Raw genomic sequence first — 40,909 nt, forward strand, 5'->3', positions numbered from 1 at the left:
CGTCGATCGTGTTCGACGAGGCGCATTTGCCGCGCCCGCGGCCGGCGCCCGACGGCATCAACGCCCTGTCAGCGCCGATGTCGATCTACGAGGTTCATCTCGGCTCATGGCGCCGCAAGGGCAACAACGAGTGGCTGACCTATCGCGAGCTCGCCGAGCAGTTGCCGGCCTATGCCCGCGACATGGGCTTTACGCACCTCGAATTCCTGCCCGTCAGCGAGCACCCGTTCGATGGCTCCTGGGGCTATCAGCCGACCGGACTTTATGCGCCGACCAGCCGCTTCGGCGGGCCTGAGGATTTCGCCGCGCTGGTCGACGCCTGCCACCGCGAAGGCATCGGCGTGCTGCTCGACTGGGTGCCCGGACACTTCCCTGATGACCCGCACGGGCTCGGCCATTTCGACGGCACCGCGCTCTATGAGCACGCCAATCCCCTGCAGGGCCGCCACCTCGACTGGGGCACGCTGATCTACAATTACGGCCGCACCGAAGTGACCAATTTTCTGGTGTCGAACGCGCTGTTCTGGCTCGAGCGCTACGCCATCGACGGCCTGCGCGTCGATGCCGTCGCCTCCATGCTCTATCTCGACTACAGCCGCCCGCCGGGCGGCTGGATTCCGAACCAGCATGGCGGCCGCGAGAACATCGAGGCGATCGCCTTCCTGCGCCGCTTCAATACCGAACTGTTTGCTCGCTTTCCGCAGGCGACGACGGCCGCGGAAGAGTCCACCGCTTGGCCGCAGGTCTCGCGCCCCGTCGAGTTCGGCGGGCTCGGCTTCGGCTACAAATGGAACATGGGCTGGATGCACGACACGCTGAACTATATCAGCAAGGATCCGATCCACCGCAAATACCACCACGGCGACATCCTGTTCGGCCTGCACTACGCCTTTTCGGAAAACTTCATCCTGCCGCTCTCCCATGACGAGGTCGTGCATGGCAAGCGTTCGATCCTCGGCCGCATGCCCGGCGACGAGTGGCAGCGCTTTGCGAATCTGCGCGCCTATTACAGCTTCATGTTCGGTCATCCCGGCAAGAAGCTGCTGTTCATGGGCGGCGAGATCGCGCAGGCGGCCGAATGGAATCACGACCAGTCGCTCGACTGGCACCTGCTGCAGCACAAGAACCATTCCGGCATCCAGTCGCTGATCCGCGACCTCAACCGGCTTTATCGCGCCGTGCCCGCGCTGCACCAGATGGACTGCGAGCAGGCTGGGTTCGAGTGGGTCATCACTGATGATGCCAACAACAACGTGTTCGCCTGGATCCGCAAGGGATTTGAGGATCGCGCGCGCTGCCTCGTGGTCGTGAACTTCTCCCCGAACGTCTATCGCAATTATCGGGTGCGCGTGCCGTTCGCCGGCAAATGGCACGAGGTGTTCAACTCCGATTCAGCGCATTACGGCGGCAGCAATGCCGGCAACATCGGCGAAGTGACGACGCAGGGCGGCAAGACGCCCGAGCTCAGCCTCACCCTTCCGCCGCTGGCCGCGATCTTCCTCGTTCCCGAAGGCTGACCCATGCGATTGACCGCCGGATCGCCCGCACGCCTCGGCGCAAGCTGGGACGGAAGAGGCACCAATTTTGCGCTGTTCTCGGCCAACGCCGAGAGGGTCGAGCTGTGCCTGTTCGACAGCCAGGGCCGGCGTGAGCTGGAACGCGTCGAGTTGCCGGAGCGGACCGAGGACGTTTGGCACGGTTATCTCAACGACGTCTCGCCGGGCCAGCTCTACGGCTATCGCGTGCACGGCCCCTACGAACCCGAGCACGGCCACCGCTTCAATGCCAACAAGCTGCTGCTCGACCCCTACGCAAAGCGGCTCGCGGGACGCCTGGTCTGGAGCGATGCGCATTTCGCCTATCGCACCGGCAGCCCGCGCGAGGATCTGTCGTTCGACCGCCGCGACAATGCGCGCGGCATGATCAAGGCCGTCGTCGTCGACGAGACCTTCAACTGGGGCCGGCGCGAGATTCGACCCAACATACCCTGGGAGGACACCATCATCTACGAGGCCCACATCAAGGGCCTGACCCAGAAGCGTGACGACGTGCCGCCGAATCTGCGCGGCACCTATGGCGGGCTCGCCTCGCCCGCGATGATCGAGCATCTCAAGCGGCTGGGCGTCACCACCGTCGAGCTGCTGCCGATCCACGGTTTTGTCGACGACCGCGTGCTGGTGGAGAAAAAGCTCGTCAATTATTGGGGCTACAACACGCTGTCCTTCTTCGCGCCGGAACCGCGCTACGCGCAGGACAATACGCTCGATTCCTTCCGCACCACCGTGGCGCGGCTGCACGATGCCGGCATCGAGGTGATGCTCGACGTCGTCTACAACCACACCGCCGAGGGCAACCATCTCGGCCCGACGCTGTGCTTCCGCGGCATCGACAACGCCTCCTATTACTGGCTCAACCGCGAGAACCCGCGCTTCTACGATGATTTCACCGGCTGCGGCTCATCGGTGAACCTCACCCATCCGCGCGTGCTGCAGATGGTGATGGATTCGCTGCGCTACTGGGTCGAGGTCTGCCATGTCGACGGTTTCCGCTTCGATCTCGCCACTACGCTTGCGCGCGGGCCGAGCGGCTATGACCGCGGCGCCTCGTTCCTGACAGCCGTGCGCCAGGACCCTGTACTGGCCAACGTCAAGCTCGTCGCCGAGCCTTGGGATCTCGGTATGGGCGGCTACCAGGTCGGCGCATTTCCCTCGCAATGGTCGGAGTGGAACGACCGCTACCGCAGCGCCATGCGCCGCTATTGGAGCGGCGAAGGCAGCCTGATCGGCGACATTTCTTCGCGCATGACGGCCTCATCCGACCTGTTCAACCATGACGGGCGGCGGCCGCGCGCCTCGATCAATCACATCACCGTTCATGACGGTTTTACGCTCGCCGACCTCTTCAGCTACAACCAGAAGCACAATGAGGCCAATGGCGAAGACAATCGCGACGGCTCCAACGACAACCACAGCAATAATTGCGGTGTCGAGGGCCCGACCGACGATCCGAACATCCTCGCGCTGCGCCGCCAGCTCCGCAAGAACGTGCTGGCCTGCCTGATGCTCGCGCAGGGCACGCCGTTGCTGCTCGCCGGCGACGAGGTGAGCAATACCCAGAACGGCAACAACAACGCCTATTGCCAGGACAACGAGACCGGCTGGGTATTGTGGGACAATCTCGGCAAAGAAGGCGAGGACATGATCGACTTCGTCGCTCATCTCGCCGACATCCGCCGGCGTTTTTCACAGCTCCGCAGCCATCGCTGGCTCGACGGCCGCCGCGCCGACGGCTCCTATGGGGTGCTCTGGCTGACGCCGGGGGGCGAGGAGATGACGGAGAGCGACTGGAATTTTCCGGAAGGAAGGTTCCTCTCCTATGTGATGGGTTCGCTGGAACCCGGCGGCTCCGCGATCTTTATCGTCCTGAACGCCGCCCCCGAAGAGATCGCATTCAAATTGCCCAAAATGACCGAATACAAGAGCTGGCAGCAGATCCTGAACACGACGGAAGCCAGGCTGAACAGCGTCGACTTCCCGCCCGGCGCCGACAGCAAGGCGCCGCCGCGCGCGGTGCTGGCCTTCGCGGGCGCGCTATGAGGCCATCCTTCGGGGCGAGGCCAACCAGGGAAGGCGTCTCCTTCAGGCTTTGGGCGCCGGCGGCCAGGCGCGTCGATCTCCTGCATGACGGCGTTCGCGCCATGCAGCGTCGCGACGACGGCTGGTACGTGGCCGATATCCCCGGACTGAAGGCAGGCGCCCGCTACAAATTTAGGATCGACGACGAGCTCGACGTGCCCGATCCCGCCTCGGCCTTCCAGCCCGACGACGTGTTCGGTCCCGGCGAGGTGATCGATCACGCAAGCTTCGAGTGGCGCGCGAAAGATTGGCGCGGCCGGCCCTGGCACGAGACTGTGCTGCTGGAGGCGCATGTCGGCACGTTCACAACGCAAGGCAGCTATCGTGCGATGATCGACAAACTCGATCATATCGTCGCGACCGGCATCACCGCGCTAGAGCTGATGCCGCTGGCGGATTTCGCGGGCCAACGCGGCTGGGGCTATGACGGCGTGCTATGGTATGCGCCCGACAGCGCGTATGGCCGGCCCGAGGACCTGAAGACGCTGATCGATGAGGCGCATCTGCGCGGGCTGATGGTGTTCCTCGACGTCGTCTACAATCACTTTGGCCCGGAGGGGAATTACCTCGGCCGCTACGCGCCGGCCTTCTTCACGGATGCGCATACGCCCTGGGGCAGCGCGATCGACTATCGCGTGCCGCAGGTGCGCGCCTTTGCGATCGAGAACGCGCTCTCCTGGCTCAGCGACTACCGTTTTGATGGCCTGCGGCTGGACGCGGCCAACCACATCATGGCGATCCCCGGCGAGCAGTCGCTGCTCCATGAGCTCAGCGTCGCGGCCGGCCAGTTGGCCGCGGCGACCGGAAGGCACATCCATCTCGTGCTGGAGAACGGCGACAATCGCGCCAGCCTGCTCGATCCCTTGCAGGAGCCGCCGAACGGCAAGTACCGGGGCCAGTGGAACGACGACTATCACCACGTCTGGCACGTGATGCTGACAGGCGAGTCCGCCGGCTACTATGGCGACTATCAGGGTACCTGGCGGATCGATCTCGCCCGCGCGCTCGCGTCAGGCTTCGTCTATCAGGGCGAGACCTCGGCGTTCTGGGGCAACAAGCCGCGCGGCGAGCCGAGCGGCGCACTGCCGCCTGTGACCTTCGTCAACTTCCTCCAGAACCACGACCAGATCGGCAACCGCGCGCTCGGCGACCGCCTCGAAAGCATCGCAAAGCCGAGGGCGATCGAAGCCGCGCTCGCCATCATGCTGCTGGCACCGCAAGTGCCGATGCTGTTCATGGGCGAGGAATGGGGCGCGAAGGCGCCCTTCCCGTTCTTCTGCGATTTCCACGGCGACCTCGCCACCGCCGTCCGCAAGGGGCGACGCCAGGAATATGCCTGGGCCTATGCAAAATATGGCGACGAGGTGCCCGACCCGCTCGATCCCGACACGCCGCGATCCGCCGTGCTCAATTGGGATCAGCGCAGTGCCGAGGAAGATGCGCGGCTGACGCTGGTGAGCGGGCTGCTCGCCGTCAGGCACAAGGAGATCATGCCGCGGCTCGGTAGCGTCGCAGCCGGCGAAGCCAATGTGGCTGACAACGGCCTGCTCACCGCGCATTGGCGCATGGCCGACGGCACGACGCTGCGCTTGATCGCCAATCTGTCGGATCAGGACATCGCGACACCCACCATCACCGGCACGCCGATCTGGGGCGGCGAGGCCGGCAACCGACTTCCGCCCTGGTCGGTGTTCTGGCGCATCGGAGGGTGACATGCCTCCTGCCCTGCCGCTCGCCACCTACCGCCTGCAGCTCACCGCCGATTTCAATTTCGACGCCGCAGCCGCGATCGTGCCTTACCTGAAGGCGCTCGGCATCACGCATCTCTATACCTCGCCCGTGATGAAGGCCCGCAAGGGCTCGACCCACGGCTACGACACCGTGGATCACAGCCAGCTCAGCCCCGAGCTTGGCGGCGAAGCCGGCTTTATCCGCCTGAGCGACACACTCAAGCAGCACGATCTCGGCCTGATCATCGATTTCGTGCCGAACCATGTTGGCGTGCATTTTGCCGATAATCCGTTCTGGCTCGACGTGCTTGAATGGGGCCCGGCCTCGCCGCACGCCGTCTCCTTCGATATCGACTGGGACGTGCTGCCCTATCGCGCCCGCGGCGGCGTTCTGCTGCCGATCCTCGGCGCGAGTTACGGCGACGCGCTGGAGCGCGGCGAGATCGAGCTGCGTTACGACGCCGACGAAGGCAGCTTTTCCGCCTGGTATTTCGAGCACCGCCTGCCGATCGCGCCCGAGCGCTACGGCGAGATGCTGCGGATCATCGTGAAGGAGGCCGGCGCGGAGGCGAGCGAAGCGGGCAAGCGCCTGCTCGCACTGGCGGAACGCTACAAGGGGTTGCGCCACCCGAACCGCAAGGAAGCACCTGCCTTCAAGACAGAACTAAAGGCGATCGGCGCCACAGACATGATCGCGCGCGGGCTCGCTGCCTATCGCGCGGCCAAGGATCGCCCGGCGCAAACGCTGACGCTGCACCATCTGCTGGAACGGCAGCACTACAAGCTCGGCCACTGGCGGCTCGCCTCCAGCGACATCAATTATCGCCGCTTCTTCGACGTCAATGGGCTCGCGGGCCTCAGGGTCGAAGACCCCGGCACGTTCGAGGTCACGCACAAGCTGGTCAAGCGATTGATCGCCGAGGGCCGCCTGCAGGGCATCCGCCTCGACCACATCGACGGCCTGCGCGATCCCGCGCAATATTGCCAGCGGTTGCGCCGCCTCGTCCGCGGCGCGCAAGGCGCGTCAAAGCCGTTCTACACCGTGATCGAGAAGATCCTGTGCGAGCACGAGCGCCTGCCGCATTTCGCCGGCGTGCAGGGCACCACCGGCTATGAGTGGATGAACGTCATCACCCATGTGCTGGTCGACGCCAAGGGCCTGGACGCGCTGGACGAGACCTGGCGTCAGATTAGCAACCGGCCGCCGCGGCTTGCGCCTTACGTGATGGAAGCCAAGCGGCGCGTGCTTGAGACCTTGCTGACGTCCGAATTCACCGTGTTGACGCGCCTGCTCGCCCGCATCGCCAACGGGCACTATTCGACGCGCGACTTTTCCGCCGACAGCCTGCGGCAAGCGCTCGAGCTCTACGTGCTGCACTTCCCGGTCTACCGCACCTACATCACGGTCGCGGGCCCCACCGCGCATGACCGCAAGCTGATCGACGACACCATCGCGCGGGCGCGCGCCGAATGGTTCTCCGCCGACGAAGGCATCTTTGATTTCCTGCGTGACGCCCTGACCATGGACCTGCTGAAGCCCGGCCGCCCGCCGCACAGCGCGCCGCGCGTGCGCCGCTTTGCGCTGAAGGTGCAGCAGTTCACTGGTCCGATGATGGCAAAATCGCTGGAGGACACGGCCTTCTATCGCTATCACCGCCTGCTGGCGCTGAACGAGGTCGGTGGCGATCCGTCTGCCAAGGGGCTGTCGGTCCCCGCCTTTCACCAGGCCATGCAATCGCGGGCGAAGGAATGGCCGCATGGCATGACGGCGACAGCGACCCACGACACTAAGCGCGGTGAAGACGCCCGCACGCGCCTTGCCGCGCTCAGCGAGATCCCGGGCGAGTGGACCAGCGCGGTTGCGCGCTGGAAGGTGCTGAACGCGCCGCATATCACCACCCACGGCACCATGCGCGCGCCATCGGCGACGTTCGAATACATGCTCTATCAGGTCCTGCTCGGGGCCTGGCCGCTGGCGGCACCCGATGCCAATTTCGTGGAGCGCATCCAGGCCTACGCGCTCAAGGCCGCGCGCGAGGGCAAGGAGGAGACGAGCTGGCTCAATCCGCACGCGGCTTACGAGACCGGCGTCAACGACTTCATCGCAAAGATCCTCGATCCCGCGGTCTCGGGCGAGTTTTTGGGCCTGCTGCAGACGCTGGCCGAGCGCCTCGCGCGCCTCGGTGCGCTGAACTCGCTGAGCCAGCTCACGCTGAAGGCGACGCTGCCGGGCGTCCCCGATTTCTATCAAGGCACCGAGTTCTGGGACCTGTCGCTGGTCGATCCCGACAACCGCCGCCCGGTGGATTTTGCTGCGCGGAGAAAACTGCTTGCCGCGCTCGAACCTCCGGACTGGGACGACCTCGCCCGCAGCGCGCCGGACGGACGGCTAAAGCTTGCCTGGACGCGGCAATTGCTCATGCTCCGCTCAAAGCTTACCGATGTCTTTGTGCACGGCGACTATCAGCCGCTCGAAGTGACCGGGCCGCACAGTGACCACGTCATCGCCTTCGCGCGCCGGCATGGAGGCGACGCGGCTGTCATCGTCGCCGGCAGGCTGTTCGCACCGCTTACGCAAGGCGGCCGGGAGTGGCCAAACGGCGCGACCTTCGATGCCGCGGTGAACGTCAAGGGCTATGCGATCGACGGCGTTGAACGCCAAGAGTTGCGCCTGTCGCAAGCTTTCCAAAACCTTCCCGTCGCCGTCCTGCGCGCGCGAACTGCAACGACCTCCAAGCCTGCACGCCGGGGCACCCGCGCCTGAACGGCTATTTCCCGTCGCCCTTGGTCAGCAGCAATTGCCCGCGCTTGCGGATCGTCGCCTGCGCCATCTCGGCAAAACGCTGCAGCAGCCACGGCAACACCACCTCGACCCGGACGTGATCCTCGGCGACGTCGACATTTCCTGTCGCGACCTGCCCGAGCGCGCGGATGCGAAAATTCATGCGGTCGCCCTCCCAGCGCTCTTCCTCGACCTGCATCACGGGAATGCTGGCCGCAGCCCGGCCGAGCCCGGTCTTGAGGCGCCGCGCGGCCTCCTCGCGGCCGAGGCGATGCGGAATTGAAACGACGAGCGGTGCTGACATGGCCCTGCCTCCGATGATCTGTCTTCACATAGTCAGGCTGCCAACCTCGGCAATAGTTCCAGCAAAGCTGGCCTACTTATGGCGTTTCATCTCTGGAACTTTCATTTCTGCGGCAAGTTGCCCCGGCGAAATCAGGCTTCGCAACGTCCCTCGTGAGAGGGCTGGAGGATAACAGCATGTCAATCGGTACCATCATTCTGATCATTCTCGTGATCGCACTGCTCGGCGGCTTCAGCGGCATCGGCGGTGGCCCGTTCTACGGCACCGGCTATTACGGCGGCGGCGGCCTCGGGCTCGTGATCGTGATCCTGTTGATATTGCTGCTGATGGGGCGGATCTAGCGGCAAGCGGCTGCGTAGGGTGGGTTAGCGAAGCGGCTGCGCGAAGCGCAGACCGCGCGGCGTAACCCACCACTTCTGTTTCCGCGGGGACTAAAGAGGTGGGTTACGCCCAGCGAATTGCGCTTCGCGCAATCGCACGGCTAACCCACCCTACGGCTCCGCCTCCGCGGCACTCCGCGTGCCTACCTCACTTCCCCGCCAGCTTCTTCGTCGCCGCCTTGATCGATGACGCCGCATCGTCATAACCGTCCCATGCTTTTGAGCGCGCCAGCAAGCCTGGCACCGTCCGCATCGTATAGCGCTTCGGGTCGAGGTCGCTCTTCAGCTGCGCCCAGGTCACCGGCATCGACACCGTCGCACCGTCGCGCGCGCGTGGCGAGAGCGGCGCGACGGCAGTCGCAAGACGGTCGTTGCGCAAATAGTCGAGGAAAATCTTTCCGTCGCGCAGCTTCTTGGACATGTTGAGCAGGTAACGCTCCGGCGCGTCATTGGCCATCCACTGGCAGACGCCCTGCGCAAAGGCTTTTGCTTCCTTCCAGCTCACCTTGTCCCGGGCGCCGTGGAGCAGCGGCACCACGACATGCAGGCCCTTGCCGCCGGTGGTCTTGCAAAAGCTTTCCATGCCGAGAGCGCTCAGGCGCTGGCGCATCTCCTTGGCCGCCTCGACCACGTCGGCAAACCTGACATCCGGCGCCGGATCGAGATCGAACACCAGCCGTCCCGGCGTGTCGTAGGCGTTTGGCGCGCAGTTCCAGGGATGCAGCTCGACGCCGCCGATCTGCGCGACCGCGGCAAGCCCCTCGACCCGGTCGATCTGCAAATAGGGCTTTCGATCGCCCGAGACTTTTGCCAGCTCCAGCAGGTTGGAGGTGCCCTGCATGGCGTGGCGCTGGAAGAATTTTTCGCCACCGATGCCGTCGGGCGCACGGATGATCGAGCATGGCCGCCCCTTCAGATGCACGATCATCCAGTCGCCGACCGCCTCGAAATAGCGCGCGAGGTCGAGTTTCGTGACGCCCTCGCCGTCCCCGCCATCCGGCCACAGCTCCTTGTCCGGTTTCGAGATGACGACGCCCATCACCTCGGCCGTGCCGGTTTCCTTCAGCCGCTTGCCAGACTTTGCCTCCCCCCTCGCGACCGGTTTTGCGAGCGTGGTTTTCCTGGGCGTTTCCGCTTCCACCTCCTCGGCGGGCTTGTCCTGTCGCAGGCCCTTGAACGCAGCCTGGCGGATATTGCCGTCCGCGGTGAAGCCGGCGAACTCGATCTCGGCGACCAGCTCCGGCTTCAGCCAGTGCACGTCGCGCGTTTTCTTCGGCGCGTTCTTGCCGCTGAACGGGCTTTCCTTCGCTTCCGCCGCTTTCAGCAGCGGCATGATGCGCTTGACCTTGTCGGCGCCAAAGCCGGTGCCGACGATGCCGACAAAGGCAAGGTCATCGCCGCGATGGACGCCCGCCATCAGCGAACGGAATTTTCCGTTGGTGGTCTTCCAGCCGCCGATCACGACCTCATGCCCGGCCCGGCACTTTGCCTTGGTCCAGCTCTCGGCGCGGCCCGAGCGATACGGCGCATCCAGCTTCTTCGACACGATGCCTTCAAGCTCGAGCTTGCAGGCGGATTGCAGCACGGCATCGCCCCCGCTCTCGAAATGCTCGACATAGCGGATCTGATGCGACTTGCCCTTGCGCGCTTCCAGCAACTCTTTCAGCCGCTGCTTGCGCTCGCCGAGCGGCAATCGCCGTAAGTCGAGTCCGTCGGCAAACAACAGGTCGAATGCGAAGAAGATGAGTGCATCGGTCTTGCCGTCCGACAGCGCGGCCTGCAGCGAAGAAAAATTCGGCGCGCCATTGTGGTCGAGCGCGACGATCTCGCCATCGATCATCACATCCGGCAGCCTGGTTGCTTCCCTGGCAATGGCAGCAAACTTGGCGGTCCAGTCGAGGCCCTTGCGAGTCTTCAGGCTCACCTTGCTGTCTTCGACGCGGAGCTGGACGCGATAGCCGTCGAACTTGATCTCGTGGCACCAGCCGTCGGCGGCCGGCGGCCGCTCGACTATCGTGCAGAGCTGCGGCGCGACGAAATCAGGCATCCCAGAGACCTCTTTGGCATTCGTGGCCGTCGTCGCCTTGTCTCTCTTCAGCGCCGCCCGCGGCGCCGGCCTGATGGTGCGCGTCTCCTTCTCCTCTGCACGATTGGATTGCCAGACCGCATCCGCCTTGGTCTTGCCTTTTGCCAGCATGAACGGCTTTGGCGCGCGCCCCTTGCCTTCGGCGATCTGCTCCATCGCCCGGCCGGAGGCGACCGACTTGTCCTCCTTCAAAATGTTCTCGCCCTCGCCGGCATATTCGTCGCGATGCTTTATCAACAGCCAGTTGGTGCGCTTACCGCCATTGCGGTCGTTGCGCATGCGAACCAGCACCCAGCTTCCGTGCAGCTTTTCGCCATGCAGGGTGAATTTGAGATCACCCTTCTTGAAGCCGGCTTCCGGATCGTCGGATTCCCAGGTACCGCGATCCCACAGCATGACCGTGCCGCCGCCATATTGGCTCTCGGGGATCGTGCCTTCGAAATCGCCATAGTCGAGCGGGTGGTCCTCGACCTCGACCGCGAGGCGCTTGTCGTGCGGATCGAGCGAGGGACCCTTCGTCACCGCCCAGGACTTGAAGACGCCGTCGAATTCGAGCCGGAGATCGTAGTGCAGCCGCGTAGCGTCGTGCTTCTGGATCACGAAACGCCGCGCCTTCGACGGCGCGACCTTGGTCTCGCCTGACGGCTCGGGCGTCTTCTCAAAATCCCGCTTTTTTCGATAGGTGGAGAGGTTTCTCAGCACGTCCCGTCCTGCATTTTCGCGCGCGCATTCGAGCCTAGCACGCCAAAACTCCCTCCCGGAACCAAAACCCCGAAGCCGGGTTGGGGTTCCAAATCGTATTGAAATCGCTGGAGAATGGAATGGCCCCGCGCGCCTATTGGAAAGGGACGTTGAAACTGTCGCTCGTCAGTTGTCCGGTCGTGCTGTACCCCGCGACGTCTGCGGCCGAGAAGACCCGATTTCACATGATCAACCGGGAGACCGGCAACCGGTTGAAGCAACAGATGATCGATTCCGAGACGGGCGACGTCGTCGAGAGCGATCAGAAGGGTCGCGGCTACGAGCTGCGCAAAGGAAAATTTGTCGAGATCGAACCCGAGGAGCTCGAAGCCGTCCAGATCGAGAGCAACCACACCATCGATATCGACAGCTTTGTGCCGCGCGACGAGATCGACCGGCGTTACCTCAACCACCCCTACTACATCGCCCCCGACGGCAAGGCCGCGATCGACGCCTTCGCCGTGATCCGCGACGCCATGAAGGACGAGGAGCGCGTGGCGCTCGCAAAGATCGTGCTCACCAATCGCGAACACATCATGGCGATCGAGCCGCTCGGCAAGGGCCTGCTCGGCACCACCCTGCGCTACCCCTATGAGCTGCGCGACGAGAGCCAGTTCTTCGACGATATCAAGAGCCCAAAGATCACCAAGGACATGGTCGAGCTCGCCGGCCATATCCTGCACACAAAGGCCTCGCATTTCGATCCGAGCAAGTTCAGGGATGATTACGAGAATGCGCTCAAGGCGCTGGTGAAGCGCAAGGCGAGCGGCAAGAAGATAGAGTTGCCGGAGCCCGAGGAGCGACCGAGTAACGTCGTCAGCCTGATGGATGCGCTGAAGCAGAGTTTGAAGGGGCGCGGCGGCAAGAAGACGGCGACCAGGTCACATGCGCGCCGGGCGACAGGGCGGCAGCGCAGTGCGAGGAAGACGCAGCGCTCGACGGCGCGGCACAGGAAGGCGGGTTAGCAATTCCCGTCATTCCGGGGCGATGCGACGGGAAGGGGTGAGCAGTGCCATGGGTTGGATGCCAACCAGGTTGCGAATTTCATCGCGTAGTGTTATGCTGCTAAGATATTGATATTGTTCGCATAACTTACATTATGGAATAGATTTTGGCGATGGTTCACTTGACGTACCCAAGGCAATATCCTGCTGTAGGTCGCTGACTGGCGCCGAATTTTTCTCGAACGATGAGTTGGGGCTGGGCCCGGAAAATGGTAGATTGCACGTAATGGGAAGTCGCCGGTTCGATCCCGGCTGGGTCCACCATCTACCTACGGGCCTATAGTTCTAACTGGGAAAACAGCCCTCTTTCCTCGCGCCGCTCAGCCTTCGGGTTGAGCGGCGCTTTCATGCGGCGGCCTCCCAGTCCGTCAACCAAGCAGACTTCTTGGTCCAAAAATGCTCGTCGCCGCACAGCGGGCAAACCATTCGCATTTTCATTTCGACGGCCTGCGCGAAAGCGGCTTCCGTCATTTGGACTCCGGTCTGAATTTCCTTTTCGAGCACCGGACACCTGATAGCTACAAAGGCCATTGGAAAACTCCCTGCGTTTAGAGAGTCTCTTATTAATCACAATTTTCGCGGTGGATTGCTTCAAAAAATATGATGAATTGTTAAATCGGTCACGGACTAACCGCCTGTTAGAAAAGGTAGTTTTTTAGAAGTGTAACAATCCGCAACATTATAACGCGGTTTTTGCCTAGCTTCCGTTGAATTTCCGGGGCTTCCCAAGCCTCTCGACTGCTAAGCCGCCACATCGGCCGGCTCGGCCAGTGCACGCGAGACGGTCGAGGCGCTGACGCCAAGCACTTCGCCGATTTCCCGCAAGCCTCGCCCATTGCTCTGCATTGTCCTGGCTTCGCTCAACTGTGTGGGATTGAGCTTCGGTTTGCTGAATGTTCATTGCTCGCAACGGGCAACGTTGCCAGTTACGCTCATGGATGCGGTATCAGTGCTGGACGTCCTGATGCCCAAATCAGCGTGTTGTCTTTGTGCGGGAATGCACTTCGACCACCTCGTCTCGGTGGTCGCATTTTCAGCGGTTCCGTTTGTGATTGTGTATTGAATCCTAACGCCGTACCGGCAGTCATTGTTGCCCCACAGCGTTTCGTATTGGTTGAATACGGTTCTCGAGGTTTTCTCGGAAGCCCGCTCTATCAAACCAGAGGGATGGCATAAAACCGATGGTGCATCGGGCCTGGAGGCATTCATCTTTTCGCACCGAGCTATTCGCCTATCGTACTTCGCTTTAACTTCCGCTATGCCTTCGACGTGTCCTCCCACACATTTCCGTTCCGCCCTCTGTGCCTCTGGCACCATCGTTACGTCGATGTCTTCGCGTAACGCCTTCAGAACGGGTAACATTCGCCGACACTCTTCTGCACCCAGAGTGTCAAGATTGATATCGTCTGAAAAACCCAGCTTATATGCTTCTTTGTCCCACTTACTCACGAATGCGCTTACGAAACGCGCATAACCTGCTCTAATGTCGTCGCATGGCGCCGCTCGTGCGCGGTAGCTTAGGCCGGAACCAGCAATCAAAATTGCCAACGCTAAAATATAACGAGGCATCCAAACTCCAGGCAGTGTTTTTGCCAATGGCTGCTTCACCGTGTCTCTCATCGCGCGCTACCGGCGGAAAACGTTGCACTCTCAATCTGAGGAGGTGTCTTACAATAACTCTCAAGGACTTTAAAACCTGCTGCCTCGATAGTCCTGCTGTCCGGCCTTTTCGTGCAATCCGGGATAACATCGCTGGCGGTAAATCTAATGTCGATACTTCGAGATCGGCACTTGTTTTCTACTCGGTACCTGTTCAGCCTTACTTGAGTCGGGGGCGTGATGTAGGTGATGGCATCGTTCGGACATGCAGCACCGGCCGCATTTTTGACGGTCCCCGCACCACAATTGTCTGCGATAAATTGCGTTCCTTCTTGAATTCCGGCGTCGACACTGTGGCCGCCCGTTGAGCCACAAGCTTGCGCGGCGCTCTGCCATTTCTTGGCATAGCTGATCCAGAGAGGCCAATGGACACACTTCTGTTCCAGCGACAATTGGCTAAGCGGTTTGGTACCAGTCGCAGTGACAAGAGCTTTCTGCCAAGAGGATGAGATAGCCGCCATATTTTCGCATGCAGCCTCCGCGTTTCGTGCGTAGAACAATGAACAAAGGATCAGCACCGCTAGTGTGGCTCGCATTCGATCTCTCCTAATCCCCAAATGGGCCGCTGTGCGAAACCGATGTGGGGAGTTGTTTGTGGCGGTATCCCCTTAGACGTTTTATTTCGCGCCGGCCATATGCCGTCACACTTTGATTGAACGTGGCGGATAACTATGACGCCTCTGTTCGGCTGCGCCGCATAGTCGCGAGAAGTCCGCTGCGGGTCAAGCACGGGCCGATTTCCATCTAATAAACGCATCAGGCCAGCCGACGTACTACCGTCGACTAAATACCAGCGGCGGAAGTGTCTTACCCGTAGATCCGCTCTTGCCCGCGATCTCCAACCCGCGCTAGGTGCGTGACATGGCGAAGCAAAAGAAATCAAAGAACAAGGCCCTTCCGACTGGCCACGAACGCATGAAACGCATACCGCCCGCCGACTTCAGTTTACGACCGCACAAATTCGAATTTGACCTGAAGAAGGCTTATTCGTCCGAGCAATTAGCTGAAATCGGCGCAATCGCTTTGAAGTCGAATCAAATAGAGGCGCACATCGACTTTATCGGCTCCCACATCTTATTTTCTAAGACACCATTCTGGCTCCAAATCGCAACCAACAATGCTCTCGGCCTGAAGGCTAAACTTGCTCTGCTTCGCGAGTGTATGGAACGCTCGACCTTACTGGATGACAAGGTCAAAAACTGCATCAACGATTGCTTCGCCGAAGTTTTGCAATGCCGCGCTTACCGAAACGCCATCATCCATCACCACATTTACGACCATACACAGGGCATAGGTACGTTCGTCGATGACGCGAAAAAAAGCTATCAGATTTTGGTGTCGCTCGACGCGCTGACTACGCTCTACCGCGAAGCGGCCCGGAGCATCGAGCCCGGAATCCATCATGCCAAGCGTGACGGGCGGATAAATGGATTCCGGGCTCGCGCTCGCGCGCGCCCCGGAATGACAGCGGGGATCAATCCCCAGCCTTCAGCCGATACCCGATCCCCGTCTCCGTCAGCACGTATTGCGGACGCTCCGGATCGGCTTCGATCTTCTGGCGGAGCTGGCGCACATAGACGCGCAGATATTGCGCATCGGTCAGCTCGTCCCATAGTTCCTTGAGCAGGAAGCGATGGGTGAGCACCTTGCCGGCGTGCTGCACCAGCACGCGCAGGAGGTCGTACTCCTTCGGCGATAGTCTTATGTCCCTGTCGCCGACCTTGACGATCCGGCGCACCAGATCGACGGAGAGATCGCCGCTGCGGAACACCGGCCGCTCGCCCTTGACCTGCAACTGATGCCGCAGTGCCGCGCGCATGCGCGCCAGCAGTTCGTCCATGCCGAACGGTTTTGTCAAATAGTCGTCGGCGCCGAGATCCAGCGCCTGCACCTTGCCGGCTTCGTCGCCGCGGCTCGACAGCACCACGATCGGCACGCTCTCGTTGCGAGCGCGGATCGTCCGCAGCAGCTCGTGTCCGTCGATGTCGGGCAGGCCGAGATCGAGGATGACCAATGCGGGCTCCTCGGCGAGCTTTTCCAGCGCGATCTTTCCGTTCGACGCTTCCAGGACGTCGTAGCCCTGGGTCGACAATCCCATCCGCAACAATTTGCGGATCGGCGGCTCGTCGTCGACGATCAACACCTTGATCGGGGCGGCACTCATGCGGCGGTATCCAATGCGCGGGTCTGTGCCGGAACCGGCAAGCGGATGGTCAGCACCGCGCCGCTCCGGTCGGCTCTGTTGGCGGCCGAGATCGTGCCACGCATGGCCTCGACAAAGCCGCGAGAGATGGCGAGGCCAAGGCCCGTGCCCGGGCGGACATGGTCGCCCTTCTGCGCGCGGTAGAACTTGTCGAACACGCTTTCGAGCTCGTTGGGCGGAATGCCATCGCCTTCGTCCGCGACCGAGAGAACCACAAAATCCCTGTCGCGCTGGCTGCGGATCGAGATCGTGGTGTCGGCAGGCGAATATTTCGCGGCGTTGTCCAAAAGATTGAACAGCACCTGCTCAAACAGCACGGCGTCGAGCTGAAGCATCGGCAAGTCGGCCGCAAACTCCAGATCGACCTTGTGGCTGGTCAGGATCTTGCTGGCGCGCCGGAGCGCACTGCCGACGATCTCGCTGAGATCGTGCAGCGCCGTCCGCGGCACGATGGCGCCCGACTCGAGCTTGGTCATGTCGAGCAAGTTGGCGATGAAGCGGTTGAGCCGCTCGGATTCGTCGATGACGGTGGCGAGCAAATCGCGTTTTTCAGTGTCGGACAAGGCGCCGGCGAGATCGCGCATGGTCGAGGCCGCGCCGAGCACGGACGCGAGCGGCGTCTTCAGATCGTGCGAGATCGAGGTCAGCAGCGCCGAGCGCAGCCGCTCGGATTCCACGGTGCGCTTGACGCGGTCCATGTCTTCGACCAGCAGCACGCGCTCGATCGCGAGCGCACCCTGGTCGACCAGCGCGTCGAGCAGCCGGCGCTGGTCCGGCGTCAACAACGGGCCGGTGCGGTCGTTGTCGATGCCGATGACGCCGATCGGCCCGCGCCCGGTGCGCATCGGCAGGAACAGGCGTTTTGCGCCGGGCAGCGTATCCGACCCGCGGCCGGCGGAACGATCGTTGCTCCAGGCCCAGTTGGCGGCGGCAAGGTCCGCCTGGTCGAGGTCGTCCTCCGGAGGATAGCCCGACTTTACGGTGAGCACGCCGTCCTCGGGCAACAGCAACACCACGCGCACCTTCAGCATCAACGCGATCTGGTAGGCGGTCGCCCACAGGACGTCATCGAGGCTCGCAGTGCCGGCGAGCTTGCGGCTGAAGGCATGGAGCTGCTCGGTCATCCGGATGCGGCCGATCGCGGTGTCGGCCTGGGTACGGACGCGCGCGGCGACGTTGGACACCAGCATCGCAACCACCATGAACAGCACGAAGGCGGCGACATTGGTCGGATCGGTGATGGTGAAGGTATAGATCGGCGGCAGGAAGAAGAAGTTATAGGAGAGCGAGGCGGCGACGGTCGCGAGCAGCGACGGCCACAGGCCGTAACGCACGGCGACGGCGACCACCGCCGTCAACAGCACGAGATCGACGTTCTCGATGCCGAAGTAGGGCTGGATCAATTCGGCCGCACCCAGGCCAACCAGCACGATACCGAGCGCTTTCAGATAGGGTAGCGGCTGGAACGGCTCGGCGCGCGCCGCCGTCTGCACGGCCGTCTTCGGCGCCGCCTCGCCGGGGATCTCGTCACCGGCGATCACGTGCACGGTGATGTTGCCGGAGCGGCGCACCAGGTCGTGCACGACCGAGCCGCGCGTCATCTCGAACCAGCGCGAGCGGCTCGATTTTCCGATCACGATCTGGGTGACGTTGTTGCCCTGCGCGAAGTTGACGACGTCGTCGGCGATGCGGCGGCCGACGGCGGGGATAGTCAGGGCCTCGCCGCCGAGCGATTCGGCAAGCCGCAGCGTGTCGGCGAGCCGATCGCGCTCGGCGTCGGAGAGCTGCAGCGAGCGCCGCGTCTCGATCGAGATCGCCGTGAACGGCGCATGCAGCCGGTCGGCAAGCCGTTTGGTGTAGCGCACGAGCCCGGCGGCGCGGGGATCCTCGCTGACGCAGACGAGGATGCGCTCGCCCGCGGCCCAGGGGCCGGCGATCGCATTGGCCTGCATGTGGGTGAGCAGTTGCTCGTCGACCCGCTCGGCGGTTCGGCGCAGCGCCAGCTCGCGCAGCGCCGTGAGATTGCCCGGCGAAAAGTAGTGCTCCAGCGCGCGCTCGGCCTGGCGGGGCACATAGACCTTGCCCTCCTTCAACCGCTGGATCAGGTCGTCGGGCGTCAGGTCGATCAGCTCGATCGCGTCGGCGCGGTCGAACACCGAATCCGGCACGGTCTCGCGGACCCTCACATGGGTGATTTGCGCGACGACGTCGTTCAGGCTCTCGATGTGCTGGATATTGACGGCGGTGTAGACGTCGATGCCATGCGACAGCAATTCCTCGACGTCGAGATGGCGCTTGGGATGGCGGCTGCCGGGCGCGTTGGTATGGGCGAGCTCGTCGACCAGCGCAATCTGCGGGCGGCGCGCGATGACAGCGTCGAGGTCCATCTCCTCGAGCACCTGGCCGCGATAGTCGAGCCGCTTGCGGGGGATCACCTCCAACCCGTGCAGCAGCGCCTCGGTCTCGGCACGTCCATGGGTCTCGACGAAGCCGACGACGACGTCGACGCCGGCCTTGCGCTTGGCATGACCGCTCTGCAGCATTTCATAGGTCTTGCCGACGCCGGGGGCGGCGCCGACGAAGATCTTGAGCTTGCCGCGCGCGCTCTCCTCCCGGCGCGCGGCCTCCAGCAGCGCCTCCGGCGAGGGACGTTGTTCGGGATCGCGGCGCTGTTGAACCATCAGCCCATTATAATCATCCGTACGCGCTCAGCCTAGGCCGCTACTTCGCGGCCTTGTCGAGCGCGAGATTGAGCGCCAGCACGTTGACGCGCGGCTCGCCGATCAGGCCGAGCAGGCGGCCCTCGGTGTTGGCGGCCACGATCTGCTTGACCGAATCCTCCGATATGCCGCGCGTCTTGGCGACCCGCGGCACCTGGAATTGCGCTGATGCCGGCGAGATGTGGGGATCGAGGCCGCTGCCGGTCGTGGTGACGAGGTCGACCGGCACGGCGGCATTCGGGTTCTCCGCCTTCAGCTTGTCCACATCTTCCTTGAGCCGGTCGGCCAGCGCCTTGCTGGTCGGGCCGAGGTTCGAGCCGCCCGAATTGGCCGCGTTGTAGGGCGTGGGCACGGTCTTGGTCGAATCGGCCGGGTCCGGCGCCACCGTAGCCGAGGGACGGCCGTGGAAATATTTGTCGTCCTTGAATTCCTGCCCGATCAGGGCGGACCCGATGACCTTGCCGTCCTTCTCGATCAGGCTGCCTTGCGCCTGGGTCGGGAACAGCACGCCGGCAATGCCGGTCATCGCCAGCGGATAGGCCAGACCCGTGATCGCAGTGAGCGCGAGCAGCAGGACGATGGCGGGGCGGATTTCTCTGAGCATGATGGGCCTCCTCAGGCCAGATGCAGTGCGGTGACCACGAGGTCGATCACCTTGATGCCGACGAAGGGAATGGCGATGCCGCCGAGGCCGTAGACCAGCAGGTTGCGGCGGAGCAGCGCACCGGCGCCGACGGCGCGGTAGGCGACGCCCTTCAGTGCCAGCGGAATCAAGCCGATGATGATCAAGGCGTTGAAGATGATCGCCGACAGGATCGCGCTCTGCGGGCTCGACAGGTTCATGACGTTGAGTACGTTGAGCTGCGGATAGAACGCCAGGAACATCGCCGGGATGATCGCAAAGTATTTTGCCACGTCGTTGGCGATCGAGAACGTGGTCAGCGCACCGCGCGTCATCAGCAATTGCTTGCCGATCTCGACCACCTCGATCAACTTGGTCGGGTTGGAATCGAGGTCGACCATATTGCCGGCCTCACGCGCGGCTTGCGTGCCGGTGTTCATGGCGACGCCGACATCGGCCTGCGCCAGCGCAGGCGCGTCGTTGGTGCCGTCGCCGCACATCGCCACCAGCTTGCCCTTGGCTTGCTCGTCGCGGATCAGCTTCAGCTTGTCCTCGGGCGTCGCCTGCGCCAGAAAATCGTCGACGCCGGCTTCCGCGGCGATCGCGGCCGCCGTCATCGGGTTGTCGCCGGTGATCATGACGGTGCGGATGCCCATGCGGCGCAGTTCCGCAAAGCGCTCGCGGATGCCACCCTTGACGATGTCCTTCAATTGGACGATGCCGAGCAAGCGACCGTCCTTGGCGACCGCCAGCGGCGTGCCGCCGGATTTCGAGACGTCATCGGCGATCGCCTGGATCTCGCGGCCGAGATCCGACAGCCCCGCCGGCTGCGTTGCACGCGCCGCATTGCCGGAGGCAACCGCGAGCGGCGCGCCGCCGCCGATATAGTTGAGCATGGCATCGACCGCGCCCTTGCGCACCGATGAGCCGCCGGCGTCGACGCCGCTCATGCGGGTCTGCGCCGTGAACGGAATGAAGGTGGCGCCCAATTCGGCCATGTCGCGACCACGGATGCCGTATTTCTCCTTCGCGAGCACAACGATGGAGCGGCCCTCCGGCGTCTCGTCGGCGAGCGAGGCGAGTTGGGCCGCGTCCGCCAGCTCCTGCTCGGTCACGCCGCGCACGGGACGGAAGGCGGTGGCCTGGCGGTTGCCGAGCGTGATGGTGCCGGTCTTGTCGAGCAGGAGTGTGTCGACGTCGCCGGCGGCCTCGACGGCGCGGCCGGACATGGCCAGCACGTTGAAGCGCACCAACCGATCCATGCCGGCGATGCCGATCGCCGAGAGCAGCGCGCCGATCGTGGTCGGGATCAACGTCACGAACAGCGCGACCAGCACGATCACCGAAATCGAGCCGCCGGCATAGGCCGCGTAGCTCGGAATGGTAACGGTGGCGAACACGAAGATGATGGTGAGGCCGGCGAGCAGGATGTTGAGCGCGATCTCGTTCGGCGTCTTCGCCCGCTCGGCACCCTCCACCAGCCTGATCATGCGGTCGATGAAGGTCGAGCCCTGTGCCGCCGTGATCCGTACGCGGATCCAATCCGACAGCACCTGCGTGCCGCCTGTCACCGCCGAACGGTCGCCGCCGGATTCGCGGATGACCGGCGCGGATTCGCCTGTTATGGCGGCCTCGTTGACGGAGGCGACGCCCTCGATCACCTCGCCATCGGAAGGAATCGTGTCGCCGGCTTCCACCAGCACGATGTCGCCGACCTTCAGGCTGGTGCCCGCGACCAGCTTGAAGTCGCGCCCGGAGCCGGTCAGCAGCTTGGCCTGGCTCTCGGTGCGGGTCTTGCGCAGCGTTTCGGCCTGCGCCTTGCCGCGGCCTTCGGCGACGGCTTCGGCGAGATTGGCGAACAACACAGTGAACCACAGCCAGAGAATGATCTGGAAAGTAAAGCCGAGATTTTCTCCGCCGGTGAAGAGGTCGCGCAGGAAGATCACCGTGGTGAGCGCAGCCACGATCTCGACCACGAACATCACGGGGTTCTTGATCATGGCCCGCGGATCGAGCTTGGTGAAGGCAGCGCCGATGGCCGGCACCACGATCTTCGGGTCGAGCATCGCCGAGACCGGCATGCGCTTGTTGGGTTTAGAAACTGGCTCCATGGAGGTCACTCCGAAAATTCGATCAGAAGACGTTGCCGGCGTTCATCGCGAGATGCTCGACGATGGGGCCGAGTGCAAGCGACGGGAAGAAGGTCAACCCGCCCATGATCAGGATCACGCCGACGACCAGGCCGACGAACAGGCCACCGGTGGTCGGGAAGGTCCCGCTCGACGGCGGGATCGACTTCTTCGCCGCGAGCGATCCCGCGATCGCCATCGCCGGCACGATCATGAAGAAGCGGCCAAGGAACATCGCGGATGCGCCCGTGAGGTTGTAGAAGACGATGTTGCCCGTGAGGCCAGCGAAGGCAGAGCCGTTGTTCGCCGTCTGCGACGAGAAGGCATAGAGCACTTCGGAGAAGCCGTGCGGACCGGCATTCGCCATAGAAGCCACGGCGGTCGGGTAGACCACGGCGACCGCAGTCCAGCCCAGGATCAGCAGCGGCAGGATCAGAATGGCGAGCATCGCCATCTTGACCTCGCGCGCCTCGATCTTCTTGCCGACATATTCCGGCGTGCGGCCGACCATGAGGCCCGCGACGAAGATCGCGAGGATGACGAACAGCAGCATGCCGTACATGCCCGCGCCGACGCCGCCGACGATGATCTCGCCGAGCTGCATGTTGATCAGCGGAATCATGCCGCCGAGCGCGGTGAAGCTGTCATGCATGGCATTGACGGCGCCGCAGGAGGCGGCCGTGGTGATCACGGCGAACAGCGAGGACGCGACGATGCCGAAGCGAACCTCCTTGCCCTCCATGTTGCCGCCGGAAAGACCCAACGCCTGAAGCGTCGAGGTGCCGTTGGCCTCGGCCCAATAGCACACGGCAACGCCGGCGACGAACAGCACGCCCATTACGGCGAGAATCGCCCAGCCCTGGCGCTGGTTGCCGACCATGCGGCCGAACACGTTGGTCAGCGCCGCGCCAAGCACGAAGATCGACAGCATCTGCACGAAATTCGAGAGCGCGGTCGGGTTCTCGAAGGGATGCGCCGCATTGGCGTTGAAGAAGCCGCCGCCATTGGTGCCCAACATCTTGATTGCGACCTGGGACGCGACCGGACCGACCGCGATGGTCTGCTTGGCGCCTTCGAGCGTGGCCGCCTCGACATAGTCGCCGAGCGTTTGCGGCATACCCTGCCAAACCAGGAAGAGCGTGTAGACGATACAGATCGGCAGGAGGATGTAGAGAGTGCAACGCGTGACATCGACCCAGAAATTGCCCACGGTACGCATCGAGGCCCGGGCAAAGCCGCGGATCAACGCCACCGCCAGCACGATGCCGGTCGCCGCCGACAGGAAATTCTGATGCGTCAGGCCGACCATCTGGACCAGATAGGACAGCGTGCTCTCGCCGCCGTAGTTCTGCCAGTTGGTGTTGGTGATGAAGGAGATCGCGGTATTGAAGGAGAGATCCTCCGCAACCGCGCCCTGCCCCGCCGGATTGAAGGGCAGTACACCCTGCAGGCGCATCAGTCCGTAGATGATCAGGAAACCGCCAACGTGGAACAGCAGCATGGCGACCGTATAGGTCAGCCAGTGCTGCTCGCGCGTCTCGTCGACGCCCGAGATGCGGTAGAGGCCGGTTTCGACCGGGCGCAGCACCGGTGACAGGAAAGTGCGCTCGCCGTTGAAGACGCGCGTCATGTACCAGCCGAGCGGCTTTGTCAGCGCGAGGACGATGACGCAGAACAGGATGATCTGGAGCCAACCGATGACAGTCATGGGAGTTCAACCTTTAAGAGCGAGTCGCGTGCGCAGGAGGGCTGCGAGCAACGCGAGCAGCAGCGCGACGAGCACGGCATCCGCCGCAAGCAGTTTGAGCAGCAGAAACACGGCTCAGAACCGCTCGGGCCGCAGCAGCGCGTAGGTGAGGTAGATGAGCAGCCCGAGCGAGACGGCGCCGGCGAGCGAATAGTCGAAAATCATGACCGCCCTCCCGTCACAGCCGTTCGCAGGCGTAGGTGTAGCCGACCGCAAGAGCAAAGAAGCCAAAACCCAGCGCCAGCATGATGATGTCGAACATCGGACGTACCTCAGCAGCAGCGCGGCGATGAATCGGATTACCGCGCGAACGGTGGGACAAGTGCCACCCGAGGCATAGGTTTTCGAGATGTGGCCCATGGCGACGTTATAGGAATTCCATAAAGGCGGTGAGGTAGAACAACGCCGCAGGCACGCGCTGCTGCCACACAAACCACTGTCGTCCCGGACAAGCGCGCCCCAAGCGCGCGCCGATCCGGGACCCATACCCCTCAGGAAGAAGTTTGGCGAAGACTCGTGGTTGGCAGCTTGCGCAACGACTGCTGCCTGGGGGTATGGGTCCCGGCCTTCGCCGGGACGACAGTTGTGGGTGGGAATGCAAGTCTGCCTCCCTCACCACACCCTGCCCCCACTTATGAAATCCTTATTTCTCTCTCCCTCTCCTCCCCTCGTTTTCAAATGCCGTTCCGTCCCATCTTGGCCATGAAGATCACCTCGCGTGATCGACACGACAACGGGACACGACCATGTCCGCCAACACCAGAGACTACGACCCCGCCGCGCTTGGCGCCCGCTTGCGCAGTGCGCCAGCCATGACGCGACCGTTGATGCTTGACGTCATCGACACGGCCTGCCGGCGCATCCCCTCACTCGGCTCGAGCGAACGAACCGCTCGCCTCGCACGCCTGATCGACGCCGGAGCCTGGGCGGACGCAACGCTGGCGCTGATGGCCCTGGAGCTGCCTCTGTGGCAGGTCCGCCGCATCGCTTATGACGACGGCGAATGGCATTGCGCGCTCTCGCGGGAACGCGAACTGCCGGACTGGCTCGACAGTGCGGTCGACGCCCGGCATCCGGATCTCGCCATCGCCCTGCTCTCGGCCTTCGCCGAGGCGCAGACGCTGGCAGCGGCGGCGAGCCGGCCGAGCGTGCCCTCGGTGAGAGCGGCCCTAGACCCGCGCTACGAGCCCGTTGGCTGCGATCATTTCGGCTAGCCCACACATCAGGAAGGACAGACCATGTCGATGCTCACGCATCGCCTCGAACGGCCGATTCATTCCGCTGACGAGGCAACCATCCTCGGCACCCTTGCCACGACTGCTGGGCGCTTCTGCCTGCAGCTCTTTGCGATCCTCTCGACGGGCAGCGTGCTGACGCTCCTGATCGCGCTCAAGACCGCGGCTCATCTCTGGCGCTTTCACCCCTGATCGATCGTCCCCACGGAACCGCCTTTATGACTTTCCTATACCAGGCCGGCACCGGCCCTCTCGCATTCCTACGGTGCGGCGCCGCAAAGTGGCCGCAGCTCTCCAGGGAAACCGCCATGGCCGCAATCGCCTTCAATGCCGTGCCTCACCCGCAGCCGGACTCCGGCGCGTTCGCCAAGCAATCCGCCATGGTCATGAGCGAGCCAAAGCCAGACTTCCAGTCGCTCGACCCCGATATCGTCAGCGAGGCGATTCCGGCCTTCTTCATCGGCCGCAACAGGGCCGGCTTCTGGGTCGCACGCGACGCCCGAGGCCGGGTGGGCGGCATCTTCCTGCTCAAGGGTTTTGCGGTGGATTTTGCCAACGCCCAAAGCAGGCCGGCGCGCTGCGCGCTCATCTTTCCGTCGACCCCCGTCGAGCTCGACATCAACAACCACGGCAATCCCGTCATCGCCGCACTGGCGCAATTGACCGCGCTGGCCAGGCGGTTCCTGAGGTTCGCGACATGATCGAGCTGAAGATCATCCTCATGATCAGCCTGGTGGCCGCTTTGCTGTTCGGCATGCGGATCGCCGCGCCTCGAGGCAATTGACATGAAACTTGCAAAGGCAAATCTGGAGCAGGTCGTCACCACGACCATCCTCACGGTGACGCTGAGCCTGATCTGGGGCGGCATCCTGACACTCGTGGTCACCCTGCTCGCGCGCGGGCTTGGCGCCTAGCCTAGGATTTCGCCGCGTCCTCCTGCGAGGCAGGCAGCCGGGCGCGAACCGCGGTCGCGATGCCGGGTGGACAGGACTGCGGATAGCGCCTCCGCTGGCGCATCGCTGTGGAACCGTGTAGATCGATTGGCATGAGTATCAGCAGCGTCAACGTCGTCACCCACCCCCTGATCCAGCACAAGCTCTCGCTGATGCGGGAGAAGGACCGTTCGACCAAGGGTTTTCGCGAGCTCCTGAACGAGATCGGGATGCTCCTGTGCTACGAGGTGACGCGCGACCTGCCGCTGGAGCTCGTCGAAGTTGATACCCCGATCACGACGATGCAGGCGCCAAAAATTGCCGGCAAGAAACTGACCTTTGCGCCGATCCTGCGCGCCGGCGTCGGCTTCCTCGACGGCATGCTGGCGCTGGTGCCCTCGGCGCGCGTCGCCCATATCGGGCTCTATCGCGACCCCGCCACGTTGCAGGCCGTGGAATACTACTACAAGGCGCCGCAGGACCTCTCTGACCGCACCGTGATCCTGATGGATCCGATGCTGGCAACCGGAAACTCCGCCTGCGCGGGGGCATCGCTGCTCAAGGCGCGCGGCGCCCGGGACATCCGCTTCGTCTGCCTGCTCGCGGCCCCCGAGGGCATCGCGCAATTCCAGCTCGAGCACCCCGACATCCCGATCTGGACCGCGGCGATCGACGAGCGGCTGAACGACCACGGCTACATCGTGCCGGGCCTCGGCGATGCCGGCGACCGGATGTTCGGGACCAAGTAGGCGACGACGGCTAGAGCTTTATCCGTTCCGATGGAATCGGAACGGAGCTCTAGATTCTTGTTTTGACGCGTTTTCTTGACGCGAACCGGCATCCACTTCGCTGGAAAACGCTCTAATACGACTTTGCGAGGCCGAGCACCTTCTCCGCGATGAAACTCAGCGCGAGCTGCGGACTGACCGGCGCGATGCGCGGGATCAGGATCTCGCGCAGGTAACGTTCGACATGAAACTCCTTGGCGTAACCGAAACCGCCATGGGTCATCACCGCCTGCTCGCAAGCCGAAAAACCGGCTTCGCCTGCCAGGTATTTTGCGGCATTGGCGGCAGCGCCGCAGGGCATCCCCTTGTCGTATTGCCAGGCCGCCGACATCACCATCAGCCAGGCGGCTTCGAGCTCGACCCAGTTCACGGCGAGCGGATGCTGGATGCCCTGGTTCTTGCCGATCGGGCGATTGAACACCACGCGTGTCTTGGCATATTCGGTCGCGCGTGACAGCGCCACCTTGCCGAGGCCGACCGCTTCCGCGGCGATGAGGATGCGCTCGGGGTTCATGCCCTCGAGAATGTACTGAAAACCCTTGCCCTCTTCGCCGATGCGATCCTCCATCGGGATCTCAAAATCCTCGAAGAACAATTCGTTGGAATCGACGATCTTGCGCCCCATCTTCTCGATCTCGTGGACCTTGATCCGCTTGCGGTCGAAGTCTGTGTAGAACAGGCTCAACCCGTGCGTCGGCGAGCGCACCTCCTCCAGCGGCGTGGTGCGCGCCAGCAGCAATATCTTGTGCGCGACCTGCGCGGTGGAGATCCAGACCTTCTGGCCGTTGACGATGTAGCGGTCGTTCTTGGCCACCGCACGGGTCTTGAGCTGCGTGGTGTTGAGGCCCGTGTTCGGCTCAGTGACGGCAAAGCACGCCTTCTCGCGGCCCTCGACCATCGGCGGCAACATGCGCTTGCGCTGCTCCTCGGTGCCGAACACCACGACGGGATTGAGGCCGAACACGTTGATATGCACGGCTGACGCGCCCGACATCCCGGCGCCGGATTCTGCGATGGTCCGCATCATGATCGCAGCCTCGGTGATGCCGAGCCCCGAGCCGCCATAGGCTTCCGGCACGCAGATGCCGAGCCAGCCGGCGTCGGCTAAGGCCTTATGGAAATCGTGCGGAAAACCGCCGTCGTGATCCTTCTTCAACCAATAGGCATCAGGAAAGTTTTCGCAGATTTTTGCGACGGCGTCGCGGATCGACTCCTGCTGGTCGGTGAGCGCGAAATCCATGCTCTTGATCTCCTTGACGAGAGCCGCAACCGCCGAAGCGCCACGGACCTCCCCGTCACGCCATTTCCTGCTTGAGCTAAACGTGCGTATTCTGTCAAGGATAGGAACAGCGCATGGAGCTATGCGCCAACGAGAAGAACCAAGGGAGCGAGACAGGATGGCCGGGCTCTATTTCGAGGAGTTTTCCGTGGGGCAGGAATTCAGGCATCCGCTGACCCGCACCGTGACCGAGATGGACAACACCATGTTCAGCCTGCTGACACTCAACCCGCAGCCGCTGCACATTGATGCGCATTTCGCGGCGTCGACCGAATTCGGCCAGCGCATCTTCAACAGCCTCTATACGCTCGGTATCATGATCGGCATGACGGTCTATGACACGACCATGGGCACCACCGTCGCCAATCTCGGCATGACCGACGTCACCTTTCCAAAGCCGGTCTTCCATGGCGATACGTTGCGGGCGACGACGAAGGTGCTGTCGGTGCGGGAGTCCAAATCGCGGCCCAAGGCTGGCATCGTCGAGTTCGAACACCATGCCCTCAACCAGAATGACGAGATCGTCGGCAAATGCCGCCGCATGGCGCTGATGCACAAGAGGCCGGTCTGATGCGCTCCATGCTGTTCGTGCCGGGCGATTCCCCGCGCAAATTCGAAAAGGCCAGCCAAGGAAACGCCGACGCACTGATCATCGACGTCGAGGATTCCGTCGTCGCGGAGAAGAAGGACGAGGCGCGCAAGCTCACACTCGCGATGCTCAAGGGGCAGCGCGGACCGCATCAGCTCTATGTGCGCGTCAACGCGCTCGACACAGGCATGACCCTGACCGATCTCGCCGCTATCATGCCCGGCGTGCCCGACGGCATCGTGCTGCCGAAATCGCAGGGCGGCGACGATGTGCGGCAGGTCGGGCTTTGGCTGGATGCGTTCGAGGCGGCGGCCGGCTCAAAGATCGGCGCGACCCGCATCGTTTGTGTCGCCACCGAAACCGCTGGCTCGATCTTCGGGCTCGGCTCGTACAAGAACTGCTCCCCTCGCCTCGCCGGCCTGATGTGGGGCGCCGAAGATCTGTCGGCCTCGCTCGGCGCCACCGAGAAGGCCTCTAGCGGCGTCTTCCACAGCCCCTATCGTCTTGCGCGCGATCTCTGCCTGATGGCGGCGGCCGCAGCCGAGGTCGCCCCGATCGACACCGTCTATACCGACATCGATAATCTCGCAGGTCTGGAAGCGGAAACGCGCGCGGCGCGGCGCGACGGCTTTTCGGCCAAGGCGCTGATCCATCCAAAACACGTCGACATCGTCAACGCGGCCTTCGCGCCGACGGACGCCGAACGCGCGTGGGCCGAGAAGGTGATCGCCGCATTTGCCGGCAATCCCGACGCCGGCACGCTGCGGCTCGACGGCCAGATGATCGACAAGCCACATCTGCGCGCCGCGCAGAAGATTCTGGGACTAAGCTAATTGAGTCTCAGTCAAAACTCTGCACGGGCGGCGCCGCCGAGGTCGGCTTCGGCGCAGGCGGCGCAACCGGTGCGGCGGCCTGAACCGGCGGAGCCGCAGCAGGCCGCATCTGGCCATTGGCGTTCATCGCCTCACGCGTGCGCGCTGGTGTTGTGGCGTTCACAGCCCGATTGGCGTCACCGCGCGTCCGCTGCCGCGTCGCCGATCGCGAACCTCCCCTGAGACCCCATGAGCGTGCAATCGAGGGGCCTGCGGCATAGCCGACAAACGCACCCGCGACTGCACCGACCGGCCCCAGCACGATCGCACCGGACACGGCTCCCAGTGCAGCATCGCCCGCGCGTTCCTGCGCAGCCGCACCTGCTGGCACGAACGCCAGCATCACGATCCCAGCGATCAAAGCCTTGTTCATCAGAGCGCCTCCCGTCATGGAAGATCAGTCGCCGCGAAATATGGCGGCAGCAGGTTTGTTCGTGGCCCAACAAAGGGCAATTCGACGATGGAACTGATGGCGGTGCACTCCCTCGCCGTCGGCCGCACCAGGCGGCTTCATGTCATTTGCTGAGGCAAAGGCCTGCCGCGGCGGATCGTCCCAAGGGGATTTGCCTTTACCGGTAGCACGGAACTTGCAGAAATTCTGGGCGAAACAGGCAGCGCATGAACCTCATCAGCCTCGATATCCGCATGCTCCGGTCGCTGATCTCGGTGGTCGACACCGGAAGCATCACCGAGACGGCGCGCCGGCTCGGCCGCACCCAGCCGGCGATCACGCTGCAGTTGCAGCGGCTGGAGGAGCTCACCGGCAAGCAGCTCTTCCTGCACAGCGGACGCCGGCTGACGCTGACTGAGGACGGCACCACGGTCCTGACCTACGCAAAGTCCATCCTGCGGTTGCATGACGAGCTGATCTCGCAACTGGCCTCGCAGGAGATCGAGGGCCAGGTCGTGCTCGGTACGCCCGATCTCTATGCGGCCTTCATGCTGCCCTCGATCCTCAGCGTGTTCCGAAAGTCCTTTCCGCGCATCCAGGTCGAGCTCAACTGCGCGTTGTCCACGCCGCTGGTGGGGCTCGTGAAACGCGGCGACGTCGACATCGCGCTGGTCACCCGCATGAACGATTTCACCGGCGGCCAGGTGGTGCGGCGCGAGCAGCTGGTCTGGATGACCGGCGATCAGTCCGCCGCGCATCAGGAGCGGCCGATCCCGCTGGCGCTGCTACCACCCGGAAATATCTATCGCGACTACGCCATCGACACGCTGGAGCGCGCCAACCTGCGCTGGCGCATCGCCTGCGTCAGCGAGAGCGTCGGGGGCCTACAGGCCGCCGCCTTCGCCGGCATGGCCGTCACCGTGCTCGGCCGCAGCGCGCTGGTGCCGTCGATGCGGGAGATCGGACCCAATGAGGGCTTGCCGCCGCTGCCGAAGGTCGAGTTGCTGCTGTACAAATCCAGCGGCGCAACTTCGAAGGCCGCGACCGCGCTGCACGACTACCTCGCGCATTATTTGCGGCTGGACGAGGAGTTGAGCGGCCGGGGCATCCCGATCGAGCTTTCCTGAATTGTGTCGAGGTGAATTGCAGCCGCAATCGCTGAAGGCCGTCACCGCAGAAATTTCATCTGCCTCTCCCCGCGATCACCATGCCGCGCGAGACGACGCCGAAGGCAATACTCGCCCGCAACACGCCAGGATACAAGTGCAGCGTGTGCCTGGACGCGCATATCGGGCGTTTGGGACCTGCTCGCAACTAGGATATGCTTCGAGACGTGGCGGCGGGAACCGAGACGCAACGGTGGCCTGATGTACATGTTCATTCGAAAGTACACCAAGGTTCGTTCGGTGGCGGACGCCGCGCGCCGCGCCAAGAGCGGCGTCGGTCAGATCCTGAGGGACTCGCCTGGATTCAAGTCTTATTACGTTCTGGATGGCGGCGACGGTGTCGCGGTCGGGGTGATGATCTTCGAGGACCGCGAAAGCGCCCATGCGGCGAACGACAAGGTGCGGGAGTTCGTTCAAGCGAGCATGTTTGACCTTGATCTTGGAGACCCGGAAATCATCGCCGGGGAACTTTTGGTGAGCATAAGATCTGATGGATAGCTCTTCACGGGAGCTGTTCATCACCCACGCGCACAGCGAACATCAAGCTCGGTCCGTCAAGCCATCGAATTTGCGAGGACGGCCCGGCTTGATCTTCACGCCTTGGCGTGTGCCCGGCTCTGCTCACGGAGCGCCAGCTGTGGCCAGAATTTCGACCAGGGCTGCGCTTCCTCGAACGCAGCGGCGATCTTGAAGATCGTCGGCTCGTCCAGCCAATGCGCGACGATCTGGAGGCCGATCGGCATGCCGTCGCGATCGAAGCCGCATGGCAGCGTCGCCGCCGGAAGCCCAGCGAGATTGATCGGCCAGGTGAAGGGCGACCAGCCGAGATGCGGGTCGACCGTGATGCCGTCGATCCTGTTAACGCCGAGCTGGCCGGCTTCGAACGCCGTCACCGCGACCGTCGGCGTGATCAGCGCATCGACGCGCTCGAACAGTTTTAGAAACGCAGTGCGCGCCTGGCCGCGGCGATAGCCGGCTTCGATATAGTCGGTGCCGCTATAGTGCCGTCCGGCGCTGACGACCTCGCGATAGTCGGCCTCGGAGCCCGCGAGGTCGGCCGTCGTTCGGCTCGCAACGGCAGCGGCCTGCTCGGTGAAGGCGATCGGCTTCAGCGTGTGCTCGAGGATGTCAGGGTCCAGCCCCGGGCCATCGATGCTCATCAGCGCGCCGCAGGACTCCAGAATGGCGACCGCCGTGTTGAAGGCCGCGCGGACGTCGGGACTGACGGCGGCATAGCCGAGATCGACGCTGGCGCCGATGCGAACGCCATTCAGCGGTCCCGGCCTGGTGTCGAAGCGGCGCGGCGACACCGGCAGGCTCGCGGGATCGCGCAAATCGTAGCCCGCGATGATCTCCAGCGCGAGCGCAGCATCGGTCACGGTGCGCGTGATCGGCCCGGTATGGGCGAGCGAGGCCCAGGACGGCGGCGAAAATCCCGGCGAGCGCGGCACCAGACCAAATGTCGGCTTGAAGCCGAATACGCCGCAGAACGATGACGGCACGCGGATTGAGCCGACGCCGTCGGTACCGATCGCAATCGGCCCGCAGCCGGCCGCAACGGCGGCGGCCGCACCACCACTCGATCCGCCGCTGGTGCGGTCGAGATTCCAGGGGTTTCGCGTGGTGCCCGTCACCGGACTGTCAGCGGTGAGCTTGTAGCCGGACTCGCAAGTGGTGGTCTTGCAGGTGATGATCGCGCCGGATGCCCTGAGCGCCGACACCACGGCCGCGTCCACGTCAGGTACGAAGGCCTTGTTCATCGGCGAGCCGCCATGGGCGGGCACGCCGGCAACGAACACAAGGTCCTTGATCGTGACGGGCACGCCGGCGAACGCCCCCTTGGCTTCGCCTGCGCGCATCGCCTTGGTGAGGCGATCGGCATCCGCCCTCGCCTGCTCGTACATCGGCGTCACCACCGTGTTGCAGGCCTCATCGGTTGCCTTCAGCGCCGCAATCGTGTCGTCGACGACGTCGCGCGGGGTGAACGCCTTGCGCTTGTAGCCGGCAATGATCTCGGTCGCAGAGAGCGCGCCGAGGCCAGTCGGCGCCGGCTGTGAAGCCGTTCGTCCGGTACCATCAGTCATCATCAATCCCAGAAGTTTTACGTCAGCGCCGCGTCCACCGCGCGTTTGGCCATCACCGTCACCAGATGGGCACGGTAATCGGCTTCAGCGTGGATGTCGGAGGTCAGGCCATCGGTATCGATCTTGATCGCCGCAATCGCGGACGGATCAAAATTCTGCGACAGCGCCGCCTCCATCGGAGGAACGCGGAACACGCCGGGACCCGCGCCGGTTACGGCGACGCGGACGCCATCGGCGAATTTCGCGACGAACACGCCAACCAGCGCATAACGCGACGCCGGCGCCTTGAACTTTGCGTAACCCGCCTTCAACGGCAGGGGAAAGCGGATCGCGGTGATGATCTCATTCGGTTCCAGTGCGGTCTCGAACAGGCCGCGGAAGAACTTGTCGGCCGTGATCTCGCGCGTGCTGGTGATGACGGTGGCGCCGAGGCCGAGGACGCCAGCCGGATAGTCGGCCGCCGGATCGTTGTTGGCGACCGAGCCGCCGATCGTGCCGCGGTTGCGCACGGCGGGATCGCCGATCATCGATGCCAGCGCCGCAAGCGCCGGCAGCTTTGTCTGCACCAGTTTGGAAGCGGCAACCACCGCATGCGGCGTCATCGCGCCGATGGTGATGGTGGCACCCTCGTCGGTGATGCCCTTGAGGTTGCCGAGTTTTGACAGATCGATCAGCGCGGGCGGGTTGGCGAGACGCTGCTTCAGGGTCGGCAACAATGTCATGCCGCCCGCAAGGATCTTGGCGTCCTCGACCGAGATCAGGAGCTTGGCGGCTTCCGGGATCTGACCGGGCTGGTGATACGCAAACGGTTTCATTTTCGTTGTCCTCCCTATTCCGCGGCAACCGGCAATGAGGCGTTCTGGAGCAGGCGCCAGATCCGGTTCGGCGTCGCGGGCATGTCGACATGGGTGACGCCGAGATGCGAGAGCGCATCGACGACCGCGTTGATGACGGCCGCCGGCGAGCCGATGGTGCCGACCTCGCCGCAACCCTTCACGCCCATCGGCGTGTGCGTGCACAGCGTCGAATGCGTCGCGACCGTCATCATCGGCAAATGGTCGGCACGCGGCATGCAGTAGTCCATCAACGATCCCGACAGGAGCTGGCCGGAGCCCTCGTCATAGACCGCGTTCTCATAGAGGGCCTGGCCGACGCCCTGCACGATGCCGCCATGCAACTGTCCCTCGACGATCATCGGGTTGATGACCGTGCCGACGTCGTCCACCGCGGTGTAGTTGACGAGCGTCACCGTTCCCGTCTCCGGATCGACCTCGACCTCGGCGATATGGCAGCCGCCGGGATAGGTGAAGTTGACGGGGTCGTAATAGGCCTGCTCCTCCAGCCCCGGCTCCAGTACTTCGAGCGGATAGTCGTGCGGCACATAGGCCGCGCCCGCGATCTCCTCGAACGTTTTCGTGCGATCCGTGCCGGCCACCGAGAATTTGCCGGCCTCGAACTGAATGTCGACCTCGGCCGCTTCGAGCAGATGCGCTGCGATCTTCTTGCCCTTGACGATCACCTTGTCGGCGGCTTTCGACAGCGCCGCACCGCCGACGACGAGGGAACGCGAGCCATAGGTGCCCATGCCGAACTGCACGCGATCGGTGTCGCCGAACACGATGTCGACATTCTCGAAGGCCACGCCCAGTCTGTCCGAGACGATCTGCGCAAAGGTCGTCTCGTGACCCTGGCCGTGATTGTGGGTGCCGATCAGCACCGTCACCTGCCCCGTCGGATGCACCCGCACCGTGGCGCTCTCGTAGAGACCGCCGCGCGCACCCAGCCGTCCGGCAAAGCGCGAGGGCGCCAGCCCACAGGCTTCGACATAGGTGGAGTAGCCGAGCCCGCGGAACTTGCCCCTGCTGGCTGACGCCGCCTTGCGCGCGCCAAAATTCTTCACGTCGGCCGCGACCAGCGCGCCGTCGAGGCATCCAACCGGATCGCCGGAATCGTACTGCACCAGCACCGGCGTCTGGTAGGGATAGGCTTCCTTCGGGATCATGTTGCGGCGGCGGATCTCGACGCGGTCGATGCCCATCTCGGCCGCCGCAACGTCAACGATGCGCTCCAGCACGAAGGTCGCCTCGGGACGGCCTGCGCCGCGATAGGCGTCAACCGGCACGGTGTTGGTGAAGACCACCTTCACGTTGCAGTAGATCGCCGGCGTGGTGTAGACGCCGCCCAGCAGGGGGCCGTAGAGATTGGTCGGGATGTTCGGCCCGAAAGTCGAGAGATAGCCGCCCATATTGGCGAGCGTCTTGACCCGGAAAGCGAGGAATTTTCCGGTCTCATCAAGCGCGAGCTCGGCCTCGGTGACGTGATCGCGGCCATGGCGATCCGAGACGTAGCCTTCGGAGCGGCTCGCGACCCATTTGATTGGCCGCCTCACCCGCTTCGCGGCCCAGGTGATCACGGCTTCTTCGCCATAGTGGAACTGCTTGACGCCAAAGCCGCCGCCGACATCAGGCGCCACCACGCGCAGCTTGTGCTGCGGGATGTTCAGCACCAGGGCGCCCATCAGGAAGCGCACGACGTGCGGGAATTGGCTGGTGGTCCACAGCGTGTAGCGATCGGTGCCGGGCTCGTATTCGGCGATCGCCGCACGCGGCTCCATCGGGTTGCCGATCAGGCGGTTGTTGACCAGGCTGAGCTTTGCGACATGCGCCGCCTTCTTGAACGCGGTCTCGACCGCGGCCTTGTCGCCGAGTTCCCAGTCGCAGCAGATATTGTTCGGCACGTCGTCGAACAATTGCGGTGCGCCCGGCCCGACCGCATCGAGCACGCCGACGACGGAGGGCAAGACCTCATAGTCGACTGTCAGCAGCTCGGCGGCGGCGCTGGCCTGCTCCGGCGTCTCCGCGACGACGAAGGCCACAATGTCGCCGACGAAGCGGACCTTGCCCTGCGCCAGCATCGGATAGGGCGGCTCCTTCATCGGCACGCCCTTGGCGTCGGTGATGCCCCAGCCGCAGGGCAGCGAGCCCAACTTGTCGGCGGCAACGTCGTCACCCGTCAAAACGGCGACCACGCCGGGCGCGGCCAGCGCCGCGCTCTTGTTGATGCCGCGGATCACCGCATGTCCGTGCGGCGAGCGCACGAACACGCCCGCAGTCATGCCCGGCCGCTTGATGTCGGCGACATAGTTGCCGCGACCGGTGAGGAAGCGCTGGTCTTCCTTCCGCTTGGGTGCCGCCCCGATCCCGATGACGTTGCCCATGACGATCAACCTCCCTTGGCGGCGTTCATGGCGGCAGCGCCGGCCATCACGGAAACGACGATGTTCTGGTAGCCGGTGCAGCGGCAGATATTGCCCTCGAGGCCGTGGCGGACGTCGGCCTCGGTCAGATCAGGCTTCTCGGTCGCGAGCGCGATCGCCGTCATCAGCATGCCCGGCGTACAGAAGCCGCATTGCAGGCCGTGATGCTCGCGAAACGCCTCCTGCATCGGGTGCATCAGGTTCGAGCCGGGCGCGCCCTGCAGGCCCTCGATCGTGAGAAGCGTCGCACCGTCGAGCGCGGGCGCGAGCAGCGTGCAGCTCTTCACCGGCAGGCCGTCGAGATGCACCACGCAGGCACCGCACTGGCTGGTGTCGCAGCCGATATGGGTGCCCGTAAGATTGAGTTGCTCGCGCAAGAGGTCGGCGACGAGGGTCGCCGGCTCGGCCTCGACCGTGGTTGGCCGTCCGTTGAGTGTGAAGGATATCTGCACGATCAAAACTCCCTTTGCGCGACGGATCTTTGGGCGAGTGGACGGGCGCTGCAGGTGGCCCATGTGGCCATCACGACGTCGCCGACGGTGAGGGGATCCGCGAAGAAGGTCCTTTCCGGCACGTAGGCGACGAACTCGTCGTCGGGCACGGTGTCGAGCATGACCTTGACGAAATAGCCCTGATATTCGATCGCGAGCACCCGGCTCGGCAGTGAGGTCGCGCAGCCTTCCGGCAGCGCCTGGCCCGGACGGACCAGTGCAATGTCGTCACGGCGCACGGCGATATCGACCTGGTCGCCGATGCTGACCTTGGCGCGCGCCTGAAGCGGCACCTCGATCCCGTCGGACGCAGCCTGCGCGAGCGTGAAGCTGGCGCCATTGACCTTCTCGACCCGGCCGGACAGCACGTTCTGACCGCCCATGAACTCGGCGACGTAGCGGTCGTGCGGGTGGGCATAGACGTCGCGCGCGGCTCCCGCCTGCTTGATCTTGCCGTGCTCCATCACCACGACGAGATCGGCGAGCGCGATCGCCTCGAGCTGGGTGTGGGTGACGTGGATGAAGGTGATGCCGAGCTCGCGCTGCATCCGCCGCAACTCCTGGCGCATCTGGACGCGGAGCTGCTCGTCGAGCGCCGACAGCGGTTCGTCCAGCAGCAGCACACGCGGCTCCGTGATCGCGGCACGCGCCAGCGCGACGCGCTGCTGCTGGCCGCCGGAGAGTTGCGCCGGCAGGCGGTCGGCAAAGCTCGTCAGCCGCACCTTCTCGATCATGGCGTCGGCGGCGCGCAGCCGGTCGCCCCTGGACATGCCGCGCACGCGCAGCGCGAAGGCGATGTTGTCGCGCACGGTTAGATGCGGAAACAGCGCGTAGGACTGGAACATCATCGCGGTACGCCGCTGCACCGGCGCGAGCCCGACCACGTTCTGGCCGCCGATCACGATCTCGCCGGCGCTCGGATCCTCGTGCCCTGCGATCATCCGCAAAATCGTGGTCTTGCCGCAGCCGGAGGGGCCGATGAAGCAGCAATAGGCGCCGTCGGCGATCTTGAGATTGACGCCGTCGACCACATTGGTCACGCCGTCAAAGCTCTTGCAGACACCCGCCAGTTCGATATCGCCGCGCTCGATTGCCATGCCCTGAAAACCTCTAGCCTTCCGCCGCCCGGCCGCGCCGCTTCTGGATCAGCACGATGCTGCCGAGACTTGCGCCGATGACGATGAAGGAGATGATCGTCGTCACCGTCCCCAGCGCGTAGAGCGAAGGCGAGGTGACGTTGAGCGTCATGCTCCAGATCTCGAGCGGCAGCGTGTTGAGCGAGCCCGCCGTCTGCAGGCTGCGGGCGAACTCGTCATAGGATAAAGTGAAGCCGAACAGCGCGACCGCGACGATGCCGGGCGCCAGCACCGGCACGATGACGAGCCAGATGGTCTGCCAGCGGCTCGCACCGAGGTCGTAGGCCGCCTCGTCCCAGGCACGGTTGTAGCGCGACATCACCGCGAACATCACGAGCACGCCGAACGGCAGCGTCCAGGAGAGCTGCGCGCCGAGCGCCGACGTGTACCAGCTCGCATTCAGCCCGAGCGCCTGGAACAGGAGGCCGGTGCCGAGCCCGAGCACCAGCCCGGGCGCCACCAGGCTGCCGATCATCATGTAGAACACCACGCCATCGCCCCAGAACCGCTTGCGGAAACCGAGGCCGGCGAGGAATGAGATCACCACCGTGATGATGGTCACGATGACCGCGAGCTTGATCGAGCGATCGAACGAGCCCTTGACGTCGCCGGTCCGTACCTGGGTGAAGAGATCGACGAACCAGTGCAGCGACTGGCCCTTCATCGGGAACACCAACCCGCCGCGGATATCCTGGAACGACAGAATGTAGATGCAGATCATCGGACCGTAGAGCGCCAGCACATAGAGCGCGAACAGCGTCGCCAGCGCGTAGAAGGTCCAGGGGCGATTGCCTTTGCTCGGCGCAATCGCCTTGGTCGATGGCGGTGCGATCGTGTCGCGCATGTCGGCGGTGACCGCGCTCATGAGGTGATCTCCCGGCGAATATCGACGGTGCGCAGGATCAGCGACACGATGGCGACCAGCACCAGCGTCAGGAGCACGGCGCTTGCGGCCGCGTTCGGATATTGCAGCACGCCGACGTCCTCGTAGAACGCGCTGACCACAGACGCCGAGCCGCCGCCCGACATCACCTTGACCACGAAAAAATCGCCCATCACGATCGAGACCACGAAGATGGTGCCGAGTGCGATGCCGCTCTTGGACATCGGCACCACGATCAGGCGCATGATGTCGAATCGGCTGGCGCCCGCGTCGATCGCGGCCTCGATCAGCTTCTTGTCGATCCGCGCCATGGAATTGAAGATCGGCACGATCATGAAGATCGTGAGCTGGTGCACATAGGCGATGACGACGGCGAGGTCCGAGAAGAGCAGCACTTCCAGCGGCTGTCGGATCACCCCTAGCGCCAGCAGCGCCTGGTTGATCAGGCCTTCCTTGCCGAGCAGCGGAATCCAGGAAATCATCCGGATGATGTTCGAGGTCCAGAACGGCACCGTGCAGAGCAGGAACAGGCCGATCGCCAGCAACTGGTTGCGGACGTGGAACACCAGGAAATAGGCCACGAAGAAGCCGATGATGAGCGTGAAGACCCAGGTCAGCACCGTGAACTTGATCGTGGCCAGGTAAAGCTTCAGCGTCAGCGCCGAGTGCAGGATCTCGACATAGCTTGCAAGCGTGAAGCCCGGCGTCAGGCCGCCGAACCCGTCGGTGGCGAAGAAGCTCGCAGCCAGCACCACCAGGATTGGCGCAACGAAGAACGGCACGAGCACCAGGACCAGCGGCGACACATAGAGCCAGCCGGCGAGATTTGCGCGCGGGGACGTTTGAGCTGGACTGGCACTTGGCTGCATATCGAAGCCTTGAAGTCGTCTATTGCCGCCGGCGCGTCGCCGCGCCGGCGCTCGTGTCAGGTCAGGGAAAGCAGGATTTACGCCACCTTGAAGTCGTTCCAGCGCTTGTTCATGTAGGCGGCCTCGTCCATCAGCGTGTTCCAGCAGGAGATGTTCTTGACGCGGTCGAGGAACGAGCCGCCGTCGCGCTTGGTGCCGGATTTCTCCATCGGCACGCCGTAGGGATCGTTGATCACCTCCGGCGCAGGCTGGCCCTCGTACCAGAACGCCCATTCCGCAGGCGTCAAAAACTTCTTCGCGGTCGACGGCACCGGGCTGTAATAACCGTAGCGCGCGACGAAGCCGCCCTGCCAGCCGGACAGATACCAGTTGAGATATTCGTAGGCAGCATCGAGCTTCTTGCCGGAGAGGTGCTTCATCAGCCCCATGCCGTTGCACCAGCCGCGATAGCCCTCCTTGCCGTTCTTGACGTTGACGGGCGCGTAGACGCAGGGGATTTCCTTGACGCGCACGGCGGCCACGGCCGGCGACCACATCGACTGAATCACCACCTCGCCCGCAGCCATCAACTGCACCGACTGGTCGAACGTGGTCCAGGTCGCACGGAACTGGCCCTGCTTCTTCAGCTCGATCAGCTTGTTGCAGGTGAAGTCGATCTCCTCCTTGGTCATATTGCCCTTGTTGCCATACTTGATCAGGCCGGCGCTTTCGAAGCACAGCGCGGCGTCCATGATGCCGATGGCGGGCACGTCGAGGATCGCGGCCTTGCCCTTGAATTTCGGATCGATCAGGTCTTTCCACTCGGTCACCTCGTGACCGACGAGGTCGGGGCGATAGCCGATGGAGTCGGCGTTGTAGACCTGCGGCAGGAAGGTCGCCCATTCCGTAACGCCGTCGTTGAGATCAGTCGCGTCGGGCTTCGCAATGTACATGGCCTCATAGGGCGAAATGCCCTGGCGTGGGATCTTGTGGCCGTCAATCTCGCCCTTGGTGAAGATCGGCAGGATGTTGTCGAACTCCTTGATCTTCTTGACCTCGATGCCCTGGATGACGCTACGCTTGGCGGCGAGCTTGGCCTGCCATCCCTCGAGGTCAGCGATATCGACCGTATTAGGCTGGCTTATGAAGCGGTTGATGGCGGCCGAGGTGTCGAGATTCTGCATCGTTACCTTGAAACCGAGATCCTTGGCGGCCTG

Annotated in this window: 37 protein-coding genes and 1 tRNA gene; 16 read left to right on the plus strand and 22 right to left on the minus strand. The window is 63.7% G+C overall.

Going from position 1 to position 40,909, the window contains the following annotated elements:
* The 4 genes from glgB to treY form a co-directional block, all read left to right on the plus strand.
* Nucleotides 1–1,517 (plus strand): 1,4-alpha-glucan branching protein GlgB (gene glgB / locus C2U70_RS19145; RefSeq protein ID WP_140979982.1); only part of this gene is annotated, 1,517 nt, incomplete at its 5' end.
* A 3-nt stretch (nt 1,518–1,520) separates the two neighbouring features.
* Nucleotides 1,521–3,596: a glycogen debranching protein GlgX gene (gene glgX / locus C2U70_RS19150; protein WP_140979983.1), complete on the plus strand. Its 2,076-nt coding sequence runs from the start codon at nt 1,521–1,523 to the stop codon at nt 3,594–3,596.
* Nucleotides 3,593–5,347 (plus strand): malto-oligosyltrehalose trehalohydrolase, encoded by a 1,755-nt coding sequence (gene treZ, locus C2U70_RS19155; RefSeq protein ID WP_140979984.1) that lies wholly within the window; start codon nt 3,593–3,595, stop codon nt 5,345–5,347. Before glgX ends, treZ begins: the two co-directional genes overlap by 4 nt.
* Before the next feature lies 1 nt (nt 5,348).
* Nucleotides 5,349–8,129: a malto-oligosyltrehalose synthase gene (gene treY / locus C2U70_RS19160; protein ID WP_140979985.1), complete on the plus strand. Its 2,781-nt coding sequence runs from the start codon at nt 5,349–5,351 to the stop codon at nt 8,127–8,129.
* A gap of 4 nt (nt 8,130–8,133) precedes the next feature.
* On the opposite strand, the gene C2U70_RS19165 is transcribed toward treY, so the two are convergent.
* On the minus strand, nt 8,134–8,451 hold the full coding sequence (locus C2U70_RS19165; protein ID WP_140979986.1) for a polyhydroxyalkanoic acid system family protein: 318 nt from the start codon (nt 8,449–8,451) through the stop codon (nt 8,134–8,136).
* Between the two features lie 176 nt (nt 8,452–8,627).
* Between C2U70_RS19165 and C2U70_RS19170 the strand changes: the two genes are divergently transcribed.
* Nucleotides 8,628–8,792 carry a DUF3309 family protein gene (locus C2U70_RS19170; protein WP_018318514.1) on the plus strand — a complete coding sequence of 55 codons (165 nt, stop codon included), beginning with the start codon at nt 8,628–8,630 and terminating at the stop codon, nt 8,790–8,792.
* A 187-nt stretch (nt 8,793–8,979) separates the two neighbouring features.
* On the opposite strand, the gene ligD is transcribed toward C2U70_RS19170, so the two are convergent.
* Complete coding sequence (ligD, locus tag C2U70_RS19175) at nt 8,980–11,619, minus strand: DNA ligase D (RefSeq protein ID WP_140979987.1); 2,640 nt, start codon at nt 11,617–11,619, stop codon at nt 8,980–8,982.
* A gap of 119 nt (nt 11,620–11,738) precedes the next feature.
* Between ligD and C2U70_RS19180 the strand changes: the two genes are divergently transcribed.
* The gene (locus tag C2U70_RS19180) at nt 11,739–12,623 is read left to right on the plus strand and encodes a Ku protein (protein ID WP_140979988.1); all 885 of its coding nucleotides are present in this window, start codon (nt 11,739–11,741) and stop codon (nt 12,621–12,623) included.
* Between the two features lie 237 nt (nt 12,624–12,860).
* A tRNA-OTHER gene (locus C2U70_RS19185) sits at nt 12,861–12,926 on the plus strand.
* An 81-nt stretch (nt 12,927–13,007) separates the two neighbouring features.
* Here C2U70_RS19185 and C2U70_RS19190 read toward each other — a convergent pair.
* The 10 genes from C2U70_RS19190 to C2U70_RS33070 all read right to left on the minus strand — a co-directional run bounded on the left by C2U70_RS19190 (nt 13,008) and on the right by C2U70_RS33070 (nt 24,064).
* The gene (locus C2U70_RS19190; RefSeq protein WP_140979989.1) at nt 13,008–13,193 is read right to left on the minus strand and encodes a hypothetical protein; all 186 of its coding nucleotides are present in this window, start codon (nt 13,191–13,193) and stop codon (nt 13,008–13,010) included.
* Nucleotides 13,194–13,559: 366 nt separating this feature from the next.
* Complete coding sequence (locus tag C2U70_RS19195; RefSeq protein ID WP_140979990.1) at nt 13,560–14,270, minus strand: hypothetical protein; 711 nt, start codon at nt 14,268–14,270, stop codon at nt 13,560–13,562.
* A 1,227-nt stretch (nt 14,271–15,497) separates the two neighbouring features.
* Entirely contained in the window at nt 15,498–15,722 is a 225-nt protein-coding gene (locus C2U70_RS19200) for a hypothetical protein (RefSeq protein WP_140979991.1), read from the minus strand.
* Between the two features lie 73 nt (nt 15,723–15,795).
* On the minus strand, nt 15,796–16,485 hold the full coding sequence (locus C2U70_RS19205; protein WP_140979992.1) for a response regulator transcription factor: 690 nt from the start codon (nt 16,483–16,485) through the stop codon (nt 15,796–15,798).
* Nucleotides 16,482–19,205 (minus strand): sensor histidine kinase, encoded by a 2,724-nt coding sequence (locus C2U70_RS19210; protein ID WP_140979993.1) that lies wholly within the window; start codon nt 19,203–19,205, stop codon nt 16,482–16,484. The genes C2U70_RS19205 and C2U70_RS19210 overlap by 4 nt, the downstream gene beginning before the upstream one ends.
* Before the next feature lie 40 nt (nt 19,206–19,245).
* The gene (locus C2U70_RS19215; protein WP_140979994.1) at nt 19,246–19,848 is read right to left on the minus strand and encodes a K(+)-transporting ATPase subunit C; all 603 of its coding nucleotides are present in this window, start codon (nt 19,846–19,848) and stop codon (nt 19,246–19,248) included.
* A gap of 11 nt (nt 19,849–19,859) precedes the next feature.
* Nucleotides 19,860–21,977, minus strand: a complete 2,118-nt coding sequence (kdpB, locus tag C2U70_RS19220; RefSeq protein ID WP_140979995.1) for a potassium-transporting ATPase subunit KdpB — start codon at nt 21,975–21,977, stop codon at nt 19,860–19,862.
* A gap of 22 nt (nt 21,978–21,999) precedes the next feature.
* Nucleotides 22,000–23,703 (minus strand): potassium-transporting ATPase subunit KdpA, encoded by a 1,704-nt coding sequence (gene kdpA / locus C2U70_RS19225; protein ID WP_140979996.1) that lies wholly within the window; start codon nt 23,701–23,703, stop codon nt 22,000–22,002.
* A gap of 114 nt (nt 23,704–23,817) precedes the next feature.
* Nucleotides 23,818–23,907, minus strand: coding sequence for a K(+)-transporting ATPase subunit F (locus C2U70_RS19230; protein WP_042340291.1), 90 nt, complete (start codon nt 23,905–23,907; stop codon nt 23,818–23,820).
* A gap of 13 nt (nt 23,908–23,920) precedes the next feature.
* Nucleotides 23,921–24,064, minus strand: a complete 144-nt coding sequence (locus C2U70_RS33070) for a hypothetical protein (RefSeq protein WP_186294357.1) — start codon at nt 24,062–24,064, stop codon at nt 23,921–23,923.
* A gap of 424 nt (nt 24,065–24,488) precedes the next feature.
* Between C2U70_RS33070 and C2U70_RS19235 the strand changes: the two genes are divergently transcribed.
* From C2U70_RS19235 to upp, 5 genes are all read left to right on the plus strand, one after another.
* The gene (locus C2U70_RS19235; RefSeq protein ID WP_140979997.1) at nt 24,489–24,956 is read left to right on the plus strand and encodes a hypothetical protein; all 468 of its coding nucleotides are present in this window, start codon (nt 24,489–24,491) and stop codon (nt 24,954–24,956) included.
* Nucleotides 24,957–24,980: 24 nt separating this feature from the next.
* Nucleotides 24,981–25,169: a hypothetical protein gene (locus tag C2U70_RS19240; RefSeq protein WP_140979998.1), complete on the plus strand. Its 189-nt coding sequence runs from the start codon at nt 24,981–24,983 to the stop codon at nt 25,167–25,169.
* 116 nt (nt 25,170–25,285) lie between these two features.
* Complete coding sequence (locus C2U70_RS19245; protein ID WP_186294358.1) at nt 25,286–25,678, plus strand: hypothetical protein; 393 nt, start codon at nt 25,286–25,288, stop codon at nt 25,676–25,678.
* Nucleotides 25,679–25,762: 84 nt separating this feature from the next.
* Entirely contained in the window at nt 25,763–25,891 is a 129-nt protein-coding gene (locus C2U70_RS33695) for a hypothetical protein (protein WP_283810388.1), read from the plus strand.
* A 131-nt stretch (nt 25,892–26,022) separates the two neighbouring features.
* Nucleotides 26,023–26,658 (plus strand): uracil phosphoribosyltransferase, encoded by a 636-nt coding sequence (upp, locus tag C2U70_RS19250; RefSeq protein ID WP_140979999.1) that lies wholly within the window; start codon nt 26,023–26,025, stop codon nt 26,656–26,658.
* 112 nt (nt 26,659–26,770) lie between these two features.
* On the opposite strand, the gene C2U70_RS19255 is transcribed toward upp, so the two are convergent.
* Nucleotides 26,771–27,937 carry an acyl-CoA dehydrogenase family protein gene (locus C2U70_RS19255; protein WP_140980000.1) on the minus strand — a complete coding sequence of 389 codons (1,167 nt, stop codon included), beginning with the start codon at nt 27,935–27,937 and terminating at the stop codon, nt 26,771–26,773.
* Nucleotides 27,938–28,094: 157 nt separating this feature from the next.
* Here C2U70_RS19255 and C2U70_RS19260 point away from each other — a divergent pair, with 157 nt between their 5' ends.
* Both C2U70_RS19260 and C2U70_RS19265 read left to right on the plus strand, forming a co-directional pair.
* Nucleotides 28,095–28,547, plus strand: coding sequence for a MaoC family dehydratase (locus C2U70_RS19260; RefSeq protein WP_140980001.1), 453 nt, complete (start codon nt 28,095–28,097; stop codon nt 28,545–28,547).
* Nucleotides 28,547–29,398 carry an HpcH/HpaI aldolase/citrate lyase family protein gene (locus tag C2U70_RS19265; RefSeq protein ID WP_186294359.1) on the plus strand — a complete coding sequence of 284 codons (852 nt, stop codon included), beginning with the start codon at nt 28,547–28,549 and terminating at the stop codon, nt 29,396–29,398. The genes C2U70_RS19260 and C2U70_RS19265 overlap by 1 nt, the downstream gene beginning before the upstream one ends.
* 7 nt (nt 29,399–29,405) lie before the next feature.
* Here the strand turns inward: C2U70_RS19265 and C2U70_RS19270 are convergent, their stop codons facing one another.
* The gene (locus C2U70_RS19270) at nt 29,406–29,810 is read right to left on the minus strand and encodes a hypothetical protein (protein ID WP_140980003.1); all 405 of its coding nucleotides are present in this window, start codon (nt 29,808–29,810) and stop codon (nt 29,406–29,408) included.
* A 245-nt stretch (nt 29,811–30,055) separates the two neighbouring features.
* Between C2U70_RS19270 and C2U70_RS19275 the strand changes: the two genes are divergently transcribed.
* Together C2U70_RS19275 and C2U70_RS19280 are read left to right on the plus strand one after the other, a co-directional pair.
* Entirely contained in the window at nt 30,056–30,955 is a 900-nt protein-coding gene (locus C2U70_RS19275; protein WP_140980004.1) for a LysR substrate-binding domain-containing protein, read from the plus strand.
* A gap of 240 nt (nt 30,956–31,195) precedes the next feature.
* Complete coding sequence (locus C2U70_RS19280; protein WP_140980005.1) at nt 31,196–31,492, plus strand: hypothetical protein; 297 nt, start codon at nt 31,196–31,198, stop codon at nt 31,490–31,492.
* Between the two features lie 95 nt (nt 31,493–31,587).
* Here C2U70_RS19280 and C2U70_RS19285 read toward each other — a convergent pair whose 3' ends face one another.
* From C2U70_RS19285 to C2U70_RS19320, 8 genes are all read right to left on the minus strand, one after another.
* On the minus strand, nt 31,588–33,078 hold the full coding sequence (locus C2U70_RS19285) for an amidase (protein WP_140980006.1): 1,491 nt from the start codon (nt 33,076–33,078) through the stop codon (nt 31,588–31,590).
* A 17-nt stretch (nt 33,079–33,095) separates the two neighbouring features.
* Entirely contained in the window at nt 33,096–33,893 is a 798-nt protein-coding gene (locus C2U70_RS19290; RefSeq protein WP_140980007.1) for an FAD binding domain-containing protein, read from the minus strand.
* A 14-nt stretch (nt 33,894–33,907) separates the two neighbouring features.
* Nucleotides 33,908–36,295: a xanthine dehydrogenase family protein molybdopterin-binding subunit gene (locus C2U70_RS19295; RefSeq protein ID WP_140980008.1), complete on the minus strand. Its 2,388-nt coding sequence runs from the start codon at nt 36,293–36,295 to the stop codon at nt 33,908–33,910.
* Between the two features lie 5 nt (nt 36,296–36,300).
* Nucleotides 36,301–36,786 carry a (2Fe-2S)-binding protein gene (locus C2U70_RS19300; protein ID WP_140980009.1) on the minus strand — a complete coding sequence of 162 codons (486 nt, stop codon included), beginning with the start codon at nt 36,784–36,786 and terminating at the stop codon, nt 36,301–36,303.
* A 2-nt stretch (nt 36,787–36,788) separates the two neighbouring features.
* Entirely contained in the window at nt 36,789–37,922 is a 1,134-nt protein-coding gene (locus C2U70_RS19305; protein WP_140980010.1) for an ABC transporter ATP-binding protein, read from the minus strand.
* Nucleotides 37,923–37,935: 13 nt separating this feature from the next.
* Complete coding sequence (locus C2U70_RS19310; protein WP_140980011.1) at nt 37,936–38,826, minus strand: ABC transporter permease; 891 nt, start codon at nt 38,824–38,826, stop codon at nt 37,936–37,938.
* The gene (locus C2U70_RS19315; protein WP_140980012.1) at nt 38,823–39,713 is read right to left on the minus strand and encodes an ABC transporter permease; all 891 of its coding nucleotides are present in this window, start codon (nt 39,711–39,713) and stop codon (nt 38,823–38,825) included. Before C2U70_RS19315 ends, C2U70_RS19310 begins: the two co-directional genes overlap by 4 nt.
* 77 nt (nt 39,714–39,790) lie before the next feature.
* Nucleotides 39,791–40,909, minus strand: a 1,119-nt coding sequence (locus C2U70_RS19320; RefSeq protein ID WP_140980013.1) for an ABC transporter substrate-binding protein, incomplete at its 5' end; no start/stop codon positions are given.

This window comes from Bradyrhizobium guangdongense, assembly GCF_006483445.1.
Taxonomy (GTDB): Bacteria; Pseudomonadota; Alphaproteobacteria; order Rhizobiales; family Xanthobacteraceae; genus Bradyrhizobium; species Bradyrhizobium guangdongense_A.

Bases quoted from the DNA above. Each gene is read 5' to 3' on its own strand.
- C2U70_RS19245 (WP_186294358.1), top strand. From the start codon at position 25,286: ATGGCCGCAATCGCCTTCAATGCCGTGCCTCACCCGCAGCCGGACTCC.
- C2U70_RS19305 (WP_140980010.1), bottom strand. From the start codon at position 37,922: ATGGCAATCGAGCGCGGCGATATCGAACTGGCGGGTGTCTGCAAGAGC.
- C2U70_RS19180 (WP_140979988.1), top strand. From the start codon at position 11,739: ATGGCCCCGCGCGCCTATTGGAAAGGGACGTTGAAACTGTCGCTCGTC.
- C2U70_RS33695 (WP_283810388.1), top strand. From the start codon at position 25,763: ATGAAACTTGCAAAGGCAAATCTGGAGCAGGTCGTCACCACGACCATC.
- treZ (WP_140979984.1), top strand. From the start codon at position 3,593: ATGAGGCCATCCTTCGGGGCGAGGCCAACCAGGGAAGGCGTCTCCTTC.
- kdpB (WP_140979995.1), bottom strand. From the start codon at position 21,977: ATGGAGCCAGTTTCTAAACCCAACAAGCGCATGCCGGTCTCGGCGATG.
- C2U70_RS19275 (WP_140980004.1), top strand. From the start codon at position 30,056: ATGAACCTCATCAGCCTCGATATCCGCATGCTCCGGTCGCTGATCTCG.
- C2U70_RS19165 (WP_140979986.1), bottom strand. From the start codon at position 8,451: ATGTCAGCACCGCTCGTCGTTTCAATTCCGCATCGCCTCGGCCGCGAG.
- C2U70_RS19260 (WP_140980001.1), top strand. From the start codon at position 28,095: ATGGCCGGGCTCTATTTCGAGGAGTTTTCCGTGGGGCAGGAATTCAGG.
- C2U70_RS19270 (WP_140980003.1), bottom strand. From the start codon at position 29,810: ATGAACAAGGCTTTGATCGCTGGGATCGTGATGCTGGCGTTCGTGCCA.
- C2U70_RS19210 (WP_140979993.1), bottom strand. From the start codon at position 19,205: ATGGTTCAACAGCGCCGCGATCCCGAACAACGTCCCTCGCCGGAGGCG.
- C2U70_RS19280 (WP_140980005.1), top strand. From the start codon at position 31,196: ATGTACATGTTCATTCGAAAGTACACCAAGGTTCGTTCGGTGGCGGAC.
- treY (WP_140979985.1), top strand. From the start codon at position 5,349: ATGCCTCCTGCCCTGCCGCTCGCCACCTACCGCCTGCAGCTCACCGCC.
- kdpA (WP_140979996.1), bottom strand. From the start codon at position 23,703: ATGACTGTCATCGGTTGGCTCCAGATCATCCTGTTCTGCGTCATCGTC.
- upp (WP_140979999.1), top strand. From the start codon at position 26,023: ATGAGTATCAGCAGCGTCAACGTCGTCACCCACCCCCTGATCCAGCAC.
- C2U70_RS19170 (WP_018318514.1), top strand. From the start codon at position 8,628: ATGTCAATCGGTACCATCATTCTGATCATTCTCGTGATCGCACTGCTC.
- C2U70_RS19295 (WP_140980008.1), bottom strand. From the start codon at position 36,295: ATGGGCAACGTCATCGGGATCGGGGCGGCACCCAAGCGGAAGGAAGAC.
- C2U70_RS19255 (WP_140980000.1), bottom strand. From the start codon at position 27,937: ATGGATTTCGCGCTCACCGACCAGCAGGAGTCGATCCGCGACGCCGTC.
- C2U70_RS19200 (WP_140979991.1), bottom strand. From the start codon at position 15,722: ATGGATTCCGGGCTCGATGCTCCGGGCCGCTTCGCGGTAGAGCGTAGT.
- C2U70_RS19205 (WP_140979992.1), bottom strand. From the start codon at position 16,485: ATGAGTGCCGCCCCGATCAAGGTGTTGATCGTCGACGACGAGCCGCCG.
- glgX (WP_140979983.1), top strand. From the start codon at position 1,521: ATGCGATTGACCGCCGGATCGCCCGCACGCCTCGGCGCAAGCTGGGAC.
- C2U70_RS19190 (WP_140979989.1), bottom strand. From the start codon at position 13,193: ATGGCCTTTGTAGCTATCAGGTGTCCGGTGCTCGAAAAGGAAATTCAG.
- C2U70_RS19235 (WP_140979997.1), top strand. From the start codon at position 24,489: ATGTCCGCCAACACCAGAGACTACGACCCCGCCGCGCTTGGCGCCCGC.
- C2U70_RS19290 (WP_140980007.1), bottom strand. From the start codon at position 33,893: ATGAAACCGTTTGCGTATCACCAGCCCGGTCAGATCCCGGAAGCCGCC.
- C2U70_RS19230 (WP_042340291.1), bottom strand. From the start codon at position 23,907: ATGATTTTCGACTATTCGCTCGCCGGCGCCGTCTCGCTCGGGCTGCTC.
- C2U70_RS19315 (WP_140980012.1), bottom strand. From the start codon at position 39,713: ATGCAGCCAAGTGCCAGTCCAGCTCAAACGTCCCCGCGCGCAAATCTC.
- C2U70_RS19285 (WP_140980006.1), bottom strand. From the start codon at position 33,078: ATGACTGATGGTACCGGACGAACGGCTTCACAGCCGGCGCCGACTGGC.
- C2U70_RS19310 (WP_140980011.1), bottom strand. From the start codon at position 38,826: ATGAGCGCGGTCACCGCCGACATGCGCGACACGATCGCACCGCCATCG.
- C2U70_RS19240 (WP_140979998.1), top strand. From the start codon at position 24,981: ATGTCGATGCTCACGCATCGCCTCGAACGGCCGATTCATTCCGCTGAC.
- C2U70_RS19265 (WP_186294359.1), top strand. From the start codon at position 28,547: ATGCGCTCCATGCTGTTCGTGCCGGGCGATTCCCCGCGCAAATTCGAA.
- C2U70_RS19215 (WP_140979994.1), bottom strand. From the start codon at position 19,848: ATGCTCAGAGAAATCCGCCCCGCCATCGTCCTGCTGCTCGCGCTCACT.